General features: G+C 38.8%; 63 protein-coding genes and 3 pseudogenes (1 of these 66 running past the window's edge). 27 read left to right on the top strand and 39 right to left on the bottom strand.

What is annotated here, in order from left to right:
* The 4 genes and pseudogenes from WIW72_RS00930 to thiC all read left to right on the top strand — a co-directional run.
* A protein-coding gene (locus WIW72_RS00930) for a CHAD domain-containing protein (protein ID WP_337702959.1) crosses the window boundary here: on the top strand, positions 1-35 show its 3' portion. Its footprint begins 589 nt before the window's first position; the window shows 35 of its 624 coding nt (coding positions 590-624); its start codon lies off the left edge, out of view; its stop codon occupies positions 33-35.
* Positions 36-78: 43 nt separating this feature from the next.
* Positions 79-2373, top strand: a complete 2295-nt coding sequence (locus WIW72_RS00925) for an ABC transporter ATP-binding protein (RefSeq protein ID WP_337702961.1) — start codon at positions 79-81, stop codon at positions 2371-2373.
* Positions 2374-2630: 257 nt separating this feature from the next.
* Complete coding sequence (locus WIW72_RS00920; RefSeq protein WP_337702964.1) at positions 2631-3392, top strand: hypothetical protein; 762 nt, start codon at positions 2631-2633, stop codon at positions 3390-3392.
* Positions 3393-3510: 118 nt separating this feature from the next.
* Positions 3511-4799, top strand: a pseudogene (thiC, locus tag WIW72_RS00915) (phosphomethylpyrimidine synthase ThiC).
* Positions 4800-4826: 27 nt separating this feature from the next.
* On the opposite strand, the gene WIW72_RS00910 reads toward thiC, so the two are convergent.
* From WIW72_RS00910 to WIW72_RS00900, 3 genes are all read right to left on the bottom strand, one after another.
* Positions 4827-6284 carry an MFS transporter gene (locus tag WIW72_RS00910; RefSeq protein ID WP_337702966.1) on the bottom strand — a complete coding sequence of 486 codons (1458 nt, stop codon included), beginning with the start codon at positions 6282-6284 and terminating at the stop codon, positions 4827-4829.
* Between the two features lie 68 nt (positions 6285-6352).
* Positions 6353-6577, bottom strand: a complete 225-nt coding sequence (locus WIW72_RS00905) for a hypothetical protein (RefSeq protein WP_337702968.1) — start codon at positions 6575-6577, stop codon at positions 6353-6355.
* 4 nt (positions 6578-6581) lie between these two features.
* Positions 6582-7304 (bottom strand): lipoate--protein ligase family protein, encoded by a 723-nt coding sequence (locus WIW72_RS00900; RefSeq protein ID WP_337702970.1) that lies wholly within the window; start codon positions 7302-7304, stop codon positions 6582-6584.
* Positions 7305-7340: 36 nt separating this feature from the next.
* On the opposite strand from WIW72_RS00900, the gene WIW72_RS00895 reads away from it, so the two are divergent.
* Genes WIW72_RS00895 through WIW72_RS00880 form a run of 4 tightly spaced genes read left to right on the top strand, consistent with a single transcriptional unit; the run spans position 7341 to position 11002 of the window.
* Positions 7341-8573: a dihydrolipoyl dehydrogenase family protein gene (locus WIW72_RS00895; RefSeq protein ID WP_337702972.1), complete on the top strand. Its 1233-nt coding sequence runs from the start codon at positions 7341-7343 to the stop codon at positions 8571-8573.
* A complete protein-coding gene (locus tag WIW72_RS00890; RefSeq protein ID WP_337702973.1) occupies positions 8557-9366 on the top strand; it encodes an aldo/keto reductase in 810 nt (269 codons plus the stop codon). The genes WIW72_RS00895 and WIW72_RS00890 overlap by 17 nt, the downstream gene beginning before the upstream one ends.
* Positions 9363-10184, top strand: a complete 822-nt coding sequence (locus WIW72_RS00885; protein WP_337702975.1) for a radical SAM protein — start codon at positions 9363-9365, stop codon at positions 10182-10184. Before WIW72_RS00890 ends, WIW72_RS00885 begins: the two co-directional genes overlap by 4 nt.
* Positions 10160-11002, top strand: coding sequence for a radical SAM protein (locus tag WIW72_RS00880; RefSeq protein ID WP_337702977.1), 843 nt, complete (start codon positions 10160-10162; stop codon positions 11000-11002). The genes WIW72_RS00885 and WIW72_RS00880 overlap by 25 nt, the downstream gene beginning before the upstream one ends.
* A 4-nt stretch (positions 11003-11006) precedes the next feature.
* On the opposite strand, the gene WIW72_RS00875 is transcribed toward WIW72_RS00880, so the two are convergent.
* A complete protein-coding gene (locus WIW72_RS00875) occupies positions 11007-11165 on the bottom strand; it encodes a hypothetical protein (RefSeq protein ID WP_337702979.1) in 159 nt (52 codons plus the stop codon).
* 9 nt (positions 11166-11174) lie between these two features.
* Here WIW72_RS00875 and WIW72_RS00870 point away from each other — a divergent pair.
* Positions 11175-12274: pseudogene (locus WIW72_RS00870) on the top strand (transposase).
* Here the strand turns inward: WIW72_RS00870 and WIW72_RS00865 are convergent.
* From WIW72_RS00865 to WIW72_RS00850, 4 genes are all read right to left on the bottom strand, one after another.
* Positions 12261-12518, bottom strand: coding sequence for a hypothetical protein (locus tag WIW72_RS00865; RefSeq protein ID WP_337702272.1), 258 nt, complete (start codon positions 12516-12518; stop codon positions 12261-12263). The pseudogene WIW72_RS00870 and the gene WIW72_RS00865 overlap by 14 nt on opposite strands.
* 44 nt (positions 12519-12562) lie before the next feature.
* The gene (locus tag WIW72_RS00860; RefSeq protein ID WP_337702274.1) at positions 12563-13504 is read right to left on the bottom strand and encodes an NAD-dependent epimerase/dehydratase family protein; all 942 of its coding nucleotides are present in this window, start codon (positions 13502-13504) and stop codon (positions 12563-12565) included.
* A gap of 38 nt (positions 13505-13542) precedes the next feature.
* Positions 13543-13917 carry an HTH-type transcriptional regulator Lrs14 gene (lrs14, locus tag WIW72_RS00855; RefSeq protein ID WP_337702276.1) on the bottom strand — a complete coding sequence of 125 codons (375 nt, stop codon included), beginning with the start codon at positions 13915-13917 and terminating at the stop codon, positions 13543-13545.
* Positions 13918-13993: 76 nt separating this feature from the next.
* Positions 13994-15526: a hypothetical protein gene (locus tag WIW72_RS00850; RefSeq protein WP_337721212.1), complete on the bottom strand. Its 1533-nt coding sequence runs from the start codon at positions 15524-15526 to the stop codon at positions 13994-13996.
* A 24-nt stretch (positions 15527-15550) separates the two neighbouring features.
* On the opposite strand from WIW72_RS00850, the gene WIW72_RS00845 reads away from it, so the two are divergent.
* Positions 15551-16000: a hypothetical protein gene (locus WIW72_RS00845; protein WP_337702280.1), complete on the top strand. Its 450-nt coding sequence runs from the start codon at positions 15551-15553 to the stop codon at positions 15998-16000.
* 35 nt (positions 16001-16035) lie between these two features.
* Here WIW72_RS00845 and WIW72_RS00840 read toward each other — a convergent pair whose 3' ends face one another.
* From WIW72_RS00840 to WIW72_RS00805, 8 genes are all read right to left on the bottom strand, one after another.
* Positions 16036-16953, bottom strand: a complete 918-nt coding sequence (locus WIW72_RS00840; protein ID WP_337702470.1) for a CoB--CoM heterodisulfide reductase iron-sulfur subunit B family protein — start codon at positions 16951-16953, stop codon at positions 16036-16038.
* A 2-nt stretch (positions 16954-16955) separates the two neighbouring features.
* Positions 16956-17648, bottom strand: a complete 693-nt coding sequence (locus WIW72_RS00835; RefSeq protein ID WP_337702282.1) for a 4Fe-4S dicluster domain-containing protein — start codon at positions 17646-17648, stop codon at positions 16956-16958.
* Positions 17635-18318 carry a hypothetical protein gene (locus WIW72_RS00830; RefSeq protein ID WP_337702283.1) on the bottom strand — a complete coding sequence of 228 codons (684 nt, stop codon included), beginning with the start codon at positions 18316-18318 and terminating at the stop codon, positions 17635-17637. The genes WIW72_RS00835 and WIW72_RS00830 overlap by 14 nt, the downstream gene beginning before the upstream one ends.
* A 46-nt stretch (positions 18319-18364) precedes the next feature.
* Entirely contained in the window at positions 18365-19453 is a 1089-nt protein-coding gene (locus WIW72_RS00825) for a CoB--CoM heterodisulfide reductase iron-sulfur subunit A family protein (RefSeq protein WP_337702285.1), read from the bottom strand.
* 56 nt (positions 19454-19509) lie between these two features.
* Positions 19510-20829: a CoB--CoM heterodisulfide reductase iron-sulfur subunit B family protein gene (locus WIW72_RS00820; RefSeq protein WP_337702287.1), complete on the bottom strand. Its 1320-nt coding sequence runs from the start codon at positions 20827-20829 to the stop codon at positions 19510-19512.
* A gap of 123 nt (positions 20830-20952) precedes the next feature.
* Positions 20953-21786 (bottom strand): 4Fe-4S dicluster domain-containing protein, encoded by an 834-nt coding sequence (locus tag WIW72_RS00815; RefSeq protein WP_443294719.1) that lies wholly within the window; start codon positions 21784-21786, stop codon positions 20953-20955.
* A 69-nt stretch (positions 21787-21855) separates the two neighbouring features.
* Complete coding sequence (locus tag WIW72_RS00810; protein ID WP_156007737.1) at positions 21856-22095, bottom strand: sulfurtransferase TusA family protein; 240 nt, start codon at positions 22093-22095, stop codon at positions 21856-21858.
* 10 nt (positions 22096-22105) lie between these two features.
* Positions 22106-22528 (bottom strand): DsrE/DsrF/DrsH-like family protein, encoded by a 423-nt coding sequence (locus WIW72_RS00805; RefSeq protein WP_443294718.1) that lies wholly within the window; start codon positions 22526-22528, stop codon positions 22106-22108.
* Between the two features lie 184 nt (positions 22529-22712).
* Here WIW72_RS00805 and WIW72_RS00800 point away from each other — a divergent pair, with 184 nt between their 5' ends.
* The 4 genes from WIW72_RS00800 to WIW72_RS00785 all read left to right on the top strand — a co-directional run bounded on the left by WIW72_RS00800 (position 22713) and on the right by WIW72_RS00785 (position 25592).
* Entirely contained in the window at positions 22713-23090 is a 378-nt protein-coding gene (locus WIW72_RS00800; protein ID WP_337702292.1) for a DsrE family protein, read from the top strand.
* A gap of 6 nt (positions 23091-23096) precedes the next feature.
* Positions 23097-24416 (top strand): dihydrolipoyl dehydrogenase family protein, encoded by a 1320-nt coding sequence (locus WIW72_RS00795; RefSeq protein ID WP_337702294.1) that lies wholly within the window; start codon positions 23097-23099, stop codon positions 24414-24416.
* Positions 24417-24684: 268 nt separating this feature from the next.
* Complete coding sequence (locus WIW72_RS00790; RefSeq protein WP_337702295.1) at positions 24685-25032, top strand: hypothetical protein; 348 nt, start codon at positions 24685-24687, stop codon at positions 25030-25032.
* Entirely contained in the window at positions 25029-25592 is a 564-nt protein-coding gene (locus WIW72_RS00785) for a thioredoxin family protein (protein ID WP_337702297.1), read from the top strand. The genes WIW72_RS00790 and WIW72_RS00785 overlap by 4 nt, the downstream gene beginning before the upstream one ends.
* Here WIW72_RS00785 and WIW72_RS00780 read toward each other — a convergent pair.
* Complete coding sequence (locus tag WIW72_RS00780) at positions 25555-25878, bottom strand: hypothetical protein (RefSeq protein WP_337702298.1); 324 nt, start codon at positions 25876-25878, stop codon at positions 25555-25557. The two genes, WIW72_RS00785 and WIW72_RS00780, sit on opposite strands and share 38 nt — an antisense overlap.
* Before the next feature lie 49 nt (positions 25879-25927).
* Here WIW72_RS00780 and WIW72_RS00775 point away from each other — a divergent pair, with 49 nt between their 5' ends.
* Positions 25928-27190, top strand: a complete 1263-nt coding sequence (locus WIW72_RS00775; RefSeq protein WP_337702300.1) for a DUF1641 domain-containing protein — start codon at positions 25928-25930, stop codon at positions 27188-27190.
* Here WIW72_RS00775 and WIW72_RS00770 read toward each other — a convergent pair.
* The 8 genes from WIW72_RS00770 to WIW72_RS00735 all read right to left on the bottom strand — a co-directional run bounded on the left by WIW72_RS00770 (position 27164) and on the right by WIW72_RS00735 (position 33298).
* The gene (locus WIW72_RS00770) at positions 27164-28192 is read right to left on the bottom strand and encodes a histone deacetylase family protein (protein ID WP_443294736.1); all 1029 of its coding nucleotides are present in this window, start codon (positions 28190-28192) and stop codon (positions 27164-27166) included. The two genes, WIW72_RS00775 and WIW72_RS00770, sit on opposite strands and share 27 nt — an antisense overlap.
* A complete protein-coding gene (locus tag WIW72_RS00765) occupies positions 28149-28973 on the bottom strand; it encodes a hypothetical protein (RefSeq protein WP_337702302.1) in 825 nt (274 codons plus the stop codon). Before WIW72_RS00765 ends, WIW72_RS00770 begins: the two co-directional genes overlap by 44 nt.
* Position 28974: 1 nt before the next feature.
* Positions 28975-30030 (bottom strand): radical SAM protein, encoded by a 1056-nt coding sequence (locus WIW72_RS00760; protein WP_337702304.1) that lies wholly within the window; start codon positions 30028-30030, stop codon positions 28975-28977.
* A 1-nt stretch (position 30031) separates the two neighbouring features.
* The gene (locus tag WIW72_RS00755) at positions 30032-30922 is read right to left on the bottom strand and encodes a radical SAM protein (RefSeq protein ID WP_337702305.1); all 891 of its coding nucleotides are present in this window, start codon (positions 30920-30922) and stop codon (positions 30032-30034) included.
* The gene (locus WIW72_RS00750; protein WP_337702307.1) at positions 30919-31953 is read right to left on the bottom strand and encodes a lipoate--protein ligase family protein; all 1035 of its coding nucleotides are present in this window, start codon (positions 31951-31953) and stop codon (positions 30919-30921) included. Before WIW72_RS00750 ends, WIW72_RS00755 begins: the two co-directional genes overlap by 4 nt.
* Positions 31954-32049: 96 nt before the next feature.
* Entirely contained in the window at positions 32050-32307 is a 258-nt protein-coding gene (locus WIW72_RS00745; RefSeq protein ID WP_337702310.1) for a sulfurtransferase TusA family protein, read from the bottom strand.
* 196 nt (positions 32308-32503) lie between these two features.
* On the bottom strand, positions 32504-32890 hold the full coding sequence (lrs14, locus tag WIW72_RS00740; protein ID WP_337702313.1) for an HTH-type transcriptional regulator Lrs14: 387 nt from the start codon (positions 32888-32890) through the stop codon (positions 32504-32506).
* 51 nt (positions 32891-32941) lie between these two features.
* On the bottom strand, positions 32942-33298 hold the full coding sequence (locus WIW72_RS00735; protein WP_337702316.1) for a hypothetical protein: 357 nt from the start codon (positions 33296-33298) through the stop codon (positions 32942-32944).
* A 33-nt stretch (positions 33299-33331) separates the two neighbouring features.
* Here WIW72_RS00735 and WIW72_RS00730 point away from each other — a divergent pair, with 33 nt between their 5' ends.
* On the top strand, positions 33332-33937 hold the full coding sequence (locus WIW72_RS00730; protein WP_337702318.1) for a 7-cyano-7-deazaguanine synthase: 606 nt from the start codon (positions 33332-33334) through the stop codon (positions 33935-33937).
* Here the strand turns inward: WIW72_RS00730 and WIW72_RS00725 are convergent.
* Positions 33932-34438: an HAD family hydrolase gene (locus tag WIW72_RS00725; protein WP_337702320.1), complete on the bottom strand. Its 507-nt coding sequence runs from the start codon at positions 34436-34438 to the stop codon at positions 33932-33934. The two genes, WIW72_RS00730 and WIW72_RS00725, sit on opposite strands and share 6 nt — an antisense overlap.
* Positions 34439-34489: 51 nt before the next feature.
* Here WIW72_RS00725 and WIW72_RS00720 point away from each other — a divergent pair, with 51 nt between their 5' ends.
* The 3 genes from WIW72_RS00720 to WIW72_RS00710 all read left to right on the top strand — a co-directional run bounded on the left by WIW72_RS00720 (position 34490) and on the right by WIW72_RS00710 (position 36540).
* A complete protein-coding gene (locus WIW72_RS00720; protein ID WP_337702322.1) occupies positions 34490-34900 on the top strand; it encodes a glycine cleavage system protein H in 411 nt (136 codons plus the stop codon).
* 97 nt (positions 34901-34997) lie between these two features.
* On the top strand, positions 34998-35444 hold the full coding sequence (locus WIW72_RS00715; protein WP_337702323.1) for a glycine cleavage system protein H: 447 nt from the start codon (positions 34998-35000) through the stop codon (positions 35442-35444).
* Between the two features lies 1 nt (position 35445).
* A complete protein-coding gene (locus WIW72_RS00710) occupies positions 35446-36540 on the top strand; it encodes a lipoate--protein ligase (protein ID WP_337702325.1) in 1095 nt (364 codons plus the stop codon).
* Positions 36541-36557: 17 nt separating this feature from the next.
* On the opposite strand, the gene WIW72_RS00705 is transcribed toward WIW72_RS00710, so the two are convergent.
* Together WIW72_RS00705 and WIW72_RS00700 are read right to left on the bottom strand one after the other, a co-directional pair.
* Positions 36558-37277 carry a CBS domain-containing protein gene (locus WIW72_RS00705; protein ID WP_337702327.1) on the bottom strand — a complete coding sequence of 240 codons (720 nt, stop codon included), beginning with the start codon at positions 37275-37277 and terminating at the stop codon, positions 36558-36560.
* Positions 37277-37417, bottom strand: coding sequence for a hypothetical protein (locus WIW72_RS00700; RefSeq protein WP_337702329.1), 141 nt, complete (start codon positions 37415-37417; stop codon positions 37277-37279). Before WIW72_RS00700 ends, WIW72_RS00705 begins: the two co-directional genes overlap by 1 nt.
* 41 nt (positions 37418-37458) lie before the next feature.
* Between WIW72_RS00700 and WIW72_RS00695 the strand changes: the two genes are divergently transcribed.
* From WIW72_RS00695 to WIW72_RS00680, 4 genes are all read left to right on the top strand, one after another.
* The gene (locus WIW72_RS00695; RefSeq protein WP_337702331.1) at positions 37459-37905 is read left to right on the top strand and encodes a hypothetical protein; all 447 of its coding nucleotides are present in this window, start codon (positions 37459-37461) and stop codon (positions 37903-37905) included.
* Positions 37902-38312 carry an OsmC family protein gene (locus WIW72_RS00690; protein WP_337702332.1) on the top strand — a complete coding sequence of 137 codons (411 nt, stop codon included), beginning with the start codon at positions 37902-37904 and terminating at the stop codon, positions 38310-38312. Before WIW72_RS00695 ends, WIW72_RS00690 begins: the two co-directional genes overlap by 4 nt.
* Before the next feature lie 33 nt (positions 38313-38345).
* Entirely contained in the window at positions 38346-38672 is a 327-nt protein-coding gene (locus WIW72_RS00685; RefSeq protein WP_337702334.1) for a hypothetical protein, read from the top strand.
* A 137-nt stretch (positions 38673-38809) separates the two neighbouring features.
* Positions 38810-40015, top strand: a complete 1206-nt coding sequence (locus WIW72_RS00680) for an NRAMP family divalent metal transporter (RefSeq protein WP_337702336.1) — start codon at positions 38810-38812, stop codon at positions 40013-40015.
* Between the two features lie 4 nt (positions 40016-40019).
* Here WIW72_RS00680 and WIW72_RS00675 read toward each other — a convergent pair whose 3' ends face one another.
* From WIW72_RS00675 to WIW72_RS00665, 3 genes are all read right to left on the bottom strand, one after another.
* Positions 40020-40310, bottom strand: a complete 291-nt coding sequence (locus tag WIW72_RS00675; protein WP_337702337.1) for a hypothetical protein — start codon at positions 40308-40310, stop codon at positions 40020-40022.
* 84 nt (positions 40311-40394) lie between these two features.
* Positions 40395-41540 carry a serine/threonine-protein kinase gene (locus WIW72_RS00670; protein WP_337702339.1) on the bottom strand — a complete coding sequence of 382 codons (1146 nt, stop codon included), beginning with the start codon at positions 41538-41540 and terminating at the stop codon, positions 40395-40397.
* A 153-nt stretch (positions 41541-41693) separates the two neighbouring features.
* Positions 41694-42182, bottom strand: a complete 489-nt coding sequence (locus tag WIW72_RS00665; protein ID WP_337702341.1) for a hypothetical protein — start codon at positions 42180-42182, stop codon at positions 41694-41696.
* A gap of 84 nt (positions 42183-42266) precedes the next feature.
* Here WIW72_RS00665 and WIW72_RS00660 point away from each other — a divergent pair, with 84 nt between their 5' ends.
* A complete protein-coding gene (locus WIW72_RS00660; protein WP_337702343.1) occupies positions 42267-42989 on the top strand; it encodes an exodeoxyribonuclease III in 723 nt (240 codons plus the stop codon).
* Here WIW72_RS00660 and WIW72_RS00655 read toward each other — a convergent pair.
* The 5 genes from WIW72_RS00655 to WIW72_RS00635 form a co-directional block, all read right to left on the bottom strand.
* Positions 42967-43935, bottom strand: a complete 969-nt coding sequence (locus tag WIW72_RS00655; RefSeq protein ID WP_337702344.1) for a stage II sporulation protein M — start codon at positions 43933-43935, stop codon at positions 42967-42969. The genes WIW72_RS00660 and WIW72_RS00655 overlap by 23 nt on opposite strands.
* 48 nt (positions 43936-43983) lie before the next feature.
* Positions 43984-46167, bottom strand: a complete 2184-nt coding sequence (locus WIW72_RS00650) for a tRNA(Met) cytidine acetyltransferase TmcA (protein WP_337702346.1) — start codon at positions 46165-46167, stop codon at positions 43984-43986.
* Positions 46148-48115 (bottom strand): COG1361 S-layer family protein, encoded by a 1968-nt coding sequence (locus WIW72_RS00645; protein ID WP_337702349.1) that lies wholly within the window; start codon positions 48113-48115, stop codon positions 46148-46150. Before WIW72_RS00645 ends, WIW72_RS00650 begins: the two co-directional genes overlap by 20 nt.
* A 173-nt stretch (positions 48116-48288) precedes the next feature.
* Positions 48289-50769 (bottom strand): MMPL family transporter, encoded by a 2481-nt coding sequence (locus tag WIW72_RS00640; RefSeq protein ID WP_337702350.1) that lies wholly within the window; start codon positions 50767-50769, stop codon positions 48289-48291.
* 72 nt (positions 50770-50841) lie between these two features.
* The gene (locus WIW72_RS00635; RefSeq protein ID WP_337702353.1) at positions 50842-52644 is read right to left on the bottom strand and encodes a glycoside hydrolase family 15 protein; all 1803 of its coding nucleotides are present in this window, start codon (positions 52642-52644) and stop codon (positions 50842-50844) included.
* A 248-nt stretch (positions 52645-52892) separates the two neighbouring features.
* Between WIW72_RS00635 and WIW72_RS00630 the strand changes: the two genes are divergently transcribed.
* Complete coding sequence (locus WIW72_RS00630; RefSeq protein ID WP_337702355.1) at positions 52893-54161, top strand: glycosyltransferase family 2 protein; 1269 nt, start codon at positions 52893-52895, stop codon at positions 54159-54161.
* Here the strand turns inward: WIW72_RS00630 and WIW72_RS00625 are convergent.
* Together WIW72_RS00625 and WIW72_RS00620 are read right to left on the bottom strand one after the other, a co-directional pair.
* A complete protein-coding gene (locus WIW72_RS00625) occupies positions 54144-54350 on the bottom strand; it encodes a hypothetical protein (protein ID WP_337702357.1) in 207 nt (68 codons plus the stop codon). The two genes, WIW72_RS00630 and WIW72_RS00625, sit on opposite strands and share 18 nt — an antisense overlap.
* Positions 54351-54362: 12 nt before the next feature.
* Positions 54363-54962: an MBL fold metallo-hydrolase gene (locus tag WIW72_RS00620; RefSeq protein ID WP_337702359.1), complete on the bottom strand. Its 600-nt coding sequence runs from the start codon at positions 54960-54962 to the stop codon at positions 54363-54365.
* A 115-nt stretch (positions 54963-55077) separates the two neighbouring features.
* On the opposite strand from WIW72_RS00620, the gene WIW72_RS00615 reads away from it, so the two are divergent.
* Complete coding sequence (locus tag WIW72_RS00615; RefSeq protein ID WP_337702361.1) at positions 55078-56394, top strand: class II fumarate hydratase; 1317 nt, start codon at positions 55078-55080, stop codon at positions 56392-56394.
* Complete coding sequence (locus tag WIW72_RS00610; protein WP_337702363.1) at positions 56391-56699, top strand: NUDIX domain-containing protein; 309 nt, start codon at positions 56391-56393, stop codon at positions 56697-56699. Before WIW72_RS00615 ends, WIW72_RS00610 begins: the two co-directional genes overlap by 4 nt.
* On the opposite strand, the pseudogene WIW72_RS00605 reads toward WIW72_RS00610, so the two are convergent.
* Positions 56686-57209, bottom strand: a pseudogene (locus WIW72_RS00605) (IS701 family transposase); the annotation flags it as partial. The gene WIW72_RS00610 and the pseudogene WIW72_RS00605 overlap by 14 nt on opposite strands.

The raw sequence follows: 57209 nt of genomic DNA, 5'->3' as shown, positions 1-57209 counted from the left end.
GGAATGAATTTCAACACTTGAAGAAATTCGAATGAGTAGGAAAAATAGTATAAGCTAAAAATATTATGTCTATTAGGCTTGATAGAATTTACTGCTGATCTAAAGGATGGAAAGTTCTCTAGTGTAAAAATACTAATAGATGAGGAAAATGTGACCGTAGACGGCATAACTTATAACCTCGATAAGATAAGGGATGTAAAATTAGTTGAGGGTTTCGGTTATAATTATATAGAGATTGACTACGCAGGAGAGAGGATAACACTCTGCGAGTTTACCAATAGAAAGAAGGAAGAAATGCTAAAGTTGTATGAAATACTGAAAAGTAAGGAGGTAAAACTACATCCAGAGAAGGGAAAAGACGTTAAAGTAAGGGACTTTCTAAGATCCTTGTTGTCACCTTATAAATGGCGTATATTAGGAGGTGTAACTGTTTCTTCATTTCTAGTTGTAATAACTTTGATCCCACCCTATCTATTAAAACTTCTTATAAACAACGTATTTGAGGAGAATAACCCGAAGCTTTTCCCTCTACTTATTTTATTCCTTACATTAGTAAACTTAGCTAATATTCTCTTTTCTGCATTACAAAGCCTTTTGTTAAATATGAACGGGCAGAGGATAATAAACGACTTGAGGTTAAGACTCTATAAACACGTTCTAGGAATGTCCTCAAACTTTATAGACAAGTACAACTCAGGGAGGATATTGTCAAGGCTGACAACGGATATAAATAACACTCTGTGGTTCGTAACTTGGGGAATTCCTTCTATAGTAACGAACGTAGGCACTATTATCGGAGTGGGAGTTGCGCTCTTTCTTGTATTACCGTCCTTGGGAATTTATGCCTTAATACCTTTGCCGGTAATAATATTCGGGACTATCGGTTATAGAAAAGCATCTAAAATTGCGTATCATAAACTTTGGAGGAGAACAGCCGATATATCGTCTCAATTAACAGATACAATACCTAACATAGACACAATAAAGTCTTACACATCAGAGGACTTCGAGATATCGAGACTCTCAGGACTCAGCAGAGAAGTAATAGACGCTCAGTTAAGAGTTATAAAGACAAATTTGAGGTGGTTCCCTATAATTTCAATTACGATATCCCTTGTAACGGTAATGATATGGTACTTAGGAGGTCTGTCAGTCCTAAACCATACTTTAGAGTTAGGTACGTTAGTAGCCTTTGTCACTTACACTTCAATGTTCTATCAACCTGTACAAAACCTTATAACGGCTGTGATACCGTTTACACAACAATCACTAACTTCCATGGAGAGAATAGTGGAAGTTCTCAACACTAAGAGCGAAATTAAGGAGCCTGAAAACCCCGTAAACATATATATAAAAGGAAGTTTTGAATTCAGGAACGTTAGCTTCTCCTATGAGGGTACTAAAAAAGTAATAGAAAATTTATCCTTCTCAATAAATAAAGGAGAAAAAGTGGCTATAGTAGGGAGAAGTGGTTCTGGGAAATCAACAATTATTAAACTCCTCCTTAGGCTCTATGATCCCACAGAGGGTGAGATCCTAATAGACGGAGTTCCATTAGAGCACTTAGAGTTAAAAAACTACAGACGTCAAATAGGACTTATAAGAGCTGAACCTACAATATTTTACGGTACTGTAGCGTATAACATAAAGTACGGTAAAACTGATGCAAAACCTTGGGAAATTATAGCTGCAGCTATGGCTAGCGGAGCTCATGATTTCGTTATGGAGTTACCTTTCGCCTACGACACCCACTTAGGAGAAAGGGGGAACAAGATATCTAGTGGACAAAAACAAATGATCGAAATGGCGAGACTTTTTCTTAAACATCCTAAAGTAGTGATTCTAGACGAAGCAACTGCCTCAGTTGACAGCTTAACAGAAGCAATGATAATGGAGAAGATAATGAGTGAATTTAAGGACAACACAGTTATAATTATAGCCCATAGAGCTTCCACGCTACTATATGCTGATAGAATTATAGTTTTGAAGAACGGCAAGATAGTAGAAGAAGGCGACCTAAACACGCTCATAAAAAAGAGAGCTGAATTGTACTCTATATTCGAAAATCAACTGAAGTATTTCCATGGAGTTCAAAAGGTAAAAAGTTCTTCCCCATCATTTTCAGATTACATAAACGCGTTAGAGCCTGTAAAGGATATAGAGTTCCTAGAGGAGAGAAGAGTAAAGGTAAACGGTGTCTTATACGAAGTCGAAATGTATAAGCCTTTCCCGCTTTCAAATCCTGATTTTCTCTTGATTAAGACGAAAGAAGGGAAACTATTTACTACAGTAGGAGGCAAAGGGTATGAGAAGGTGAGAACTTGTCTAGAAAAGAAATACTTTATACCTAAGATTATGAGAATCAAAAAATAACCACTACTGGAGATGAATTCGTTTGGACCATGAGTACAGACCGGGGAGACACTGAAATTAGGACAAGAGGAAGGGGGAGCCTGATAAGAGTCGACGGAAAGATTTTCATTATAGATACTAGCGATGATGCGTTCTAGATTGATCTGAGTGTATTAGATAAGAAGAGTTTACAAATAATATCTTCAATGTTATAAAGAGTCAAATAACCTATTTGCCTTAATGTTTTATATAAGTGTTAACAAAAATAACTAGTATTCATGGAAATCCCGTGGAATATAATCTCAGATAAGGACATATCGTTAAGTAAACGTGAATTCACTGAATCGATAAAGAACTTAAAACCAATATATGAAGACGCTAAAGAAATAGTAGAAAAATATAAGAAACTGAGAGGAAAAATTTTCTATCTATTAACGTTCTTAATTGTGTCATTTGTTACCATTTTAGTAGTAACCGAGAAGCTGTTTGAGTACTCAATTCTATTATTGATCCCTATGAACTACTTCCTCGGTGTCTTGTTAACGTATCTATTGAACGAGAGAAAGTACATAATCCTCACAATTGTTTACTTATTGCTCTCTTTACTGATGGAGCATAGTATCATAAAATACACTTTGTTAGCATCTATGATACCGCTTTCTTGGGGGTATTTTGCGAATCTAAATGAGAAGATTTATCTTAGTTGGTCATCCTACGCCTCTAACTTATTGGCCAGTTGGGACGATATCGAATATCACAACAGTGATTCGACCATTATAAGACTCAGAAAGGGAACAGCCAGAATATCTCCTTATAGGGCAGACTTAGAATCCTTACTCCTAATAGGAAAGTTGAAAGTAAGGGCATTTATTTCAGTATTTGTCTTGAGGAAGGGGAGAATCGGTTATATTGTCGTTCTAAAGGTAAAGAGGTATACTCTATTCTCCGATAAATTGATAATCCTTATGCCTCTAGTATTTGGTAAAATTAAGGAATTTCTAACCGAGAATTTTAACAAGAAAGAGTGGGAATTAGGTTAGGAAAAACTTGATTACTAATAAAATTTTAAGCTTTCTAATAGATTTTTTATTTAATCTATATATTTATTTGTTTTAGAATATAATAATATTTATAAGTTAATTATTCCAATTCATACTTATGTCGATAATCGAAGAAGCAAAGAGAGGTAATATCACAGACGAGATGAAAGCCATATCAAAGTTAGAACTAATCTCTCCAGAAAAGGTAAGAAGAAGAATTGCCGATGGAAAGATAATATTGATAAGAAACGTGAAAAAACCAAGCAAGAGGTTAATAGCTGTAGGTAAGGGTATTACAACAAAGATCAATGTAAACATAGGTACTTCCAGTGAAGTAGTAAGTGTGGAAATGGAGTTAGAGAAGGTAAAAATAGCTAACAAATTGGGGGACACACTTATGGATTTATCGACTGGCGGAGATATGGACGAGATCAGGAGGACAATTATCCAGCACAGCGAAATCCCCGTAGGAACCGTTCCGATTTACCAAGTATTCATAGAGTCGTTCAAGAAGAGGTCTGGAGGAGCTTATTTCACGGAAGACGACCTATTGAATACTGTCGAAAAGCAACTGAGAGATGGAGTAGCATTCATGACCATACACGCTGGCATTACGAAAGACCTCGCTATTAGAGCCCTAAAGAGTAGAAGAATGATACCGATAGTCTCGAGAGGGGGTGATATGATAGCCGGATGGATGATACATAATGATTCTGAAAATCCTTATAGAATAAATTGGAATTATATACTTGAGATGTTTAAGGAATATGACGCTACGATTTCGTTAGGAGATGCGCTAAGGCCTGGGGCTACAGCAGATGCACATGACGAGTTTCAAGTAAGTGAGCTAATAGAAACAAGTAGACTGGTAAAAGACGCAATAAGTAAAGGTGTCCAAGTCATGGTTGAAGGACCTGGACATATACCGCTTAACGAAGTCGTATGGGATGTAAAGCTAATGAAGAAGCTGACAGGTGGAGTACCGTATTATGTATTGGGACCCTTACCTACAGACGTAGCAGCTCCTTATGATCATATTGCATCAGCTATAGGTGCTGGTCTTGCTGCCTCTGCTGGCGCTGATCTATTATGTTACTTAACTCCTGCAGAACATTTAAGCCTACCTACGGTCAAACAAGTCGAAGAGGGTGCAATAGCTTATAGAATAGCAGCTCATGTGGGTGATATCGTAAAACTCGGTAAAAAAGCTAGAAAGTGGGACGACAAGGTAAGTACGTACAGAGGTAGGTTAGAATGGGACAAAATGATATCTCAGCCATAGATCCAGATAACGCTTATAGAGTATATACACAGTTCGGAAAACCTAAGGTAAAAGCTTGTACTATGTGCGGTGGATATTGTCCGATGATGTGGGCGATGGAACAAGTTAAAAAGGTTAAAGGCTGAGATAATATTCAAAAACCATTTTGGCTTTTACTCTTTTATTGCTTCTTTTGTAGCTCTTTGTCCTAATTGTATATTCCTAGACGTTAAAGATAGGGCACTCATCATTATAGCTATGCCCATTGCTATTAAATAATTTAGAGAGAAGCTGAAATCAGACGGAATCATTACCGGCATGTAACTTATTTGACCATTTATCACGATTGGATAAACTATACTTGTTTCATAAGTCCCCATTATAGCTCCAGCTACAGCAGGTCCCACAGCCCCGCCCAAAAGCCTGAACACCGTGTTTAAAGAGGTCGCTATACCCAAGTATTGTCTCTCCACTGAGAAGACAAGAATGTTAATCAGGGACACGTTCAGGAGGGCAGCAGCCAAGTTGGAGATTGAAGCAAATAGTATTATAGTCTCCAATCCACTCTTCCCTATAATTAACGAAAGGATTAAGTAAGAAGGAATGAGCAAGAAAGAACCAAATATCAAGACTGGCCTCGGGCCTTTCTTAGATATAAACCGACCAGCAGATACACTACCTACCATCTGAATTAAGGCTAAAGGAAGTAGCCATAATCCAGTAGACAGAATATCTAAGTCAAAACCCTCAGGCTTGGGTTCTTCTAGTAAATACGTGAGTGTTTGATAAGCCATAAATAAGGCAAAACCAGCTACTATAGCAGCTATATTGGCGACTAAAACGTTTCTCCTCTTCATTAGACTTAATGGCATTAGCGGAGATAATGAAACCTTTTCTTCATAAAAGAATGCCGTGAATAGAACTAGAGATGTAATGACTGAACCTAGTGTTTCTAATGAAGTCCATCCGTAATTCGGAGCTTCGGTTAGTCCAAATATCAACGTTCCCAAAGCTGATCCTAACAGAATTACTCCTAAATAGTCTATCCTAGCTTCTAGCCTCACTTTAGATTCCCTGATGAAGAAATGAATTAAGAGAGCTAATGTTATTACTACTGGGATAACCGTATGATATGTATACTGCCAACCAAAGTTCTGCGCTATGTAACCTCCTAACGGTAAGGCTATGGCACTTCCTATGCCGAACATAGCGCTTACCAAGCCTTGTGCTTTAGGAACGAGATTAGGAGGGAATTCCTCTCTAATAAGGCTGAATGCCAAGGGGAACATGGCTAAACCTAAACCTTGAATTGCTCTGAAAATCAAGAGAGCCGTAAAATTAGGCGAAAAACCCGTTAGCGTCACTCCAAGTGCGTAAATCCATATTACTATCTCCAATACCCTCTTCTTACCAAATATGTCACCCAGTTTACCCGCTATAGGATTCATCACCGTACCAGTTAACAGATATATAGACAATACCCAACTAACGGTAGCAGAGGAAACCCCAAACTCACTTGCAATTGAAGGCAATGCTGGAATTAACATCCCCTCAGTATACAAAACAGCTACAGCTAGCGGTGCCAGAGTTACTAAAGCCCTATAAGCATATTTAAGATCGTAGGTTGACATACTTAGATATATCTAAATCTACGAGTTATAAAGTTATGTAGGAATTATTCTAACACTGTGCCTACTAATTAAGATGAAGTTCTCCTACACTCCTCTATGGCACTATATAACTCACTTATTTCAACGCCTAAGATAACCGCCTTACAGTTTTTCTCTCCTCTCGATAAACATTTCTCCAGTTTTTCTAACTCCTCCTCTGAAGTGAAGAAATCCCCAGTTATCTCCACCTTATCACCGTAAACTCTCACAATTACAGTTTTACCTTGCCTAGACCTAAAGGAGACCTCACACATCTTCTCACCTAACATAAGTCCAGTTGGGATTAGTATACTTCCACGTCAGCTGATTTGATATTTCATATTCGATCTCAGTTAGTTCCCCTTCCTCTAGTTTAAACACCTCGGAGAATCCTTTAATCAAGGCATTCAGAGCTTTTTCCCTACTTATCTTTTCGCCTAAAATAGCAGATATAGTAGTTACTCTTGTTTTAGGCTTTCCCCTATCAACTTCTTTCACTTTAGGGACTTTTATCACATCCATTAACTCGAGGTTAGTATCAAACATGAAAGTCCCGTGAACAACTACAGCACTCTTCTTCAGGGCACCAGCCATACCTACAACCTTTTTTCCCTCTATCACCACGTCGTTTATCGGCGTAAACTCTCCTTTCAAACCGAACTCTTTAATAGCTGAGATGAGACCGTCAGCAACTATTTTATAAGCTTTCATCATATCGTTCATTTTGAGTACGACCGTCCACGTTATCTCCCCCTTTTCGTCATGTAGTGCAGGACCTCCTCCGGTGAACCGCCTCACCAAAGGTATCGAATATCTTCTGAGGAGGTCTTCGTTAACCCAATCTCTAACCGCTAAAAACCTCCCTATGGATAATGTTGTGGGAGAAAAATTCCAAAGCCTAAGGGTCTCAGGAATAATATTCCTATCTAGAAGTATTAACATCGTCTCGTCCAAAGCCATTTGTCTGTCTCCAGAATTTCCACCCTCTATGACCAATCTCATACAAGTTATTTTAGGTGTAAGCAGTATAATTAATCTATGATAACGATAGTAGGTTCAGGACCAGCTGGATTCTACGCAGCTCTAACAGCTGCTTCTTTAGGGGAGAAAGTAACAGTGGTTGAAGAGAGGGACAAGTTGGGTGGGACTTGTGTATTGTTCGGCTGTATTCCGTCTAAAGCGATGCTCCACCCTATGGCTCTAGCTTATTCTCTAGGTAGAATAGGAAAAACTTTGAACTTCAGCTACTTAGAACTCACTAAACTTGCTAAGGACGCAATAAACCGAATCTCAAAAGGCATGGAATACGCATTAGAAAGCCACGATATTGACGTTATACATGGAAAGGCGTCGTTAAAAGGGGGGAAAATCGAGGTTAACGGACAAACTCTTAACTCAGAAAAGGTAATGATAGCTACCGGGACTAAAAAGCCCTCTGGAGCGTTAGCTTCAGACGACCTTCCATATCTAGATAAAGATTTCAACAGAGTTGTAATAGTCGGGGGAGGAGTAGGAGGAGTAGAATACGGATGGCTCCTTAGAATGATAGGAAAGGAAGTCCACATAGTAGAAAGAGAGGATTTACTTCTCCCTAAACATGACCCAGACTTAAGGAAAAGTATAACTAGTTACTTCTCGAAACTGGGGTTTAAACTCCACATGGGAGTAGAGGCTAAAATTGAGGGAAACGAGGTGATCACATCTAAGGGGGAAAAGATAGAAGGAGACTTCGTTCTTCTGAGTTTCGGCAGAAAACCCAATTTAGAGGGATTTGAAGAATTGAGGAGCGATAAATGGCTTTTGGTAAACGAATATATGGAGACCTCTCTCAAAAACGTTTATGCTGCGGGAGACGTCACCGGATCATTTACCGCACATGAAGCGATTCACAAGGGGGTAACCGCTGCACTGAACTCAGTAGGCAAAAGGAAAGCATATGACGGATCAGTTGTACCTAAAGTAATATACACAATGCCTCAAATAGCATATATCGGCAAAACAACTGGAAATTGTAAGAAAATTGACATGGTCACATTACCTAGGGCTATAGCTGAGAAAGAAACAGAGGGGTTCTTGAAGATTTGTGAGGAAGGAGGAAAGATAGTCGGTGCCGTAGTGTTTTCTGAGAGAGCCGAAGAAATCATAACAATTATAGGGATTGCGATGAAATTCGGAATAAGTATAAGTTCTCTCCTAGACTTTCAGTTTCCTCATCCCTCATATCTAGAGTCAATATGGGAATTGGTGAGAACTTTTGACGGAATTATGTGATAAGAAGGTCAGTGAAATTGGTCTAGGTACATGGAAGATGGGAGGAGGCTTCTGGACGGCCGATTACTCAAACGACGATAAATACATCGAAGCTATCTCCTACGCTATATCAAAGGGAATTAATGTCATCGATACTGCAGAGATGTACGGAGGGGGACATACCGAGGAACTAGTAGGGAAGGCAGTTTTACGCTTTCAAAGGGACGACGTTTTCATAATAACTAAAGTCTGGAACAACCACTTGAAGTACGACGACGTAATCAAGTCCGCTACCAATAGCCTTAAACGTCTGAACACTAAATACATCGATCTATACCTCATCCATTGGCCTAACCCTTCAATTAAGCTCTCAGAAACACTCGCCGCAATGGAAGAGTTAGTTGATAAGGGAATAGTTAGGTGTATAGGAGTAAGTAATTTCGACCTAAACTTACTAAAGGAGGCTATAACGTTAACTAGGAAATACGAGATAGTTGCCGACGAAATAGAATATAGCATATACGACCTCTCCCCAGAAAGAGACATAATACCATTCGCTAAAAAGAACGGGATCATGATAATAGCTTATTCTCCACTGGGTCAAGGGCGAATAGCAACTGAGACCATATTGTCTGACATAGCACAGAAATACGGAAAAACCGTGGCTCAAATAGCGTTAGCATATTTGAAGAAAAACGCCATCCCGATACCTAAATCGGCAAACAAAAAACATATTGACGAAATAGCCGAAGTCCTAAGATTCGACCTAAGTGATGAAGATGCAAAAGAGATCAGGAGGAGGATGTTTGCATGAAAGTACTGGTCTCAGCTGGGACTTATTACTTCATAAAGAAAGGCATTAAACTAAGCAACACTGCATACTTACTTCAGAGCGGTGGGTGTAATGCCTCATGTAAATTCTGCACTCAGTCAATGTTAAGCAATGCTGACAAGACTTACCTTTCTAGGGTAAAGTGGTATCCAATGGAACTGGAAGAGATTAAAGACTTGCTAAATAGCTTTGCTAGAGTTTGTTTACAAACGGTGATTAAGGAGAAGTTCGAAGACGAGGTTATCGAGATTATGTCAAAAATAGACTCTAAACGCAAGTCTGTTACAATAACCCCCGTAGACAAACAGTACTTAATTAAATTAAAAGAAATAGGGATTGATTATCTGGGCGTCGGCTTAGACACAGTTAAATCGATGTGGAGAGAAGTTAGGAAACCTTATTCTTACGAGCGGTACATGGATTTTATAAAGGATGCTGTCGACGTATTCGGTCGCAGACATGTTTACGTCCATCTCATAGTAGGTCTGGGAGAGAGTGAGGAAGAGATGGTTAACACTATGAAAGAGCTTTACGCTCTTGGGGCTGAAGTAGCCCTTTTCGCCTTTACCCCAGTAAAGGGGACGCCATATGAAAAAAAGGAGAGACCTTCGCTGGAGTACTACCGAAGGATACAAGCCTTGAGGTATAAACTATCCACCGGTAAAGATGGTGAGGAAGCATTCCTTACTTCCGGTTGTCCTTCTTGTGATAGACCTTATTATAATGAAAGTCCCTTGGATAAAGAATTATATAATATACCGTTGAGGGATTACAAGTGGTTCTCGGCTTCATCACGTTGAAGAAGTTCAACGTCCTTAGCATAACTGGGGGGAGTTGCTCTCTCAATTGTTTTTACTGCACTTCTAAGTACATAAGCTCCATGGAAGGGGCCATGACTCCAGAAACCATGTACAAATACGTTAAGAAGAGATACGAGATAGGGGTTAAAGGCTTTCTAATAAGTGGGGGTTTTAATAAAAAAGGAGAGCTACAAATAAGACCTTATTTACCAGTTCTGAAAAGGTTAAAGAAGGAGAACCCAGATATAATATTTAACATCCACCCTGGACTCCTTGACAAGAGCACTATAGAAGAGTTAAGAGATGCCGTTGATATAGTTGACTACGAGTTCGCCTATTCTCCCAAAGCCTTCCAATCCAAAGGACTCTCTGGGAGAAGCAGAGAAGATTATCTAAAAGTCTTAGAGATGCTGATAGATTACGGACCTAGGTACATCGTACCTCACATAATGCTTGGACTACCTAACGATGACGTAGCTGAAAGTATAAAGATAGCTTCCTCCTTTAAGCCTTATCTACTTAACTTCCTAGTGTTTATACCCACGAAGGGTACACCTTCTCAGGTATTTAGAGTCCCTGAGGTAGAAGAGACGGTAAAGATGATAGAGTTGGGAAATAGATTAATGCAAGGCAGAGTGAGTTTGGGTTGTATGAGACCTCATGCTATAAAAGATAAATTGGACAAGGTTTCGGTAGAAAAAGGTTTAGTTCAAAGGATAGCCAACCCATCACCGAGGGTTGTGAAAGAATTTAATCTTCCTATGTATGACGCATGTTGTAGCCTTCCAGAAGAGTACTTAGAATATTTTAAGGTTTAGGAATTCAACGCCTTTTGGCTCCTTTAGGATTAGTACCTTTAGACCCTGCCCTAGGTAAATTAGCGATTCCTTCTTTCTTTTCTTCAGCATTTATGGGAATCTTAGGGAGGTAATACCAAGAAGTCGGTATTAGCGAGAAGTTTTTAATTTTAGACGTCTTCATACTGAAAAGATGTCAAACGGAAAAGGACAAATCGAGTTAGCTAAGGAGAGGTTGGTCAAGGCGGTCAACCAAGTTCTGGGCGTGATCAGGAGGAACGAGAGGAGCAGGAGGGTAGGACTAGCACTAGCCCTCATGACCCTGCTAGGCGGTAGGGCCAGCGTGAAGAATGCTGCTGAGACGTTCGGGTTGGACTACGCAAACCTGCTGGAGGCGTTGGGAGAACTCGAAGACGCGTGGAGGGACTACTTGAAGGTCCTGTCGGGGCTGGTGAAGGGTGAGGTTGTCGTCATCATAGACGACACCGTGGACCACAAGGAGTACTCCAGAGGAAAGGACGTGAGCCCCCACGGGAACTACCGGATCTACTGCCACGCCCACCGGAGGTTCGAGAAGGGCGTCCAGCTCCTCACGGTCGCCATAGTGGACCTCTCCACGGGCAGGGCGTTCATGGTGGGAGCCTTCCCCTACGCCGTGAGGAAGATGTTGGACTTGGGGATGGTCAACGAGTTCAAGACCAAGATCGGGATGGCCAGGGAGATATTGGACGTGCTCAAGGGGTACTTCCGCGTGTCCAGGGTAGTCTTCGACTCGTGGTACTGGTCAGAGAAGCTCGTGAAGGACAACGTGGTGTCTGAGCTCAAGTCCAACCAAGCTCAGGGTCGAGTCGGCCCGGGGGACCCTCGAGGAGGTGGAGGGACACCTCCGAGTGAGATACCCCCGGAGTCTACTACGCCGGCTTGACCCTGGGAGACCAAGTGATTACGGTAAAATTGCTAGTCCAAGAATATAAAGGTGACTCCGGGACACACGTCAGATACCTCTACACGACCGATCTCTCACTCAGCGAGGAGGAGATCGAGGAGGCTTGGAGGATGAGGTGGGAGATCGAGAAGCTTCACAGGGACGTGAAGGCCTTGGGACTGGAGGACTCTTCGTTCTGGAGGAGAGAGAGGCTTCAGGGTTACCTCACGATCTTCACCATCATGGTCAACGTTGTCAGGGAGCTGATAGAGGCTCTTAACCTGAGGAGCGTGGAGGCGTTCCTCAGGTTCGTTGAACGTTATTTAGGTGGATCGTCGGGGCTGATGAAAATCTTTAAGTTACGTTAAAGTCCCATAACTGCTGTTTTCTTCTTTCCTTAGCTCTCGCTAAGAACTGATGATGTTCAAAATTAAATCCTTGTTCTAACATTATACTCGAACTAGCGTACGACAAATAGGGTGCTATTTTTCCTTTCACTGGAATGTGTAAGAACATTCCTCCCAGATTGAGAGCCAACGTAGGATTACCACCCTTAGGTTGAAATGTTAAACTCATGTCTTTATCTATTTGATGTCTGTATATGTGAGGCATTTCAATGATAATAATCTCGAAACAAGATATAAACTTTACTTAATTCACGTTGGAATTAACTTCCTCTCTCTATCAAGTTCAGACAAGAACTTAGCGTTCTCTACAAGCTCAGGTTTATCAAACTGTAAATTTGGTACAATTTCTCTAAATATAGAACAGTCAAAGATAGTCCCGGAGTACTTTAGTAACTGTCTTACATCCGAGGGAAGAGCAGCCTTAGCGATAAACGTGGGGATTTTAATCTTCAAAACCTTCCTATTTAATGCTTCAGCATAAATTTCGAATAACCTCGTGATCTTTATTGGTTCGCATTCAGTTACATAAAAGTAATTCTTGGAAGGACTTTTACCTTCAATTATAGCTCCAATTCCTTGAGCTATATATCTAGCACTTATCGGCATAAAAGATATGTTAATATCAGGAAGAAGCCCTCTTTTAACTAACTTATATATAGTCACAAATTGAACGTGGACCGCAAACCGACCGTAAACCAGCGTGGGTCTAAATATAAACACCTTATCGCTTAGGACCTTATATACGGAAAGTTCTCCCTCCAACTTCGTTTTCTCGAAGGCGGACTGAGGTTTCAGACCATCTCCTAACTTTTCTTCAACTTTCACAAACCCCGTAATACCGTAAGTAGATGCACTAGTGTGGATCATTAACTTTCCAAATTGCCTAACTACTTCTGCTATTCTCGTAGGGACTTCATAATTAGATCGCCTCAAATCCTCAGGTTTACCGCTGATTTCTCCTATGAAGTTAACTACGAGATCGTGCTCTTTAACAGCGTTATTCAACTTGTCCATGTCTTTCAATACGTCTAACTGAATTACTTCAACGCTTTTTTCCCTTAACGTCTTAACATATACTTCTTTCACGGGATTCAAATTCCTATAAGTTACTGTCACCTTGTAGTTCTGAGAAAGGTAATAAGCTACGTTAGTAGCCAAAAAACCTAAACCCGTTATCAGAATACTCTTCATAGAAGTAAAAATGGATGTGAGAATAAATTAATTTGTTCTTAACGTTCTAACTCCTTAGGTAAAATACTACTGAAAAGTTCAGCACATCTCTTAAAATCATTTGTGATCTTTTCCATTAATCTCTCTGTGGGAACTGCTTTGTAAATGTATCTAGGTCTACCTCCTTTAGAGGAAGAGTCTTTCATCCTCTCGACAAAACCTAAAGATACTAACTTGTTTACGCTCCTATTTATGGAAGCCTTAGATAGTTTCAGCTGTTCAGCTAACATATCTTCGTTTTTCCCGTCGCTATTTAGTAGTGCTTTAAGGACTTGAAAATCAGTATCCGAGAGGTCATAACAGAAACTCAAGGCTTCTACTAGACCGACTTCTTTTCCCGAAGGTAATCTGACCCTACTTATTTCCAATTCCATAGTTAATCACATTATATAATTAAAATACACATATTTAAATCTTTGTATTTTAAGTTAATAGCTGTTAGAGTGATAATTACCTTTTGATTATATTTCTCAAAATTAATATGATAATTACGGTTATTCCTGCTAAAGCTAATACAAATGCGGAAGCGTCTGAGCTTCTGTGGGGTCTCCCCCATGGAGTATGGTACGTAGTCTCAGTCAAAAGCAAGGTGGTACTTCCATTTATCAGTTTTACCACTACCTTACTATTTCCGTAAGTTACTGTATAATATCCTGCCGGGAGTACAATCGTAGTATATGATGATGTAATATTAGTGTGTATTGTTAGTCGATAATTACCTAATGGAGTATAAAATAATGTGATTGTAAGGTTTAAGGGGACTACCGAGGGCTCTAGGTTAAGGCGCTGATATACGGGACTAAATAATACAGTATAGTTACCATAAGATTCTACATAGTAAGGTAGTACTGAATAAAACAACATCTTAGAAAGGTTAAAAACTTCCACCGAGGACTTATCAGTATAATATAATATACCGCTGTCATTGATTAACCAAATGGATTCAGGGGGTAAACCCACTTCTCTAACCCTAACAAATGTCATATTATTCGGCACTAACATACAGAGATTATTGCCCATTACGATCCCGTCATAATAGTAAATAGGAGTAAAATTATACTGAGGACTTAACTTTTCTAAGTTAAGGCTGTAGACCGTATTGTTGATGACCACGTATTGATTATCAAGAAAATTATAATATTTACCTATATAGATTAGATGCTTATTATCCAATAAGTATCCATTGGAGAGGAAAACATATAGGGAACCGTTATAGGAGTAAATTTTAGTTATACTGGACGAGAAGTTAAGTCTGTAAATTACGGTACCATCTTCATACAAAGTACAGTTCCACTCGTAGAAATAGTTGCCCTGATAGAAATAAACAGAGGTCACGTTAGAGTAACCCAAGTTATATATAGAGGGATATATCACGTGACCTTGTCGATCCAAGATTACATTATTAACCACTGTGGCGTTCTTGAACACCTTCAGATCGTTAATGGAAAAGTTCAACGAATTTATCACTGCGTTCGATAAACTCGATATTATGACCTCCGAGTTATTATATTGAACTAAATAATTATTTATTATTTCAGCGGTCATATTAGGAAAATAAGGCGAGACATATATTACCTTCTTTACGGTCAGAGGAAAAGACATTGGAGGAGTATAAGTAATATTAGTCGAGTTAAGGACGAATACTGCTGAATAAAAAGAGGGTAATATTAGACCGTAATACCCAGACTGGTTAAGAAATATTAATACGGTGTGCTGGAAGCTCTCAGGATATTGTTTTACCCCCCAAGGATACACTATCTGCTGAGAAAGCCCAATTATTCTCGTAAAGTTTATTTGTGTGATAAATAAGATTTCTCTGGAAGGATTTTCTAGCATAACGCTTCCATTTGAATATACTACTAGTATATTACTCCCGCATTGTTGAACAAAACTTATCATTCTTCCTTGAGAACCTAATGAAACGCTAGCCAAAGTCAATAGAGATACCAAAATGACCATAATACCAATAATCGAAATCTTCATATTTCAACAAATAGATTAGAAGTTGTGGAGTTTAAAGGTATCCTCATTGAAGAGGAAGACTTGTTAAGAACAGGGAAGTTTAGTGATGAAATAAGAAAAAAACTTGAAAGGGAAGGATTTAAGATAGTAAAGAAAAAGGGAAACGAAAACATCATCACTACCTTTGAGGAAGATAAAATCAGCTTAGTGTGCGACAGAGAAGAAATAATCTTCAGACTCCTGCTCCTCTCCTCCACTATAGCTAGAATCATAATAACGGAAAAGATAACGACAGTAGTTATGTTCACTGGAAGAAAAAGCATAACACATTCATTTAGGATAAACAGAGCGACCGCGTTAGAGGGCTTGAGGAAGACCTATATAACTTCTAAATCCTCTCAGGAATTTCTGCAGAAATATTTTAAGTATCTTCATGAAAATAACGACGACGCGGTTTTAGGATGGTTAAGAGAATTCATGAAAAATAAGAGCTAAGTGAAGAAGAGGAAAAGGAAAAAGAAGTTAACTCTTTAAATAAATCTCTTCAAAACTTGCATCGGATTTGTCACATTAGCCGTCAGTAACGCTTCGTCAGGTGAATGACCAAATGCGAACGCTAATAACTGGCTGAAGTACGCTATAGGCATTCTCAGATCTTCACCGTATCTTGCGGCAATCTTGTTCATATTATTCTCTAGAGCAACAGCGCCTAATGGACAGTCCACCACTAGGAGTTCAGCGCCGTTCCTTCTTGCTTCCTTCAATATTCTCGCTTCTAAGTTCAGAGCTACATCTGGATCAGCATATACATGTGGACCTCCACAGCACATTGTCTTTGCTTCAAACGGCACTACCTCAGCTCCAGTAGCCTTTAATAACTCGTCCATGAAGAACGGTCTTTCAGGATCATCCTTGATCTTCATATATCCAGTTAAGATGAACTGCTTCGGTCTTGCGTATAGACAGCCATAATATGGGGCTACCTTTAGACCGTTTAGTGGTCTCTTTACAAGACTCTTTACACCTTCAGGACCGACAGTATTGTAAATAAACTCTACGGCATGTATCATTAACAATTGTAGATCATAAGGCTTCTCACCCATTTTCTCTAAGTACATGTTCACTTTTTCTCTTAACTTTGGATACTTAGTCATGTAATAATGGGTTCTCGATAGTGAATAATGACAGCCTGGACATGCAGACATTACAGCATCTGCTCCCATCTGTCTTGCTAAAGACAAGTTCCTAGCTGGAAGCAGTAATCCTGCCATAGTATTTACGTTCTTGACCTCTAGTGCACCACAGCAGTTGTAATCCTCTATTTTCTCGTACTGAAGCCCAAGATCCTTAGCTACCAACGCTAAAGATACTTCGTAGGACTTACCCATTCCGTCTAATGAACAGCCTGGGTAGAACGCTACTTTACCGTAAGGATTATTTAATCTCATGGTCATTCTGCTCTCACCTCCTCCTTCATTGCTTCCTCTAATACTTTCTTTATCCTATCCCAGTTCTTAACTTTACTTGGTTTCATTAACTCCTTAAACAGACCAGACCTCAACATAGCTCCACTCATCATTATAAGATCTTTTATTCCTAATGATACGAATCCGGCCTTAGCTGATGCTGCTCCGAGAGATAATTCCGATATTCTTCCTCCGTTATTCATAACTGTCTCAAGGAATAACTCGTCGAATATTGCACCAGGGTCCTTCTTAACTAGCCCGTGCTTTAGCAAATAATTATGGATTGCATGAACTACTTCCTCAACTAGCACACCCTTAGGACATCTGTGGGTACACTTCTGGCAGGACACACATCTCCATATACTGTTCTGTAGTTCTATCAATGTTTGTTTATCACCTTTTCTAGCGAGGTCTATGAACTTTCGCGGACCGTAGTTAGGATCGTATTCTCTCATAGTACATCCTGAAGTACAAGTACCGCATTGCCAACAAGCGCTGATTGTATATCCTTCTAGAGTGTTAGCGATCTCGTCCCATACACTGGGGTCGTACCCCGTTTGTGTTCTCTCAACTAAAAATGCGTTCCATGTACCGTCTATTTCTACTCCGTCTACTATTACTTTATCTTTTTGAATTACACCTTTTATTATAGATTTTTCCAACTCAGGAATGGGCATATTTCACCACCTTTAAGAAGGGTTTTAACCCTAAAACTAAGGCGGTTGTGGAAAGATGAGTGGGGAGTAACCCCGCCGCCTTTTTGTCTATTGCAAGGTGCGTAGTATAGTCTAAATACCTTACGTACGAATAAACCAAAAAAAGTGTAGTGGGATAATAATTCGAGGTATCTAAGCCAAAAATTGATAAAATACTTTTTAGTTCATTCACAGCAGATATAAAATCATTCTTGTTATTTAAGGTCACGTTATCCTTAAGGACATAAGTTATCGAACCCGAATTCTTCTCTTCATTCCAAATCCATCTATTCCATAAGGGAAAATCTGTAGGCTGAAGATAATGTAAAAGTTCTCTGGCCATATCTCTCGAATCTTTTAGTTCCATCCCCTTTACGGAGTTTATGAACATGTTAACTCTATCATCATAAGGTAGAGAAGTATCCTTCATCTTGGAGTACAAGGTGGAAAATTCAGACAAGGGAGTACTTTCAGCCACTTGGGAATAAAACTTCTTGTGGTGGAAAAACACTTCGAATAGTTTTTTACGATCTTCCTCAGTCCTAATTTCTAAGTTCATGAGGAAATCAGATTTCCTCTTCATAGAATCCAAAATTACGGAGAAAGATTTCTTAGGATCACTATAAGTATTATTTACATCCTTATCTAACATTGCATTAAAAATATCTCTTACATAATCAGGATTTAAAAAAATAGTGTTAATGATGAGCCACCTCTACCTGTACGGGCTCATCCCATATACCTTTAGTTATATATTCATAAGCTTTCATTGCAGCTGCATAACCTTCTGTTATTGAATCAGATATCGTCTTAGGACCAGTTATCGCACCAGCTAAGAATATACCCTTCTTAGTAGACTGAATTGGTAAGGTGTGCTCGTCAAGCGGCTTTACGAACCCATGCTGTTCTAGCTCTAAGCCTAAAACTTTAGCTACTTGTTTTGAACCTAAACCTAACTCCATACCATTAGCTAATATCACCATATCATATGGAACTACTAGCGCTCTGTTTAAGTTCATTGTATCTTCTCCCTTAATTATTACAGTATCGTTAGGTCCTCTCATAAACTCTGATATCCTACCTCTTATAAACCCTACTCTATAATCTAATTGAGCCTTCCAATATAATCTATCTTCCATTAGACCATATGTTCTTATATCCATATAGTAGATATGCACAGTTGCATCAGGTATTCTCTGCTTTATCTCCATTGCTTGTTTGATTGATACTGCACAACATACCCTAGAACAATATGTATTACCTACCGTAGCATCTCTTGAACCTACACACAATAATATAGCAACCCTCTTTGGCGGTGTCCCTTTCGTAGTTACTAGCTTATTGTCAGATAACATTTTCTCTATGTCTGATATCTGATAAATATTGGGGACTATACCGTAACCATACTCGTATTTCCTCCTTGAATCGAAGTGTTCAAAACCAGATGCAGCTATAATTGCATTAACTTTCTCGTTAATCACTTTACCAGTTTTATCTTTTATACCTACAACAAAACCGCTTCCTTCTTGCTTCACATTATCCACAATACTCTCCCTATAGATCTTTACATTCTTACTCTCTTCTACTGCTTTAATCAGAGGATCAATAACTTGTTCAGAAGGAACTAGGTTAGGGAACAATAGACTATACTTAAGCTTTTTAGGAGTACCACCTAAGTATGATTCTCTTTCCACCAATACTACATTAACTCCTAAATTAGCCAACTCCTTCGCTGCTGAAAGACCAGCTGGTCCTGCACCAATAACTAGAACTTTTTCTCCGCCCATTTAATCACCTAATCCTAACATTTATTAAATAAAATTAATTTAAAAAATTTTGCTTTTCACTTTTGTACAGCTTTTTCTCCCTTATACCACTTCACTCTATCAGGTAATGTTAGGTAGAAATCAATCTTTCTGTGAGGAGTATACAAGTATTCGGGCTGGGCTTTGCCTTCTCTTAAGTCAGCTAGATACTGTAGGAACTTCTCCTTGTAGTCATCAACTGGTACACCTATTTTCCTTAAGAAACCTTCAACATCAGTTGCGTGCCAATGTATTTGAGCAATCTTGTATGGATCTGCACCCATTGCAATTGCTGCAAACTGTGCGTCTGCTAGAACTGGTAAGTTATAGTTAAAACCGTGAGCTTTTCCAGCCCACTGGCTCTTGTCTAGTGTCGTTACACATCCAGTGTCAGATGTTACAAATACGTCGGCATGTCCTTCCTCTACTGCAGGAATTACCTTCTTAAATAACGCGAAGCTCCTGCTGAATTCTCTTTCTGTTAATATGTGCCTGAAACCAAATCCACAGCAGTCCCACCAAGTAGAATAATCTACGATTTTAGCACCGAAGTTCATTACAGTACCAGTAGGTGCTGCAGGTCTCCTACCTTCGAAGACTTTCGGATCGTATACGGTATCATCGGGAACTAGCTTATAAACGTGGCACGGTGTGTGAACTGCAGCTTTGACATTACTTAGATCGTATTTCTTCTGCTGTGCTAGCTGCTTGCTCATTACGAATAGCCACTCTGAGTAGTGTACTACTTCTTCAGGGATCACGATGTCCATTCCTAGCTTTCTCATTATCGGCCTTAACTTGTCTCTTATCTCCTTATGTAAGACTAACATGTTTCTAATTTCTTTATAATGGCCGAAAGACGTACCACAATGTATTAACGGGAAGTAGTCAGTTTCATAAGCTCTCCACATGTTTCTTACATAAACTCCAGCTAAGGTTACAGGGTTAGAAGCACCAGAAGCGTGATAGTTCCAGCCAGTGCATGAAGTCTGGTGTGGTTCATCTAAATAGTCTATCTCAGCCTTGTTCATCATCCAGAAAACTGAAGTGGGATAACCTGGAATATGTCCGCATTGTCCACAACTCTTGTGGTTCCATAGTTTGTTTGTGGGTATTTTCTTAGGTAATCCATTAATAGTCTGAACTTCCACCGGATTATTGTAGGGCTTTATATGATGAACTATTACTTCTCCCTCGTCTTCTAACTTATGTAATTCCTCTTTAACGTGTTGAATACCGTGAGGAGTACTATATCTATATATAATCCTCTGATATACTTCATTCCAATCTACGCTATCTGCATAAGGAAAAGCTTCTTTTATTGCCTCCTGCATCTTCTTCTCTTCTTGACTTGTCATAATTTACACCTTTACATCAATTTATGTAGTTTATAATATATAAACTTTCATTTAAACCATTTATTCATAGATACTAAATAAGTAAAAAATACATAAATTTACACAAATATTGAATCTTTCCCTTTATAAGTCCATCCAGTTGTCAGGCAATTCATCTTCGTTTAATTCTCCTTTTTCCCATTTTTCTCTTATTTCCTCTAGTTGTTGTTTCCTCTCTTCATATATGTCCATGATCATTTCGTATAGATCTTCATCTACCTTCTTTATCGAGTCCATCGCACCTGATTCAATGAAAATTGTCATTAATTCAACCGCGGTTTGTAGAGAAGATTGCCAACCTATATCAGTCCTTTGCAATAGATCGACCGGAACTGCCTTTCTATATACATCCATATTCTTTGACTCTTCGACCGCTTGTGGACCCCAATCTGGGAACGCATCAGGCTGAATCATATTTGGAGTTACTTGGTTACCTGTCGTGATCACAGTGTACAAGACTCTTCTATATGGGGCTAATATTTCTTTTGCGGATGGAAGTCCAAATTGGACTGCATATTCCCTCAGAAGCATTATTAATCCAGCTATTTCGTTATTAAATGGACACCTCATAGAACAAGTATAGCATTGAACGCACGCCCATACTTTCTTGTTGGTAAATTCCCATATCTTATCAGCTGCATCTCTCATCATATACTGTATCATTTCTCTAGGTCCATAATCATAGAATTTTGCAGCTGGACACCCAGAAGTACATACGCCGCAGTTTAAGCATCCCCTCAAATACTCATTAAATCTAAAATCTGATTTTACGGCTTCCCAGAATTTCTTTGCGAGTTCAGCCTCTTCTGCCGATAATGAGCTATGGAAATTTCTCATCTCTTCTGGTTCAATTGCTTGATCTATGTAAGCCATGTCCATTACTCTTGGATCATCTGGTAGCGGTATAACTTTAGACATACCTATCAAATAGATTAATCGAAAAGTTACTTATAAATTTTGTTAAAAAAATAAATTATTATATTACCTTTACTTTACTCTCTTAATTAGAATTCTAGTTACTCCACCTTGCTGTTGTACGTCTAATATTTGTTGCCCAGTCCTCCTAGCCCACGCTTCAATGTCCGGTTTGGCTGCGGGGTCTGTAGCTAAGACCTCAAGAACTTCTCCTACCTGGATTTGCTTTATAGCTTTAGCCGTTTCCATTACTGGACCAGGGCAATACATTCCCCTTGCGTCTAAGGTTTTGGCTATTTTAACTTCTGTCATTTTATTCACCTCAAATGAATAATACAGTTCCTCCTTCTGCTCTGTCTAGGAAAGTTGCAACTCCTACAACATCGTCAACAAAGCTAGCTAGGTCTTCCCTCTTTATTCCGAAGAACTCCATGGTGGTGCTACAAGCAAATACTTTGACTTCTCCTACCTCTTTTGCTTGTTCAATTAGTTGATACCACATTGGGTACTTCATTTCTTGCATTTTTTGCATCATCATCGGACCGAACTTTTCATAGTTCTTGTCAATAGGGGCTGGTTGATTCTGTAAACCTTGTTTAGTTATATTTGTTAATCCCCAAAAAGTGAAGAATAGATTCACTTCATATCCCGCTGCCGCTGCTCCAGATGCTAAAATACCAACGGGCATTAACTTATCTACTGTGCCTGAGAAGACGATTATTGAGAGTTTTTTCTGCTCTCCCATTTGTATTCCCAATTATTATTTTTAATTAAAATTATATAAGCTTTCCTGATATTGAAATTAATGAAAAATATTTCTTTTTTATTTAATTGATATCAAATATACGAAATAAATATAGTGTCTTCTGTTAATTTGTTTGATAAAAAATTTAAGTAAGCTTTTTTAATTATTAGTTGAGGGGTACTTGATGAGCGAAGAACAAAAGAAAAAAGTGTTAATCGTGGTAACACATGGTCCAGATGACCTAGATAGGACGTACGCACCACTTTTTATGGCATCAATAGCAGCATCAATGGAATATGAAGCACAAGTCTTCTTTATGATAAAAGGACCACTATTATTAAGCAAGAAATGGCAAGAAGAAGAAAGGAGGAAAGGAGGAAACCCGTTCATACACTTCTTCGATATGGCTAAAGACAACGGTGTGAAGATGTACGTATGTGTCCAAAGCCTAAAGGACATGTGCCACATGAACGAAAGTGATGTAGTGGACGGAGTAGAAATAGTGGGCGGTTCGACACTAATAGACTTATTATTTGATGCCGACAGATCATTATTCTTCTGAGTAAGTATGGATTTTGATGTCGCGATAATAGGTGGTGGAACTGCAGGGTATGCTGCCGGAGTACTGCTCGGGAGAAGGGGAAAAAGGGTAGCTGTAATAGAGAAGGAGAACATAGGAGGTACATGCGTAAATTACGGCTGTGTACCTAGTATTTTTTTATCTGAGTTATCTTTTTTATATTCTAGACTCAAGGAGATCGGAGATTATAAGGGAATTACTATTTCAGTTTCATTAGACGGATCCACTTTTTTCCGTAAGAGGGATGAAATCATAGAATACTTACGGAGCGCAGGAGAAGGATTAATTAAGTCTTCTAGTGGAGAGATTATAAGAGGAGAGGCGGAGATACTGGGTAAGAACGAGCTGAGTGTAAATAGTGAAAAAATATCGGCTCGTAATATAATTATCGCATCCGGTTCGAAACCTAATACTCCCTCGATTGAGGGGATTGAGAACGCAATAAGCGAGGATGAAGCCGTAAGATTGAGTAGAGTCCCCTCTTCTATGGTTGTTATAGGAGGGGGCGTAGCAGGAACTGAGATAGCCCAGATATTCGCAAAACTTGGCTCTTCAGTAACACTTTTATCTAGAAGCAAAGTCCTCAAGGAAATTGAAGAGGAAACAAGACGCGTTTTAATGAACGGATTGGATTTTGACGGCGTCAACGTTCTGGAGGGTGTTACACCGAAGAAAATTAAGGACGGTAAGGTGATCACAGACAAAGGTGAATATGAAGGAGAGATCATAATATACGCTACTGGAAGGATGCCCTCAATACCTAAGGGTACACAAAAAATAGGAATTGAGACTACGAGAAACGGGATTATTGTGAACAGAAGACTAGAGACCTCACTTAAAGGTATCTACGCTATCGGTGACGTAATTGATAAGGAGATTAGGGTTGCCCACTTAGCATATATGGAAGCCATAGTAGCTTCCCTAAATATTCTGGGGTCTTGTGAAGAAATGGATTACGAGGGGACGCCACAAGTGATTTACACTGATCCTCAAATAGGGGTTGTGGGTGATAAAAGAAAGGTTGAAAAGTTCGTGAAATTTCCTTATGCTGCAAATACGAGAGCCATAATTAGAGGTTTTAGGGAGGGGTTCTCCGCTATAGGAATAGACAAGAACGGAACAGTAGTTTACTCAGAAGTTATAGGAGATTCTGCCGAGGAGTTAGTTAACTTGTTAGCATTAGCAGTTAGGAAGAGATTAACAATTAGGGACCTAGCTTTCTCGATATTTGCCCACCCATCCCTAAGTGAGGTCGTACTAAACGCAGCTAGGAACGAGTTCGATTTGGACGTAGACAACTATAAGTGATCTAGATTTGTGACTTATTTGTCTTACTAGATGGTAAAATAACAACGTTATTATATCAGGCTTTGTAATATCTAGTAAATTTGAAATTTTACAAATAAATTGATAAATAGTTATTGTTATTTAAACATTTTAAAATGATTTCTTTGGTTGAATATATACTATTTAATTTTTAATTAAATAGAACTAACGAATTAAACTAAAATTTCTAAAATTGTGGAATTAACCGTCTTAGCCAAATTTTATAATTCATAGAGTAAAGATAATTTGTATGTCATTAGCCGATTACGTTAAGAAAAGGGGATTTGAGCTAGAGGAGGCTGAAAATAAGCTCGTAATAAAGATGGAAGGATACTCGTTTTATATAGATAAAGCATTAAACGAAATAGTATTACCAATCCCTTTACCTACCGGTAAAGAAAGTCTTGATGATTTAGTAGAAATGGGCATAAGATACGCTAGGGCTGCAAGAATAACACAAAGCTTAGGAGAGCCAGTTACTTACGAGCTTAACAATAACATGGTATTGATAAAAAGAAGGTTCTCAGACATGCAAGAATTAGAACAGAAATTAATTAAGGCTTTAGAGGGTATAGAGAGCTTGAGGTATTTCTTATGAGTTATGACCCAATTATCTCCCAATACTCCAAGTTCATAAAAGGGCTTACCATTGAGCAATGTAAAGCGGACGAAGTGGTAGACAAGCTCACTGAAGGCAATAATATAATAGAAAAGGATAGTTGTGACAAGCCTTACATAAAAGTTTTAAAAAATAACAGACTCTTCTTCACTTACTACGGTATTCCCACAGCTAACGAGTTGTGGCCCTTTCTTAACTCACTAATCAGAGTTGCAAACCATGCAGTGCAGCTTGATGAAAAGGAAAAGGCAGAAGCGGTAAAAGTAAGGGGTAACATAAAGCTTTTCGTAACACCTGATTGTACAAAATGTCCTATAGCTGCTGAACTATTGTATCAGATATCTATAGTAAATGAAAGTGTCAGCTTAGAGATAATAGACGTTACGGAGTATGAAGAACTAGGTAAAAAATACAGAGTGTTAAACGTTCCGAAGATCGTTCTTAACGAGAACGTAGAGATACCAGGTGGGTTCCCTCCTCATATAATTCTTAAGATGCTAGTTAAGGGTAGCGAAAAACAACAATCCCCATCTTCCTAGCTATTTTTTCCACATTCTCGTTATCTGTAAACAATTCAGCAGATAGCTCTTGTGCTACCAAGACCGATTCCGAATCTGCTTCATCTAGACCTGAAATTTTGATGGGTTTATGGGAGTAAGCCCTTATCCACACATCGTTATCAAGAAGATTAGATGGGTTTACCCCCATTTTAAGTGCTTTAGAGAACGTGAGAGTTGTGATAACGATCTTCTTACCTGCTAAGGCTTGCCTCAGTTCAGGGATTCTGGTTACCAAGTTTGTCGTTATAACCGCGTACTTTGTCATATTAAAGTATATAAAATACAAACTATAATAAAGTTAAGAGGAGATAAAAGTGGCTCAGACATTCGAAGACCCTCTCGAAAAACTCACTAACCCTGAGAATATACAAAAGCTCTCTAAGTTAATAGACGCTTTACCTGCACTTGAAAAAGTGACTACTAAATTAACTGAAATGGATAAACAGGGTCAGTTGGACTTAATGATGGGATTACTTGACCAAGCTGTTTCTATAGTTGATGGTGTACAGAAGGCTGACTTAATTAACACACTCATCTCATTCGGAATGGACCAAATAACAAAAATACAAGCACTATGGCCAATGGTAGAAAAACTAACAAGTGATAAAGCTCTATCCCTCCTACAATCACTCGATGTAGACGCACTACTTGACGCTACAGAAAAACTCCTACCACTAATGCAAAAGATGACAAGTGACAAGGCGCTAAAAATACTACAATCACTCGATGTAGACGCACTACTTGACGCTACAGAAAAACTCCTACCACTAATGCAAAAGATGACAAGTGAAAAAGCACTAAAAGCACTACAAAGTATGGACATAGACGCCTTACTCCAGACTACTGAAAGCCTGATGCCAGTACTCATGAAAACGACAACGATCCTCAATGACATGCAGAAGAAAGGCCAGTTAGATATGCTATTAAACTTGCTTCAGCAGTCAATAGACTTGCTTGATGCTGTACAGAAGGCTGACTTAATTAACACACTCATCTCATTCGGAATGGACCAAATAACAAAAATACAAGCACTATGGCCAATGGTAGAAAAACTAACAAGTGATAAAGCTCTATCCCTCCTACAATCACTTGATGTAGACGCACTACTCACAGTAGCCGAGAGGTCGATCCCAATATTACAAAAACTAACGGGTGAGAAGACCCTCAAACTATTAGAGACGATTGATATTGATGCGACACTTAATGCTCTAATAGCCCTATCCCCAGTTATGAAACAATTAACGAGCGAAAAAACTGTAAAACTACTCACTCAAGTCGATTTCACCTCAATGTTATCGCTGCTTGAAAGGATGGCTGAGTTACAGAAGGCAGGAGTTATCGATAAGATGATGAAGTTATTTGAGGTGTTCGGTGATCCGCAATTCGTAGACGCTATATTAGCTTTAATGCAGAAGATGGGCATAGCAATGAAGATGTGGGTACAAGAATTACCAAATGTGAAGCCTGTAGGAACGTTCGGATTGGTAGGTGCCTTAGGTAACAAGGACACAAGTTACGCTTTAGGTGCAATGTTGAAACTGGCTGAAGATTTAGGTAAAGTGCTGAGGGAAAGATAAGAGGATAGATAAAGTCTCTTTAGCTTTTTTTATATTCTCTAAATTCGAGATTGTAGGAGTTTCTAGCTCTTCTTTCTTACCACTGAGACCGACTAGGAAACTCACCATACATTCGGAGGACATCTTCCCATATCCCCCTCCACCATATCCAATAACTTTAGCACTTTTAGCCAACCTTCTCACCTTCAAGCCCAAAAGGTTATACGAATTACACGTCAACTCCAGTGACTTAAGCCCGTCATCCTTATGACCGTCTACCCCAGAGATCACAACAATATAAGACGGGTCATATTCCTCAACTATGTCGAGAATTCTCAACGCTATTTCGAATACATCGTCTCCCGATCTAAGAGGTAACGGAAAATTATAATTAAGCCCCTTTCCCTCTCCCTCTCCCCTCTCCTCAACCCTTCCAGTACCAGGGAAAAACTTGCCGTCGTAAGCAAAGATGTTTAGTTTCAACACGGGCTTATCATACAAATACTCCTGAAGCCCATTACCGTGGTGGGCGTCAACGTCTATTATTGCCACTTTTTCCTTTCTTTTAAGTAGTTGAAAAACAAGATAAGCTACGTCGTTTATAGGACAGAAACCCATTGGTCTGGAGTACGTAGCGTGATGGAAACCGCCGAGTGGGACGTAAATAAAATCTATATATGAGGAAAACTTTAACGCAGTCTTCGAGGCGCCAAGCACAAGTAATACGTCCTCAAATATACCAGGGTAATGAATAGTGTCCCCTCCATCCAAATATCCAGAATATGGCAAAGCACTGACTTCTTTAAGCCTATTGATGTAATCCTTCGAGTGTATCTCGAGGAGATCGTCTAAGGTAGCTAACTCAGGTTTAATTTCTACGAACTGGAGTTTTCTTCTCGCTATTTCTATGAACCTCCTAATTCTCTCTTTAGAAATATCCCTTATCATGTGGTGAGAAAACGATATGTCCCTGAACCTATCATCCCATATAATACCTAATAATTTCTCCGAGGTCAATTCTATCCCCTAAATTTCCGTTATATTTTCTAAAAAACCTTATCCTCGGTTTTCCATCGTAGGATAGCACAGCTTCAAAAAACGCTTTACCACAGACAGGTTGATTAGCTAGGATCTTAAACGATGCCTTTTGTTCCCATGTTTTGATTAACCCCCTCTTTCCTTCAAAGAGAACTACATTCTTTTTCTTAAAGTTAACGGGTCTGCCTAAATTTATACTGAAAAAGGAGAGTTGACCATTAAAACCGCCTATAATCCCCCCGTAACAAGCATACGGGTAGCTGGTGTTAAGTAGTCCTCCACAACAACCCACACCGTGGAGATTACCCGCTGACGCGTAATCTTCTACCTCCACATCGAAATAATTCTCAGTGACTAAAACGACTTTTCCACGTCTCGACTCTTTGTAATCGGACACCTTGCGGAACTTAAATGTTACTCCCTCGATATGGGCGTGTAAAAAGTCTCCTCCAGTGTAAGGGGAGTTAACAAAATACCCTATTACTTGTCCTTCCTTAACTTCCTCTCCCTCATTTATTATTGGCTCTACGTGTAATACCTTAATCTTCTTATCCTTAATCAAGAAAGTGAGCATATAATCGTAGTTGGACTTAACGTATTTGTTAGGTCTCCCTATAAAGAATTTTTCGGCTCTGAGGAGCTTTCCATTGAACGGTGAGAAAAAAGTTCTTTGATCCGGTGAACTTAAGTCTATAGCTTTACCCCTAACGTGAGAAGGGAAACCGCTTGAGAAAAAACTGATTAAAGAACCCCTTTTTATGTACATTCTACTTTCGTTCTAGCGCTTTTATTACGTTGTCTAGCTTAGACTGCCTTAAAGCTTTAATTGCCATTTCTCTTGACGGATACCAAGGAATGTTTCTGAACTCCATCGTGGGTCTCTCATTAGAATAAGGTCTATTACAGCCTGGACAACCTGAAGTCATAAAAGCTGGTGCTATATCGTCAATACTCAAGTCGGAAGGTATATTGATATCTATCAACCTCTCGTTTTCGTCGAATACAAAGTCGGAATTCGTTACGAGATCGTTTTCGATAAGCCATCTTGCAAGCTGTATCCTTCTATATACGTTCACTGGTACGGGTTTTCTCTTCTCCATTAACGTATTTTGTTCTGGGTAAAAGGCGAATAATGTAATCTTTGCCCCTCTTTGATGAGCATACCACATTATATCAACAGCTTCCTTTTCAGTCTCACCTAATCCTATTATCAAATGTATCCCTGCATTTCCTTTACCGAATACTTCTACAGCCTCATCAATACCCTTAAGATACCTATCCCAACTATGCATACTTCTGACTTCCTTCCCTCTGGTCATGTCAAAAACTCTCTTGCTTGCAGCGTCGATTGCTACATCTATCATATCCCCTCCTGCCTTCCTCATCTCCTCCATGTGGTGTTTGAACGTGTATGTAGGGGTTACTAATTCTGATATTGACAGCTCTATTCCGGCCTCTCTAATTCTCCTCGTGATCTCTATTGAGTCTTGTGCTGCCTTAGGGTGGGCTAACTGCCCCACACATATCCTCTGTAATCCGAACCTAGGATCGCCTTGTCTCTCCTTTATCTTCTTTATAACGTCATCTAGTTTCCTTAAAGGCCATTCGACTCTTATCAGTGTTTTGCATTCAGGACCTTGAGATACTTCTCTAGCTTGTCCACAGTAGGCACAGTTAGCCTTACAGCCATCTGGATAATACTGCAAGAGGTTTATTGTTGTGTTTAGAGCGTTATGTAAAAAAACACCTGGACTAAAACCTAATACCATATCTGCTCCGAAACTTAGCCTTACCCAATCTGGACTACTTACCATTCTTAACATATCATACCACCCCCAAAATATCGAAAACTACATTCGCACAACATGTATTATTAAAAATAACTTGTCTTTTACTTAACGCATAATTTATAGTCTCCTCCTCTGGGAAGGCTATTCCGTCCAGCTCGTAATCTACCGCAAATTTTTCCACCTCCAAATACCTCCTACCTCTGGGTCTTGCACACCCGAGCATGACCGGAATGGAGAAGTTATCTCTTGCCTTCTTCATAACTCGAATCATTTCGTCGGGCTCGGGCTGTCGTAAAGAGAAAGATGAGGAAAGAGGCATGAGCCCGACGACTATAACAGCGTCTGGGTTTACGGACTTTAACATATCCAGAGCGTTTAGCTCGTTTTCGACCCCCTTTTTACTTAAGCCTACGATGATATGAGGGACTACCATTAGTCCTGCTTTTTTCAGATACCTAAACGAATTCAAGTAATCGTCAACCGTAAAAGGTTGACCAAGTGTATCCTTTATAGTATCATCATCAGCGACCATATCAAGTAAAGCTATTTTAACTCCTGCCTCCTTAAACTTTAGAGCTATTTCTTCGCTTTTTACGACTCCGGTATGGGCAATAAAAGTCATTTTATCTTTGTACTTCTGAAGCACGGAAGAGAACTTCCAGATGGGGACTTCTCCCCTACTAGTAGAACCTCCTGAGAGTATAAGCCCCTTGTGCCCTTCACTTAACGATTTTTTGATTTGTATTTCGAGCTTGAGAGGCGAAGATGCGTCCTCCATGCTCTCGAGGATTCTTTTATTACAGTGTTTGCAGTTAAACGCACAAGCGTTTCCAGTTACAGAGACTATCCTCCACCCTTGATCAGAGGACATATACTCGGTTTCATATTTCTTCAGCGCAGGTGCATATAAGAATAGGGGTCTCACTTTTTCAACACCTCGTTAAATAAGGAGATGAGGTCGTTTTCGCTTATTCCGATAATCTTTACACCTTTATACCACTCCCTGATGTTCTCCTCAAGTTCATCCACTCTACTCCACTTAAGTCTGGACTCTAGATCGTAGATTGCCCTTCTGGGTTCTACGAAGAAGTCTCCGGTTAGTAAAACACTTTCAATTATCGACTCACCTGCAAGCTTGGCTTGTAACCTGACTAGCCCACCTGGGAACTTTCTCTCTATAAACTTCACATCCCCACTTAGGGGTTTTCTGAGGTTATATATCCAATCCGGAGAAGAATACTTCAACCTGAATTGTGAAATTAATTTCTTCTCTTCCTCAGTATACTGACCTTCCACCAACTTTACTCCTAACGCTTCGGAGAAGCTATCCTTTGCTATACTTATTAACTCGCTCATTTCGATACTACGTCCCAGTTCCTTTGATACCCATGTTAGTCTCTCTTTGAAATCCTTAGCTAGCTTGTCTTTCAGTTTCTCGGAAGTGAGCCTTAACGTAGATACGAGAGCTTCAGCGTCGAAGTCTAAGAGTATCGTCCCTGTCACTGCAATATATTTACCTATCGAGAATGCACCTATCCCAGATATCTTTTTCCCCTTGACTTCTACGTCATTCTTAGGCCTGAAATTTGCGTCAATCGCTAACTTCTGAAGGGTTTTTATTACTCCTTCAGCGCCTTTCTTTATCGCGTTTTCTGGGGAACCTCCTAATAGCGAACCGTCAGCATAAATCTCCCAGCCCAGTTGGTCTTTTCCCATTATTATAGCTCCTCCACCGGTAGGTCTTCTTCCTATGTCCCAACCTCTTTTTTTCACCTCATTAATATTCACTTCTTGCTCTACCGCCTGATGATAGCCTATAAGCACGGCTGTGGGGTCGAATATAACGAAGCGCAGTATTGGGGAGGCACCATTACTTACTGACTCTAATAACGCCTCTTCGCCAGCGAGTATTAGGTCTTGCGGTCCTCTCTCCACGATGAACCTAAAAGAATCCATACTTAGGAAAATAACTTTTTTAATTTATTTAAATATTTCTTCAAATAGAAAAAACGGCTATTTATATTGTTCTAAAGTGAAAAGAATTGTAAACCTTTAGCAACCTCCGACTTTAACGTCCTTTAATTCTTTACTGCTACTAGTCTTCTCAATGACCATCGTATATACTCCATCCTTATTGGTGTTCTCCACAATCTTACAATCCATTAACTTAACGGCTTCGGTTATCATGTCCACACATTTTGGATCTTTAAACATTACTTTTACTGCACCTTCTTTCATCCCCATTAGCTTAGCCACGGTTTTCATGAAAGGTTCGGGGCATTCAGCTGAAGTAGCGTCTATTATCTCCATAGTTTGTAAGATTGAGTTAAAAACTTAAAAATATTGTCGAACTAACTAAACCCCATGAAAGTCATTTGTCCGGTTTGTAACAGACTGTTTGAGGCCGAATGCTCTCCTTACAAAGAGACCTATAATGAGATAGCATACTATTTCGACACGGAAATGTGTTTGCTAGCGTTTAGAAGTAGCCCTGAAAAATTTGTATTCAAGTGCCAAGAGAAGAAAGTAGAACCTTAGGCAAAATATTTATAAACATCTGGGAACATTTTTTGAAATCTTCCCTGATATGCTCTACTAGCTGCTGTGTCTCAACAGCCTTATAGACGTATTTTGGTCTACCGCCTTTAGAGGACTGCATTTTTTCCCTAATAATAAATCCAAGTGATACAAGCTTGTTTAGGCTTCTATTAATAGATGCTTTAGACAACTTCAATGACTCTACTAATTCATCCTCTGTAGCTGTCTTCTTTTCGATTACAGCTTGGAGTACTTTGTACTCCGTGTCAGATATGTCGTAACAGAACGATAAAGCGTCAAGTAACTTTACTTCTTTGCCCGACGGTAATACTACTTTCTCACTTTCTACTTCCATAATTTAATATCTATTAATAGATATATTTAAATTTTATCAAAAAAACCAAAGTTAACCCCAAATCCCTCTATTAATATCCTCAATCTTAGTGTATAGAGAGATCTGGAAATATCTGAAGACTTCTACAACAAAATTTCTAGCTTGCTCGTCTTGCATTCCTGAGATTTTAGTCAAAAGATCATTTATGAACCTCTGTAAATCGTTATAAGTGGCTTTGTCCATCATACTTTCGTATTGACGAAGATCCAGCACCGACCTTATCTCGTCAACAGTTTTTGCACTCTTTAATTTCTCATAAATAATCATTACGACACCCCTTCCCTGCTTTCCAAAGAGAGCGTCTTCAGGCTTTCTCAACCACCTTGCGTAAGTTGCAGCTAATTTTTTCGCTTCATTCTCAAGCGACATATGTTTAATTCCTCATGGGCTTATTTAAAACATATGGGAAAATCATTACTGTTAATGAGCGGAGGCTTAGACTCTTCCTCCGTAGCCTTTTACCTTTCTAAAAAAGGTATAGATTTTGATTGTATAATATTTAACTACGGGCAGAAATCGGCGAGAATGCAATTAAAAGCCAGTAAAGAGATTTGTAGGAGACTGGACAAGAAGTTAATAAAAATAAACATAAAACACGTAAGGAGACCTTTCGTAGAGGGACTCTGGTTTAAACCCCATGAGCCCATAGTTCACAGAAACGTTGTCATAATTCCAATAGCATTGGCACTGGCAAAAGAAAGGGGATATGAGGAGGTAATACTCGGTACAGTAAAAGAAGACTGTGAATTCGAAAGAGAAAGATTTTACGTGATTAAAAAGCTTAAAGAATTAGCTGAAATTCTCGGCGTAAAGCTCTCTACCCCTTTCGCCGGTTTCCCCAAGTGGTTACTATTGAAAGTAGGGATTCAGTCGGGCTTAGATCCACAACTAACTTACTCCTGCCTCTTAGGACACAAATACCACTGCGGACAATGTAGTCAATGCAAGAAGAGGATAGAGGCTTTTAAGATACTCAGGATAAAAGACCCTACGGTTTATCTATCATAGCTTTCTTAACCTCATTAGAATCTCATATAACTTTTCTAAACTATCAGCCATTATATAAGGGCTATATCTTGAACAGTCTTGGAATCTTTTAACACAAGCCACTTTTATCCTTGAGTCGAAGAACCTAGCCGATAAAAGGTCTAGGGGTGATGAACCTATCGTCATTGTCTCCATCGGATCCCATCTTGTCATATTAAACAATGCCTTATAGGGGATCTTGCTCGGTTTAGTTATTCCGTCGTCGTTACTTACATAGCTAAAGTTAGCAATGGCTAGACTTTCCATAACCTTCTTAGTCGTCTCTTTGTCGTAAGGGGAAAAAAATACTATTTTATCATTACTAACTTTTTGCCTCAACTTCTCTAAAAAGGGATACCAGTCGGGGAAAACTTCCGTAGTAACCTCTAACCCTTCTATTTTTTCTCCCTTATACTTGCGATACAAGACATCTGTCAAGTCGACTTTGAGAACTACCCCATCAAGCCATATGACGAAGTTCATAACTTGTATTAATGAAAGTTAATAAGTTAATATTTTTGTTTTTATTTTGGTATGAATATAAACGGTTTTGAGTTCCCCGAAGACCCACTTTATTACCCAGAGGAACATGTGTGGATTAAAGTGGAAGGTAACGTGATTACGGTAGGTATAACGTCTCTAGGACAATATATGGCGGGTAAGATATTCGAAGTGTCTACAAGGAGTAAAGGAGAAAAGGTTAATCCAAGAACAGTAGTGTTCACGTTAGAGTCAGCAAAATGGGTAGGTAAATTCAGGCTTCCGGTTGAGGGAGAGATAGTTGAAGTTAACGAATCTGTTGTAAAAAACCCTGCTCTATTAAACGAGAAGCCATATGATGCTTGGATAATCAAGATCAAGGGAAAGTACGACGAAAAGAAATTTAAGAAATTACAAGAAGTGTCTAAATTATTTGAAGCTGAGACCAGTAGAGTCGTGAGATAAAGATAATTTTTATCAATTTTTGACTTAAATTACTTTTCCTTTATCTAAAGCAAAACATTTTTATTATTTCCACGAAAGATAATAAAGAGGGTCTTAAATGGCAAATGTTTCGAACTGTGAGATACCTGAGAACCTACTTTATTATATTGAAGGGAAAAACACCGTATGGGCTAAACAAGAAGGAACAGACACAATTGTTGTAGGTATAACCGACATTGCCCAGACCATGGCAGGAAAAGTAGTGAAAGTCAGGCTAAAGAAGAAGGGCACCAAAATTGAAAAAGGTAAACCAGTTGCTACTATGGAGAGCGGAAAGTGGGCCGGTCCAGTACCAGCTCCAGTATCCGGAGAGATCATAGACGTAAACCAAGAAGTTGAGAAGAGTCCAGTGATCGTTAATCAAGATCCTTACGGCAAAGGTTGGCTAGTTAAGATGAAGATAAATAATCCTGAGGAGTTAAAACAGTTAGTTACCGGCTCTGCTGCTGTAAGCAAACTAACTGAGTTGATAAACTCCGAAAAATTGCAGTGCAAGAGGCTGTGAAATGAGTTGGAGGTTCATAGTATTACCTCCCCAAGACGGCTACCACATGGTTACGTCCTTTGTCTCGGTAGCTGATTACGTCTCTAATGGAGGAAAAGATACACTCCTTGTTTTTTATGCCGATAAACCCTTCGTAAATGTTGGAGTTCATCAGGAAGTATGGTTAGAAGTTAACCTTGAGTTCACTAAGAAGATGGAAATACCAGTAATAAGGAGAGACCTTGGAGGAGGCACAGTAGTAATAACACCCGGTGAACACGACTACTTTATAGTAGTGAGAGCTGAAGAAGCACCGAGTACGCCAAAAGCTCTCTACGAAAAATATCTAACACCCGTAGTGAACGTATTAAGGTCTTATGGTATAAAGGCTGAGTTAAAAGATCAGGATATTGTTGTAAATGGAAAAAAGATAAGCGGGAACGGTGCTATGACTTACGATAAGGCGGTAGTAGTCACTGGTAATATATTGCTACACCTCGATGTAGACCTGATCAGCAAGTGCGTAAAAGTACCTTCAGAGAAATTCAGGGATAAGATGGCAAAGGAAATGAGCGAATGGCTGACTAGTGTAGAGAAGGAAATCGGTTATATTCCTCCAAGGGATGAGATAAATAAGAGGTTAAAAGAGGAGTTCGAAAAATGGCTTAACATAAAATTCGAAGACGCTTCTTTGACACCTGAGGAAATACAGTTATGGGAAAAACTTGCAAGAGAAAAGATGAACGAGGAGTGGATATACTACAAGGACAATAGACATCCAGAGCTTAAGACCGAAAGGTGTGTTAAGATAAACAACACTGTAGCTCTCTGTCACGTAGACTATAAGGCAAGGAAACTGATCAGGTTAACAGTAAAAATAGTGAACAAGAAGATAGATGAAATATCGATATCTGGAGATTTCTTCGTCATGTCACCTAAAGGGTTCATTGAGGAGTTAGAGGATAAGCTCAAGGGTGTGGAAGTGACTAAATATCAAGAGGTAATAAGGAAAATGTTTGAGGAGAAAAAACCAGCAATTTTCGGGTTTACAAGCGACGACCTGATAAACGCAATGGAGGAACTAATTAGAAAACCTGAAGTCCAAGAAGTAATATGATTAAAAAAGATTAAAAATTAAATTGACATAACAGCTAATAATTCTCTTTCACTTAGACTTCCCAAGAGAGAAACGGGATCTACAACTGGTAAGAAGCCTATGTTTTTTTCAGCCATTAAGAGCCTTGCTGTTTCCGCACTAGAGTCGGGAGTAACTTTGTAAACGGTTATTGACATAAAATCGTAAGCTTTCACTCCCTTCAATGTTTTCTTAGCTAGTAATGCCCTAGCTATATCCTTAGCGGAGATCACTCCTACGGGTTTTTTACCGTCCACTACCACAGCGTGTCTCTTCCAGTAGGATTTCATGACCTCTACTATCTCCGATAACTCACTATCTGGTGTAGCGATTACTGGGTCGACATTCATTATGTCCCCCACTTTTGCGTTAGACTCAACTTTACAATGCCTGATTAGATCCCTCTCAGTGACTATTCCCACTATTCTAGCACCATCTCCAACTACTAACGAGCCTACACCTTCGGACGTAACTATCCTGCAAGCCTCTTTTATTGGAGAAGTAGGTGTAATAAAAAGGAGGTCTCTTGACATTATTTTTTCGACGGGGGTCTTTAGATCTTTCCAGCTATATATTAAATCCCTAATTGTTATTATTCCGTCCTCGTCAACCAGTAACCTCCTTATGTTATTTTCAAGCATTATTTGAAGAGCTTTTTCAGTAGTCGTATCCTTCGAAACCTTGAATACCGAAGTAGTCATTATGTCTTTTACTAACATCATTTAGCCCTCTGTGGGTTCACACCATGAGCCCTAAAACACTCCTCTACTGTAATGTACTTCCACATAGCCTCCGGTTTATAACACTCCATTGCAGGATTTTCTTCTTCAACCTTTTCTTGCGTAACCATCATAGCCATCAATCATAAATTATATTAAAAAAGAAAAAAATTTTACTCCTATGAAAGTAAAAGTTGGAAATCTTGAACTAGAGATCGTTGGAGAGATAGACATAGGAGGAAAGACTTACAAGGTAATAGAGGTACCTGATTCTTCCGAATACAAGGGGTTTCCCCCTTCTTGGGAAACAGTGAAAAAATCTATGCTAACGTGGAGACCTTACTTCCGTGGAAAGATGATTGAGGAAGAAGGGAGGCTAATCCCTGTAATTGATGATTACGTGTTATATATGTCAAAAAGAATGTATGAACTCTTGGTAAATATTTACTATACATTTAAGGTCAATAAACCGCCCCTTGAGGTAAATATAAGCACCGTAATAACACAAGAAATTGAGAAGCAGGAAGAAGCACTCGGCAGAACCTTAACCCCTGAGGAAAAAACTCAAATGTACTTAGACTACTCGATCGACCTTGCTATACTTAAGGACTTGGGGATCCTATCATGATGACCTTTACAGCTGAAGGGGAGCTAGAAGGAGACCACGTGAAAATCACCAGCGATAACACAGAGCTGAAAATAGGGCTTTTAGGCTCAGATTATCCAACGCCTGAGGAGATATTGCTATCATCAGCATTATCTTGTTTAATGTTAACAGTATACTATATAGCAAGGGAGAAAAACCTAGAGCTCAATAGTTTAAAGGGGTATATAGAAGGAACTTTAGATCCTAAAGGCTTTCAAGGAGATCCTAATATTCCTCCGGGCTTCTTGGAGATCAATTACGAAATAGAAGTTAGTGCCAAAAATAAGGAATTATTACAGAAAGTCTTAGATGAATCAGAGAGGAGGTGTCCTCTAAAAGATACTCTCACCAGAAGCATTAAAGTCAATGTTAAATGGAAAATAATTTAAATCTTTTTTAATAAAATCAATTTGTGATACGAAATGTCAGAGGAACTCATGAAGCCGGGGGAGAGGCAATTTAACGACATGAAACCTTACATTATGGATTTAATAGACAATCTTAATACTCTTCTGGCCGAGAACGAAGCATTACTAAGCCAGAAGGGAATAGCCAGGAAACTTAGTGTAGTATTGTCGATAATGACGTTACACAGATACTATCCTCAAGTCTTCATGAAAGAGGTTTGGGATCAACTACTACAGTTGGTAGATCAAATGAAATCAATGCCTGAACTATCAGACAAATTAAAAGATATATTAGCAGACATAGAGAAGTTAAATCAGTTAAAGAAGGAAGCTGGGATTTGAATTTATATTGAATCTAGATAAATATACCTTTTTCACTTCTATATTCTTGGTTCATCTTCTAACCCTTGTAACTCTTTTTAGACTAGTTGTTTAACATATCGACAAAACTTTTTATTCCTAGAATTAATTTACTTACGATGGATCGTAAATCAATTACGACAAGTCGTAATTTTATAAACTTCCTGAAGTTCTTCGGACCAGCTTGGTTGGTGATGATGGCTGACATGGACGCGAGTAGTACTATTGGCGCTGTAGAGACTGGAATGTCCTACGGTTATAAATTTGTATGGTTCCTCCTTTTGCTTTCCGTACCTCTTTTCATAATTCAGGAGGTCTCTGGAAGAATAGGCATAGCTACTGGGAAAGGCTTAGGTGAACTGGTAAGAGAAAACTACAATAAAAAGATTTCAATATTCATAGCATTACCCATGTTTTTAACGGACATTATCACGTATATTGTAGAATATATAGGGATAGGTATAGGCATGTCTATGCTAGGAGTACCACTAATTATAGGTATTCCTATAGCATTTATCCTTCACTTGTTGATTATCATAAAGAGAAAATATGTAGTGACGGAAAAAATCCTAATAGCCATATCCACTACATTAATATTAGGTTTTGCTTTAACACTAGCCGTCAGAGGAGTAGAACCATCATGCTCTATCTTTTATTTCGAACCTACTCCAAACTATTTCTTTTTTCTGGCTGCCAACGCAGGGGCAGTAATAATGCCGTTCATGTTGTTCTTTCAAGCTTCAGCCACTGCAGAAAAGTTGGCTTCATTGGAAGGTTTTGAGAGGAAACTTGCGCTAAAGTTTATGAGAATAGAGACAATTATCGGTAGCGTAATTACGGAGTTCTTAATGGTAATGGTTGAAATGGCTTCAACTGGGATACCCGATTCTACGAACATTTATTCACCTAGCGACTTAGCTAGGGTGTTTTCCTCGATAGCAGGGTCTTATTCCCCTTATTTCTTCGGGTTAGGCTTACTGGGAGCCGGTTTTCTAGCTTTAGTCGTAATATCTCTAGGGAGTGCATGGGGTACTGCAGAAGCCCTTGGAATTCCTAGAAATAAGTCATATAAGTTATACTTGATAGAAAGTGTTCCGGCACTATTAGTAACTTTACTAGTCCCAAAAGATATGTTAGGAAATGTAGTATTAAACTTGCTCTCACTTTTCGTAATAATCCTTCTAGGTCCCGCCTTAGTTATGGGAATTCTTGCAAATAATCCAAGAATTATGGGAGAATATAAAAACAACTCATTTCAAAACGTGGTCTATTGGAGTAGTATTACCTTTATATTTATACTAGGTCTTCTGTCCCAACTCAGCTAGAAGATCACTTAGCCTTTACCTGCTTATTCTCTCCCATTACTATCTCCTTTCCGCGCCTCATCTTACTTAACGGCAATATTTCGAACATTCTAACTACCTCCTCGGGAGACATTTCCTTAGTCTCAGGAACGAACATTATTACGAATACTAATGCAATAATATCTAAAGCTGAGAATATCCTCCTATAGCTACCAATATCGTTATAATCCAATAAAATCTGTTGACTTTCTTGGTGTCTATTACTCTTAAAATATCCGCAATTGAATTGTAATTTCCTTTTAACATAGTATAACATTAGTTTAAAACTTTATAAAATCTACTTAATATATAATTTTAATTATGAAAGTATAATCTACTGTGATGATAATTTAAACTCGATTTAAACTATATACCTAATCAACACGGAGACAAACTCGTCTAATGAAGGTCTATTTAGAGGGTCTGGCGATAATACCCTCCTTAAAATCGCCTGAACATCGGGTTCTGCGTTTATATTTATCCAGTTATATGACAACAATCTTTTTGCGTTATGAACATATGTTAATGCCTCCCTTATTTTTCCTTGATTATATAGGTCTACTGCATCGCTCAGGACTTTTATATCAGGTCTATTATTATATCCAGTTAATGCCACATACATGGTCATTCCTAAAGAGAACACATCCATTCGGGGATCTGCGCCAATTCCCCTAATCGAGAACTCAAGCTGTTCTGGTGGAGCATATTCCACGGTGATCTGTTTGATCTTTCCACCTACTCTCACCGCACTACCTAGGTCTCCTAGTTTAATCACTCCTTTTGAACTCTTAAGTAGATTATAAACTTGTTCACCTCCTCCGCTTAATTTTCTAGAAAAGAAAATGTTTTGCGGCTTAATATCCAGATGGACGTAACCTTGAGAGTGAATATAGTTCAAGGCTAAAATTGCCTCTTTTATTATAACGTAAACAATATATTTCCAGTACCTGCTGTTAAATAAGTTGGGGTTTTTCATTAAGTCCATCAAAGTACCTCCCTCTAAGTACTCCATAACGATCATGGGGGGAGAGTTAAGGTAAGCTTCCACGTCACCTTTTTCAATATTTTCAACAACGTTTGAATCTACGTTAATTGCATAAAGTTTTACCAACCTATCGTCTTTGCTCAAATTTATCAAGTTAGACGCTTCAGCCGCAAAGTCTAAAAAGGAGGAAAGTGGGGAATACGAAGTAAAAGTCTGATCAGACATTTTAGGTATCTTTATAGCGTAATATTTTCCATTCAATTCTGCTTTTAATACATAAGAGTTTCCACCGGTCCCCACTACATCGAGTACCTTGTAGTTGTAAAGGTTTTTGTTTACCCAATAGTTGGGATCCCAGTTCTTTAGGTCTATGGGGATCATATTGATTTTTACCACGTCTGAGGGATTTGCAATACCTTCCCTTATCTCGGGAATTAGGAGAACACCGTTAGGAAGTTTAACGTTTTCTACATACCACTTTACTGGGGAGTCCGAATTAATCTTAATGCTACCTTTAACCAAGTGGGGTTTATCGTTAATGTTGACAATGACTTGGGCATCTGGAGGGTTTATTACAAAAGTTATAGTCTTTAGTATCCTTGGCTTCGTACTTCCCTTCTTACTTCCACTCTTCTTCTTATTTCCGATTTTTGGGTGGACTGTGTAGCTTTTCTCTCAAAGAGAATGTAGACTAGCTAAAATGAACAGCCCACTCCAAGTTAGAGGAAAGACTGTATAGTTAATTATCGAAAGTCCAAAAATGCTCCCTAAAAATGCGAGGAATTCTGCAAGAGAGAAAAGTACTGTTATTGCGCTTAGAACTATGGCTCCTTTTAACACACTTTGTGTGGAACTTATGATAACGCCGAGAGCCGGAAATACTAATAGAACGAGCAGGTACGGATTACTATCTAGATCAAGTATAGAATATAAGACCGTAGACACAACAGCACCTAACAAAATTATCATAGCTGCTCTTCTTAATTCAGTCCTCATCATAAAGAGTGCTGATATAATATCGTCTACAAAAAGCCCTAGGGCAATGAACCTACCGACTAGGAAGGGAGAAATGAATAACATGAAAAGCGAGCCTACAAAACCGGTTATTACCGAAATTATTAAGAAGATAATTGATAGGTCACCGCTATAGTAATATCTTCTCACATTAAATCTTATCGAACTAAACGATAAAATACCTTATTCCAGTGAAGTAGAACTTTTATACATTATAAGTTTAGTTTTAACAAGTTGAAGATCGTATCGTGGAACGTTAATGGCCTGAAGGCAATAACTAGAAAGGGAGCCCTCGAAAAAATTGTAAAAGACTATGACGTGATTCTCCTTCAAGAAATACGCTCTAACGACGTACCTCTAGACCTTCTTATATCTGGATTAAACATTTTAGCCTTTCCTTCAAAGAAGAAGGGATATAGCGGAGTTATGAGCATAAGCAAGCCAAAACCACTTTCCGTGATAAAAGGTTTAGGAATAGAGGAATTTGATTCGGAGGGGAGGGTTCTCACGCTAGAGTTCCAAAAATTTTACATAATAAACACTTATTTTCCGAGAGCAGGAGACGGGCTTGTTAGACTAGATTTTAAGATTAAGTTCAATAACGCTATCGAGAACTACGCACTGAGGCTTAGGGAAAACAAGTCAGTGATCATTTGTGGAGATTTCAATGCAGTTAGAAGTAAGAAGGACTCTAGCTTTTGGGACGAAACTGAGCCTGGCTTAACACCTCAGGAAAGAGAATGGTTGAACAACTTTATTAAAAAGGGGTTCGTGGACTGTGCGGAAAAGACATCAAGGATGGAATATACTTGGAGAAGTTACAAGTTTAAATGGAAGGCTATGAGAATAGACTACTGCCTTGTATCTGAAGAACTAGCTCCAAAGATTGTAGATTTTCAAGTCTTAAAAATCGAGGGCTCAGACCACTTACCCATCATGGTCGAATTGTCGGATTAAAATACGAATTTTCTAGAAGTGTAGCCAGATATTTCAAATCGCCTATCAGTAGCGGATCTCTAATTACTTGAAAATCTGTTTGCACCTTGTTAAACAACATCATAACATTAGGATAGTAATTTGAGATTATTTGCACAATTCTGTATAAATCCTCCTTAGTAGTATATGGTAAGTTCAGTTTTATTGCCATAGCGTCAAGTAAGTAAAGTATCGCTGACCAGTAATTATCTATTGCAGCTTGTAGTTGCCCTTGGGTTTCATACATGTTTCCCTTGTTCCACGCATCTTTATACAAAGAGAAAAATTGATTGGTATAATAGTGCTGGGTATTTCCAAATCCTAAATAACCTACTTGAGTAGCAATGCTAACTTTATCAGCGTACTTTTGGATCTTCTCGTATAAGAAATAGATGCCTATTAATACGGGAACTGCAGCCACCCACATTATAAGTGGATTAGGAACATAAAACAAAGAAGATTCTATTAGAGCAGCAAAGAAGAGTTCAACTGGGATGACTATGTATGTAAGCAAAGATCTTTTCCAGTCCCTCCAATTGATTACTGTATAAGTTCCAGCACCGATTGCTATGGCATATGAAGGGAGTTCAACCGCTGAGTGAGGTAGAAGTAACAAAGAAATTGCTGTCACTATACCCGGTATTCCGTAGTGAGTAGACACTACACTAATTACATATGCAGTATCCGCTATTGTAATACCGAAAACTAATATTCCTATGATAGGTATGAAATCGGCAGTAGCTATAGCTAGGTTATGAGGAAAAATCATTAACACCTTACCGAAGTAATTCGTGTTTTGAACTGAGTTCTCTAAACCATTATATTCCTGAAGAACAGACGGGTTGTGCGACGGTATCGAGCTTATAACTAAGAATATTGCTAACTCGATTATCAAGTATATTAGTATGAGCTTAGATATAAGCCTCATAAGATTACAATAATACAAACCATAAATAAAAGCTTTCATAACATAAACTCATATCCTTTCGAGGATCTTTTGTATAGCGCCTCTCATGATTTCTTCTGCTATTCTGGGCTTTATATCTAGATATAATGACGTGTGATACCAACTCTTACCTTGAATAGTCCGTGCTATTAAAACAGCTTCTTCAGTTTTATTAAGAAATGCATCTTCAGCAGTAGAAAAATACTTTGAAACTACGTAGTGTGCTGCATCTGCAACAGCGTTATAAGGAAGGTAACCGCTTAAATAAGCTTCTAATTTAGATTTATATTCCACAGGAATTTCGACTTTTTCAGACCTTTTAGGTAAGACCCGTAATATATTAGCTAAAATTAAGGGATTAACATTAAAGTATACTTGATGAGCCGTCCTCAAGACCTTCTCTCTCAAGAGTTCAGACGCATGTAACGAAAGCCTTTTTGCGGTATCTGTCAAAGGCTTAATTACAATGATTGAGTACCCGTTTAATCCCTCGTTTTTTCGAGTGGAGAGATATATTGGTATAAAACCGTTCTTAATCCAAAAGCTTAGTACTTTGACATCAGAGGTAAACGAAGAACCTACCCAGTCAAGTCCTTCTTCTCTCGCTATCCTTACAATTTCGCTAAGTAAGGCTGAACCGTACCCTTTTCCTTGGTAATCGGGGTGAATGGCAATTCTTATAACCCTCCAACCTTTTGTAAATCCGAACTCGTATACTCTCTCGTACTTGATTAGCCTCTGGGGAATTAAGTTACCTGAGCTCTGTCCGCCGTTAAGTATCGTATTGATTTCACTTTTAGATAGTCTACCTTCTTCTACTACTTGGGCTATTCCTATTTCTCCCATAGCAAATATTCTTTCATAATGAAGATCTCCTAGTATCATCAGGTCGTCAGGGGAGTTTCTGTAATGTGCAGACACTAGGATTCCATAATAGTGCCTCAATAACCCTTCATTCTTAAATAGAGACTGTTTATCTAACTCCGTGACTTTCACCTCATTAACTTTTCTAGGTTTCGGCTCTGCGTCTAAGAGCATAACGTCGTATAAAAACCTCTCGACTGGGTCACCTTGTGCATAGCGTATAGGAGAGGTAAGGGTAATATGCTTAAACTTCACTTTCTCTCGCAAGAAATTGAGGTATTTGAGGAAGGCTTTACCACTTCCCTCGTATCCATGAATTGTAGATACTAGAACCACCTTTTTCCACCGGCTAGTTATATAATTTACCGTATCAAGTCCTAGTGCTGCGGCTTCATCTACAATTATCAAGTCTCCCTCATAGTCCTTCGCGAGATCGGGAGCGAGCCATTTTACTATAACCTCCTTTGAAGCCACGCTGAGGATTTTCCCATCTTTTGATCTCGTTAACTTATATCTTAATCCTAGAGTGTCTAACCCTTTAGTTAGAAAGGAAAAAATCTCCTGGGCAGAGAGATAGGTAGGAGAAGTAACAATTATGTTATCGAACTTGCGCTCACTAACTAGGAAAGATAAGAAAAGACCAGTTACAGAACTCTTACCCCTCCCTCTCGGAGCCGTTATGGCTAGTATCCTTTTGTCCTCTCCCTCCATAATAAATCTCATTTCCTCTAGGGCTTTATTTTGGTCTTTACTCTGACACAGTTCATGAAGCCTCCTATCTACGTGAGGGACTTCGGGAATGCTCCTAACCGGTCTCTGAACCTTTTGGGTTAAAGGCTTAAAACTCTCCCCTTTCTCGTCGATAACCAATACCCCTTCATGATTTTTAGCTAACCGCAGGAATCTCTCTTCAAAGAAGTTATCCGCTTTGCCGTCCTTAATTAACGAGTTCTTAAATACCTTATTATTTTCTATATTGTCGCTGTATAAAACTATTACTCCTCCTCCTCTGACCGAGTCTGATAGAGCAGAGATGTAATTAGGTCTAAAGTCATCCACTGCGTCTAATATCATTATATCAAAAGTCGCCCCAAGATACTTGGTATATCTAGAATAATCTATATCTATTACTGAATTGATGTTAAGAGACGATTTCAGATCTTGAATTCTGTCCTTGGCACCTTCTACCCATGGGTGAAAAGCATAACCTATACTGAGCGAACCTTTGTCCCTTCTTTTTACAAACTCCGACAGGAAATTAAGTAAAAAATACCTCCACCTTGGTGAGTTAATCAATACAAATAACCTGTAATAATCTCTCTTTCCTCTTTCAAGTTCCTCCTCCAGCATTAGGTTTTCTCCTCATAGATAGCCTTATTGCTATTACTATCACTAAAATAATCACTATAATTCCTATAATAATATATAGCCAACCCACACTATATTTTGAAGTCCCAACTTGAAAGGTCACGCCCTCATTTACTAAATTATCAAAAGCTGTAGGACTAACTTGAATAGTAAATCTATCGTTTTGAATGAAAGGAAACAGCGAACCAGATTGGTTCCACAATAATGTTAAAGTAACTTCATAGTTTCCTACTTGAGCACCACTACTAACATCCACGACATATGTAACATTAACCTCCTGACCTGGTTTTAAATCTCCCAGGTAAGCCTCAGAAGCAGTCAACCCCATCAGAGGATTTGATGAGCTTACGTGAGGATATATTACATCACTACTTCCTAATATTGCCTTCACATTTTGAGCTGTTACATTTCCTACGTTCTTAATCGTTAAAGTAATTGGAACATTGGTAGACCCTGGGTTTATAGTAGGATAGTAAACATTAACTATCTCGAGGTCAGCTTTAGGATACACTTGAAGTTTGTAAGGCTTGGTTATTTTACCGCCATCATACTTTACTGTGAAGTTGAGGTAGTAATAGCCGGGGGATGTTGAGTTAGGAACGTTAATTAAGAACGTAGTGTTTATTATCTTACCCGAAGGTATAGCTCCTAGATCTACTTCATCGGGAGATACTACCGGAAGACCGCTACTGAGGAAAACACTTACGTTCTCTGCAATTCCTTCTCCGTAATTCAGGACTAGAAGTACAACTCTTACGTCATAATAGCCTGGGAAGACTTGAGGTGGAATCGTTACAGTATTTACTGTTATATTTGTCGGGTATATTTCAACGGGAACTAGCTCCTTAACACTCGCGTTCGAGAAGAATTTGATGGTAACCGGAATATAATAAACTCCAGATGAGACATTAGGGTATACACTAACTGTTATTGTTCCGTAGTTTTCCTCGCCTGCTGGAACTACTCCTATGTAAACCGAATTCTGAGATGATATTAAGGGATATCCACTCCTTATCGTCAAGGATACGTTTAACGCATTGACATCACCTAAATTTTTCACTAGGAAAGTTAAAGGTACTTGGGACTCGCCAGCCGATACTATAATGGGAGACTGAGGAGATCCCCATATAGTTGTAACGGAGAAATTGAGATAACCGTTTACAACTACTGTTAAGTTGTCTATAGTTGTCACACCGTTAAAATATTTTACTTCGACGGGAATACTGTATGTCCCTTCACTCGCGTTAGGGTAAATGCTTGAATATACCGTCACTGTGACGGGTTGCCCTATTGGCAAATACCCTACCTTTACTACGTTTTGTGAGAACTTAATAGGAAATTGATTCTCCAGAATTAAACTAACATTACTAGCTATTACGTTACCTGAATTTATCAAGATTATACTCAACGGTACATTATTCTCTCCCGGAGCTACTAGTAGGGGAGATGATATTGTACCCCAAACAGAACTTGCTGAAATTGAGACGTACCCTAAAATCGGAATATCTACAGAAAGCTCCTTAGTAAAATTAGTCCCATTAGGTAATGTTCCAGAAACTTCGTAGTATAACTTATATACCCCGTCAGTCACGTTGGGATATACGTTATATATAAAGGTAACGTTGATCGTATCACCCTGCTGAAATATTGGTATACTTATATTCTGGGTACCTTCATAGTAAGAGAATGTCTCAAAGGGGTATTTAGTTAAGGGGGTTATGTTGAGATTATAAACTGTAGAACCTAGGTTAGTTATAGATAATGTTATAGGGACTTCTGTCATCCCAGGGGCTATCAATTGTGTTAAGTGAGGAACCGTAATGAAGGACAGTCTAGGTATTGTTGCTTGACTAGGAATTATTGAAAAGGTAGTCGCTAAGATTGAAATGACAAAAATAACTGACAAAAGTTTAGTGACCATACCATTCATGAATGAAATAGATATATCTAAAATATTTAAAGTTAACACAAGTAGATTCGACACTCGAGGAGCTCAGCAGGATCTTTTCATCACTTCTCAGCCCTTGTAAGGTTCATCCTCTTTACATAAATTGGAAAAAGAGAAAATTAATTTTCTTAAACCAAGATAAGGCTGATCTCCTGCTAGTTCTGTTTTTCGTCTATGACATACTTCTCGACCGTTCTCAGCCCGGGCCACCAATTATATTTCTTTAGTATTGCCATAACGGCCGGTACCATTATCGGTCTCACGATGAATGTATCGAAAAGTATAGTTAACCCAACTGATATTCCGATCTCTTGCAGGAATCTCATATCAGCTGATCCTAAAGACATAAACGCACCTGCCAAAATTAGTCCTGCTGCAGTAACGACCAGACCAGTGTTCTTCACAGCCTTAACGATCCTTTCTTCTTCCTCTCCTTTCTCTTCTAGTATTCTAATTATAATGAACATGTCGTAATCAATGCCTAAGCTATACATTATAGCGAAGACTATCAGAGGTGATAACCAGTAAACTTGGTTAAATATGATGAACATTAACGCTATTCCGACTAAGGAGCTTAAGAGAAGAGTTAAAGACAGTCTTAAAGGAACAATAACAGAACCTAATACTATACCTAAATACACTGTTATTAGAATTATTGTCAGAGGTAAAACGAAAGTATAGTAGACTTGGACGGTATTATCAACGATGTAAATCCTCTCCGCATTACTGCCTCCAACCAAATAACCCATATCCATTATCTGTTTCGTGATGTGAATTGCACCGTCACTGAAAACAGGATATGGTATGTACGCCTCAATCAACGTATAGTTGTGAGAAAAGTAAAGGTTAGTTAGGTAGGTCTGGTTCTTTATTAATGTTGACCCTATAGAAGCAGGACCGTACACTAATCCGTTATTATCTATTATAAATTTAGATAGGTTATAGATCTGAGTGTAAGAAGAGTTGGGATTTCCCTTTATCACTATATAGTCCACACTATAGTTGAGAAAGTGGAGTAACTCTTGCTCACCTGCTACAACTTCACTATTAGGCGGTACTATCTCGTTTATGGCGACGTTAGTAGTATGGGTTATGAACGCACTATAACCTAAAAAGCCAAGTATTACCATCACTCCCAATATAACATACCTCCATTTGATCGCCGCTCTGCTCATAGTTTCAAGGTATTTCTGCCTTATGTCGTATGGATTTGGTACCTCTTTTCTTGGGAACTTAATGTACTTTTGTGGAATTGTCAATAGCACACTCCGGATAAAGAACAACGCGGGTATAAGCGAGGACACAGAAGCCACTACTAACGCTATGCCGATATTCTTCAGGAGAGGAGACGATGATATAATGAAGGACGAAAACCCTAGAGTTATGCTAAGACCGCTAAATAATAGAGCTCTTCCAGCTGTCCTGAAAGATTTTGAGACTGGATTCTCCGTACCTTTTCTCACTTCCTCAAAATACCTATATAGAAACAGTATCGAGTAATCTACTGTAATTCCAAATACTATAGGAGGAATTACCAGCCCTGATATATAATATATTTGGTAACCGAAGAAAGTAGCTAGGAATAGTAAAGCGTAAGCTATTTCGAGACCTATTACGGCACTTAGAATCAGTATCAGAATAGGTACTAGAGCCCTGATTAACAACACTAAGAGTATTGAAAGGAGTATCACCGTAACTATGTCGATTATTTTTAGATCCTTTTCAGTGGCTATTGCAGATTCCGCATAGATCGGAAGGTGACCGGTAACCGTCGCGTTAATGTTACTCATAAACTCCTCAATTTGTGTTAAACTCTCATTATTCGGGACTTGTATAATGAATAACCACTTCCCGTCTCGATGAAAATCAGACAAAGATATAGGCATGGGCTTAATCTCACTCTCGACCTGGTTGGTAGCGTAACTAAAAGGATCAACCAAAGCGTTCTCTGGCATACTCTCCCTTGTCAGAATCTTTACGAGATATGAATAGTTAGAGAAGTTCAATAAGGTAGAACGGACTAGTGACGGATTGGAGTAGTTCGAGAACGAGAACAGAAGAACGAACGGATCTTTGAATACGGCCAAGCTTGCGTTCCTAGCCTTTTGTAACTCACTACCATTTAGCTGTGAGTATATGTAATAGAACTTTTCCGCTTCAGCTCCAACTGGATAAAACTTGTGAATGGGAATACCATAAGTTACGTTAAGCTCATATTCAAAAATGGAAAAGTTTTGCAAAATGTACGCTCTCTCTTTGGTAAGGTTTACGTACAAAGAATGAAGTGGTAAAAGTTTTTCGTACGTGGAGTTAATTATAGGCGAAATGAGTTTAAAGTAGGTTTGGTTGGATTGATTTAAGTAGTCATACGGTGTTATTAGTTTTGCATCTGACAAGTACTTAAGGGAATTATTTACTTCCTTGAACGCCTGGTTATAGTTTCCTGAGACAAGGACGTATATGTCGTCTTCTTCAGAGTAGTTAAAGTATTTAACCAATATTTGCTTTACGACTACACTACCGTACTGAGGCGTCAAGAAAGGTGCATCGGAGTAAATAAAATAATTTTGTATGCCGAGAACAATTGGTGATAATAGTATTAGAAGAATGAACCAAGGTAATATTTGTAATCTCATATGAATTTGTTTTTCTTCAATTGATTAAAAATAAGTGTTCTAAAATTCATTGTTAAGAAGATAAATTTCGATTCATAGATGTTTTAGCATGTAGATTGTCCGAATTAACTCCGCATGGCTCCAAACCAACGGTGCTACAGATGTATATGAACTATTTGGTGCTATCTGTTCCGGCAGTACACCCGTAGAGGGAATGTGACCGAGAACCCAGTTGAGATATTTGGTCGCTTTTTCCTTATCGCCTTCTAGAGCGTATTGCTGGGCTAACCACAAGGTCGCCATATACCAGATGTTGGGTTTATCGGTTACCTTGAGATAACTATCGTTTTCATATCTTATTATACCTCCGTTAACAGATAGTCTATCCTCTATAATTTTCCTATTACTTATTACACGAGGGTCTTTTGCGTCAAAAACGCCTAATATTGAAGCGAAAAGGGTACTTACATCAACCGTCTTATCAACACTACCGTCCTCGTAAATCGTCCTTGCAAAGTGATCACTAACGTAGAAACGGTTTAATCCTCTTTTAATTTCGTTGGCTGCAAAGAGATATTTTTCTTTTAAGTTCTCTTCGCCAAAGAACTCAGCAAACTTACTAGCAGCAATTAACCCAGTGTAGACTGCAAGAGACGTAAAGAAATGAGTACCGAGTCTCTCCTCCCATAGATCGTAAGAGGGTAAAGGAAGGCCAGACTCTTCATCTCTATAAGCCACTAGGAAGTCGGCTGCCTTTTTTATAAGTGGTGCGTATAAAGGTTTTATAAAATCTATATCGTTAAACTTTGAAAAATGAATCCATACAACATATATTAACAATCCTGTCTCATCTTCTTGGATTGGGATACTTCTCATAGTCCAAGGATGCCATGTGGATCCCCAATGACCATCACATGTGTACTTCTGAAACAAAAAACCGTTATAAAGAAGAGGTTTCGTAAATAGAAGTAAATTCCTAACTTGATCTTGATATCCTAAGAGTGTAAGAGCTATAGCCGCGAAGGCAGCATCTCTATGCCACACGTAATTATAAGTGTCTTTATTAAACCTCAATATATCAGTGTCCAAGGCAGCAGGGATTGCTCCGTTATTTTGCCAATGAGCGGCAATTATTAATGCACTTCTTTTCACTATATTATCGTAGTCTATTAATTTACTGAGCCACGCTTTCCAATAGTTCTGGGTTCTCCTTATTAGCTCTCTTGGACCTTTCCTAACTACGTAATCGTTTTTCCTCACTACATCCTCATAACTTGAACCACAAACTAACCAACAATAAAAGATCTTAGACGAAGAAAGTCTGATGCTGACAACAGAGTCAACGGAACCTTGTGCTATAGGGTTTCCAGATAATTCACCGTCTTCGGCGTCTTTCCAAGTACCCAAATATATACTCGTCTCCTTGTATCCAGTAGCATACTGATAAAACGGTATATCACACTTAAAGAGAAACCACTTGTCTCTTTTATAATGAATAATTGAGGATGTAAACGGATCATAGAGTGCCGTATCCCCTATGTCATTCCCATTAATGTGAAAATCATGGTGAAAGAAAATTCTCAAATCACTAGACTTTGATAAGGTAACACTAACCTCTCTTACAAAAATCTCATAAGCCATATCTATAGCGTCCACCAACTTTATTTTACTCCCGTTGAATTCAGCCTCGGCAAATGAAGATAGGGAGTTTTCTACATAATCAATCTTAGGATTAAGTTGATCTAACCAACTGAAGTCTCCGTCACTCCATACACCTAATTTAGCTTGATGCAGGTGATTATCGATGGGTAAAGGATAGTAGAGTTCTCTTAATATATAGCCCTGATCATATAATACTGTTAATTTCCCATTTCCTAGTATGATTAACCTTGTCATACAATAAATACAAACTTAGAATAAATTAAATTTTCCTTACATCATATAAAGATATTGTATAAAAGATGGTCTTTTCGGTTAAGGTTGATACTAATCTTAACATAAACTACTAGCTTAATTATTAACTAGACAGATATTGAATTTCTCCTATATCTATTAAAAAACTAATTAACAAGTTAAACTAGGACTTACAAAAGTTTTTCTCTCTGATTAAAATTTTTATATGCGATATCTTATTTGATATCTGAATGTTAAACTTCACCGCTCACGTTATGTTCGTAATATCATCTTCAGTATTAACCATTACTTACTTTATACTTATCACATACTACGGACTTAAATACAAGCCAAAGAAATATAATACTAATTTTACAAAATCCGACATTACGGTGTTAATTCCAGTATATAAAGAAGATGTAAGACTGTTTGAACAAGTAATAAAGTCAATAGCCCGAATAGGCCTTAAGTTAATAGTAGTAGGGGATGGTGTTGATGAACCCTACAGCATCATAGTAAAGAAATATGAGGGATTTTTTATAAGCCTTAAAAAGAGGTCAGGAAAAAGAGTTGCGTTATCTGAAGGGATAAAATATGTGACAACTAAACTAGTTCTATTACTGGATAGTGATACTATAATATCGAAGGATAGTGTAGAAAAACTATTGGCTTATATGACCGAAGATGTTGGGGGAGTAGGTGCAAACATCAGAATGATGAAGAGTAAAAAATGGTCCTATTACTACGCGGAGTTTTTCGAAAGTATGAGTGAATTAGTAAACAGAGCAGTTAATTACTTTGGGAGTGCTATAATATTAAGTGGTCAGTGTGTCCTATATAGAACCGATTTAATAAAGCCTTATGTATTATCAGAGGAATTTAGAAACCCTAGAATATTCGGCAGAAAAATGATCCTATCAGACGATAGAGATCTTACAGAATACGTGATTATGAAAGGTTATAAGGCCGTAAAAGCTATAGACGCTATAGTTTATACAAAACCCCCTAATGATGTTATGACTTTCGCCAAACAAGTAACCCGTTGGACTAGAGCTAACTACCTAATCTTTATAAAGGAAATAAAAGAAGGAGTTATAAATAAAAGAGGATTAATATATTCCTTTAACGTGACCTACCTAAATATGCTACCTTTGTTGTCAATTCTATCCTTATTTCTTGATATACACTTGATATTAAACTTGCATTTGTTTGAGAGAATACTAGAGAAAGGTATCTTGAACGTACTACTAACTGGGGGAACTCACTCATCACTAATCTTAGCCAAAATTTTTGAACATTTTTTACGACCTAGACCATCATTAATAGCGATGTTCATAATAACCCGCATACTACCTACAATCTCCATAATACCATTTTCCTATGCCTTGGCAAAACTAATCATGAGGGAAAAACTCAAGACTTTCCTAATAGGAACAATAGCATTAGTAATACAATACTTCGCGTCATTTTATGCATTACTCACGTTTTGGAAACAGAACTGGTCATCTAGAGACTCTTAAGTATGCTAACTGCAGTTTTACAGCATGCTGACAAATTGGTTGACCACACTGGCAATTGCTTTCTATAATTTTAAAACCGCGTATTTTAATTCTTACATCGTAGTACCCTACAGCACATTTTGCAGGTACTAAGCCTTCGACTTCTATAACGTCGTTTAACTTCTCCACTTTAAGTATCTTTACGTTCATGCTAAGTCATATTTACCAATCTATTTCCCCGTTTAAAAACGGATTGTGAAACTTTTCGTAACCTAACGTCGTAAGAAAACCATGCCCTGGGTACACTGTTAGTAAATCGTCAAGCTCCATTAACCTTTTTAGGCTCTTCTTAAGGAGAGCCTTATCTCCACCTAAGTCGTATCTACCGATGCTCTCGTTAAAGAGAGTATCACCGGTAAATAAGTTATTCTCTATTAAGTACGTAACACTACCTAAAGTGTGCCCCGGAGTCTCGATCACCTTAACTCTAATACCGTCAAATTCCATTTCTCCTCCTTTAACATAACCGTCTACGGAAATGTGAGAAGTTCGGGGATCGTTTTTAACCAACGGTTCATCGTTCTCGTGTAAGTAGAATATGACTTCGCCTAAGTGTTTCTTTAACTCAGGCACACCCAAAACGTGGTCGAAGTGACCATGAGTAGCAAGGATTGCCTTTAATTCTATTCCTCTATCTTTAATGTAGTATATAATTTCTGTTGGGTTCTCTCCTGCATCGATTAATATCCCTGAATTATTTTTAGTTACTAAATAGCAGTTAGTGTTAAGGTGACTCACTTCGAATTTCCTTATTACTACCATCACTCTAAACTTAAGGATTGATCTAATAATATTATCGTCATGCTATTAGTAATCCCTTTTTTACTCTTATTAATCGAAATTATTAAGTAACACTCTTTCTTTAAATAGAATCAATATGAAATACACCGAAACAGCTCCGAAACTCTTTATGAACACTGGGACAAAGTTCCCTAGGCAAATAATTTGGGCTATGGGAGCTATTAAGTATTCGTGTGCTAAAGTTAACGGTGAATTAGGACTATTAGATCAGCAAATAGCACAAGCTATTGTGAAAGCATCTGAAGAAGTAATGGAAGGGAAATTTGACTCTAAAGTGATTGTAGACGTGTTTCAGACAGGTTCTGGAACCGGGTTAAACATGAACATAAACGAGATTATTGCAGAAAGGGCTACGGAAATTTCAGGGAAGAAAGTTCATCCTAACGATCACGTAAACCTCGGGCAGTCGTCTAATGACACCGTACCTACTGCAATACGCATTGCGTCAGTGAAAACCGCATACGAACTTCTAATTCCCGCATACGAAAAGATCATCACGTCTCTGGATAAAAAGGGTCAGGAATTTAACGATATAATTAAATCAGGCAGGACTCATTTAAGAGATGCTTTACCGGTAACTTTAGGTCAAGAATTATTGTCATACGCTGATGCATTTCAACACGACTTAGAAAAGTTGAAGGAAATACTGGAATACGTAAAAGAACTTCCCATAGGAGGTACAGCTGTAGGTACTGGGCTAAATGCACATCCTGAGTTTCAGGAGAGAGTAGTCAATGAGATAAACAAAATTGCTTCTATGGGCTTCAAACCCGCAAATAAATTCAGGGGTTTGAAACTTCTCACCGATATGTTAATGCTAAGTGGAGTCCTGAGGACTTCTGCAGTGAACTTATATAGACTAGGGCAAGACTTAAGATTAATGTTTTCGGGACCTATGACGGGGTTTAATGAGATTGAACTTCCCAGCCAAGAGGAAATAGCTGGAAGCAGTATAATGCCTGGTAAAACTAACCCGGTAACTGTAGAGGCTTCTCTTCTAGTAAGTGCTCAAGTCATAGGTTTAGATCACGCTATACAGTTCGCTTCAATGCTAGGTGAATTTGAGTTGGCTATGGGTGTTCCACTAGTAGGTTACGATCTCGTAATGGAGGAGACCTTATTAGCTGAGGCATTTAGTAAAATGTCAGATTTAGTTATCAACGGTATGGTTCCAAACGTAGAAAAGATGAGAAGGTACGCCGAAAGTAGCCCCTCATTAGTTACTATCATATCACCCATAATCGGATATGATAAGGCATCTCAAATAGGTAAACAACTAGCTAAGGGGATGTCAATAAGGGAAGCACTGAGAGAATTAGGATATAAGGATGAAGAAATCAATACCATACTTGACTTGAAAAGACTAGTCAAACCTGGGTTTCCGGCTAAATGAAGGAGACATGCCTAGGAATAATAAGAGACGGTAATTTTTTACTCTTTATAAGAAAACTCAGAGGCTTAGGAGCTGGGTATCTAACATTCCCTGGGGGTAAAGTTGAGGAGGGTGAAACGCCCGAGCAATGTATCACTCGTGAAGTCAATGAAGAAATTAAAGTAAATATTGAGTCCTTTAGGAAGGTAGCCGAGATCTTGTTTATACATGGAGAAGAAGCAGAAAAGATGCACGTGTTCCTTATTACAAAGTTCACCGGAATTCCTACTAAAACTCAGCAGTTATGGGACTTTAACGTAACTTAAAGATTTTCATCAGCCCCGGCGGTCCACCTAAATAACGTTCAACGAACCTGAGGAACGCCTCCACGCTCCTCAGGTTCGGCTCCCCTATCAGCTCCCTGACGACGTTGACCATGATGGTGAAGATCGTGAGGTAACCCTGGAGCCTCTCTCTCCTCCAGAACGAAGAGTCCTCCAGTCCCAAGGCCTTCACGTCCCTGTGAAGCTTCTCGATCTCCCACCTCATCTTCCATGCCTCCTCGATCTCCTCCTCGCTGAGCGAGAGATCGGTCGTGTAGAGGTACCTGACGTGTGTCCCGGAGTCACCTTTATATTCTTGGACTAGCAATTTTACCGTAATCACTTGGGCTCCCAAGGTTAGGTCGGCGTAGTAGACTCCGGGGGGTAGGTCCCCCACTCGGAGGTGTCCCTCCACCTCCTCGAGGGTCCCCCGGGCCGACTCGACCCTGAGGAGCCTCCGGTTGGACTTGAGCTCAGACACCACGTTGTCCTTCACGAGCTTCTCTGACCAGT

Source organism: Stygiolobus sp. CP859M, assembly GCF_037389975.1.
Taxonomy (GTDB): domain Archaea; phylum Thermoproteota; class Thermoprotei_A; order Sulfolobales; family Sulfolobaceae; genus Stygiolobus.
Note: the sequence above shows the minus strand (reverse complement) of the source record. Positions and strands in the feature narration are given on the sequence as shown.

Coding starts and splice junctions, on each gene's coding strand:
- WIW72_RS00620 (WP_337702359.1), bottom strand. CDS start 54,962: ATGGTAGTAATAAGGAAATTCGAAGTGAGTCACCTTAACACTAACTGC.
- WIW72_RS00785 (WP_337702297.1), top strand. CDS start 25,029: ATGAGTTATGACCCAATTATCTCCCAATACTCCAAGTTCATAAAAGGG.
- WIW72_RS00780 (WP_337702298.1), bottom strand. CDS start 25,878: ATGACAAAGTACGCGGTTATAACGACAAACTTGGTAACCAGAATCCCT.
- WIW72_RS00790 (WP_337702295.1), top strand. CDS start 24,685: ATGTCATTAGCCGATTACGTTAAGAAAAGGGGATTTGAGCTAGAGGAG.
- WIW72_RS00835 (WP_337702282.1), bottom strand. CDS start 17,648: ATGCCCATTCCTGAGTTGGAAAAATCTATAATAAAAGGTGTAATTCAA.
- WIW72_RS00610 (WP_337702363.1), top strand. CDS start 56,391: ATGAAGGAGACATGCCTAGGAATAATAAGAGACGGTAATTTTTTACTC.
- WIW72_RS00840 (WP_337702470.1), bottom strand. CDS start 16,953: ATGAGATTAAATAATCCTTACGGTAAAGTAGCGTTCTACCCAGGCTGT.
- WIW72_RS00750 (WP_337702307.1), bottom strand. CDS start 31,953: ATGGATTCTTTTAGGTTCATCGTGGAGAGAGGACCGCAAGACCTAATA.
- WIW72_RS00675 (WP_337702337.1), bottom strand. CDS start 40,310: ATGTTATACTATGTTAAAAGGAAATTACAATTCAATTGCGGATATTTT.
- WIW72_RS00860 (WP_337702274.1), bottom strand. CDS start 13,504: ATGAAGAGTATTCTGATAACGGGTTTAGGTTTTTTGGCTACTAACGTA.
- WIW72_RS00815 (WP_443294719.1), bottom strand. CDS start 21,786: ATGTCTAAAGTTATACCGCTACCAGATGATCCAAGAGTAATGGACATG.
- WIW72_RS00910 (WP_337702966.1), bottom strand. CDS start 6,284: ATGTCAACCTACGATCTTAAATATGCTTATAGGGCTTTAGTAACTCTG.
- WIW72_RS00635 (WP_337702353.1), bottom strand. CDS start 52,644: ATGACAAGGTTAATCATACTAGGAAATGGGAAATTAACAGTATTATAT.
- WIW72_RS00655 (WP_337702344.1), bottom strand. CDS start 43,935: ATGAGGCTTATATCTAAGCTCATACTAATATACTTGATAATCGAGTTA.
- WIW72_RS00850 (WP_337721212.1), bottom strand. CDS start 15,526: ATGAAGATTTCGATTATTGGTATTATGGTCATTTTGGTATCTCTATTG.
- WIW72_RS00905 (WP_337702968.1), bottom strand. CDS start 6,577: ATGTGTGAGGTCTCCTTTAGGTCTAGGCAAGGTAAAACTGTAATTGTG.
- WIW72_RS00695 (WP_337702331.1), top strand. CDS start 37,459: ATGAAAGTAAAAGTTGGAAATCTTGAACTAGAGATCGTTGGAGAGATA.
- lrs14 (WP_337702276.1), bottom strand. CDS start 13,917: ATGGAATTGGAAATAAGTAGGGTCAGATTACCTTCGGGAAAAGAAGTC.
- WIW72_RS00825 (WP_337702285.1), bottom strand. CDS start 19,453: ATGGGCGGAGAAAAAGTTCTAGTTATTGGTGCAGGACCAGCTGGTCTT.
- WIW72_RS00615 (WP_337702361.1), top strand. CDS start 55,078: ATGAAATACACCGAAACAGCTCCGAAACTCTTTATGAACACTGGGACA.
- WIW72_RS00630 (WP_337702355.1), top strand. CDS start 52,893: ATGTTAAACTTCACCGCTCACGTTATGTTCGTAATATCATCTTCAGTA.
- WIW72_RS00650 (WP_337702346.1), bottom strand. CDS start 46,167: ATGCTGGAGGAGGAACTTGAAAGAGGAAAGAGAGATTATTACAGGTTA.
- WIW72_RS00800 (WP_337702292.1), top strand. CDS start 22,713: ATGAGCGAAGAACAAAAGAAAAAAGTGTTAATCGTGGTAACACATGGT.
- WIW72_RS00920 (WP_337702964.1), top strand. CDS start 2,631: ATGGAAATCCCGTGGAATATAATCTCAGATAAGGACATATCGTTAAGT.
- WIW72_RS00820 (WP_337702287.1), bottom strand. CDS start 20,829: ATGACAAGTCAAGAAGAGAAGAAGATGCAGGAGGCAATAAAAGAAGCT.
- WIW72_RS00720 (WP_337702322.1), top strand. CDS start 34,490: ATGAATATAAACGGTTTTGAGTTCCCCGAAGACCCACTTTATTACCCA.
- WIW72_RS00760 (WP_337702304.1), bottom strand. CDS start 30,030: ATGTTAAGAATGGTAAGTAGTCCAGATTGGGTAAGGCTAAGTTTCGGA.
- WIW72_RS00700 (WP_337702329.1), bottom strand. CDS start 37,417: ATGGCTATGATGGTTACGCAAGAAAAGGTTGAAGAAGAAAATCCTGCA.
- WIW72_RS00810 (WP_156007737.1), bottom strand. CDS start 22,095: ATGACAGAAGTTAAAATAGCCAAAACCTTAGACGCAAGGGGAATGTAT.
- WIW72_RS00765 (WP_337702302.1), bottom strand. CDS start 28,973: ATGTACATAAAAAGGGGTTCTTTAATCAGTTTTTTCTCAAGCGGTTTC.
- WIW72_RS00730 (WP_337702318.1), top strand. CDS start 33,332: ATGGGAAAATCATTACTGTTAATGAGCGGAGGCTTAGACTCTTCCTCC.
- WIW72_RS00885 (WP_337702975.1), top strand. CDS start 9,363: ATGAAAGTACTGGTCTCAGCTGGGACTTATTACTTCATAAAGAAAGGC.
- WIW72_RS00895 (WP_337702972.1), top strand. CDS start 7,341: ATGATAACGATAGTAGGTTCAGGACCAGCTGGATTCTACGCAGCTCTA.
- WIW72_RS00715 (WP_337702323.1), top strand. CDS start 34,998: ATGGCAAATGTTTCGAACTGTGAGATACCTGAGAACCTACTTTATTAT.
- WIW72_RS00705 (WP_337702327.1), bottom strand. CDS start 37,277: ATGTTAGTAAAAGACATAATGACTACTTCGGTATTCAAGGTTTCGAAG.
- WIW72_RS00685 (WP_337702334.1), top strand. CDS start 38,346: ATGTCAGAGGAACTCATGAAGCCGGGGGAGAGGCAATTTAACGACATG.
- WIW72_RS00795 (WP_337702294.1), top strand. CDS start 23,097: ATGGATTTTGATGTCGCGATAATAGGTGGTGGAACTGCAGGGTATGCT.
- WIW72_RS00640 (WP_337702350.1), bottom strand. CDS start 50,769: ATGAGATTACAAATATTACCTTGGTTCATTCTTCTAATACTATTATCA.
- WIW72_RS00680 (WP_337702336.1), top strand. CDS start 38,810: ATGGATCGTAAATCAATTACGACAAGTCGTAATTTTATAAACTTCCTG.
- lrs14 (WP_337702313.1), bottom strand. CDS start 32,890: ATGGAAGTAGAAAGTGAGAAAGTAGTATTACCGTCGGGCAAAGAAGTA.
- WIW72_RS00710 (WP_337702325.1), top strand. CDS start 35,446: ATGAGTTGGAGGTTCATAGTATTACCTCCCCAAGACGGCTACCACATG.
- WIW72_RS00690 (WP_337702332.1), top strand. CDS start 37,902: ATGATGACCTTTACAGCTGAAGGGGAGCTAGAAGGAGACCACGTGAAA.
- WIW72_RS00900 (WP_337702970.1), bottom strand. CDS start 7,304: ATGAGATTGGTCATAGAGGGTGGAAATTCTGGAGACAGACAAATGGCT.
- WIW72_RS00830 (WP_337702283.1), bottom strand. CDS start 18,318: ATGTTAGATAAGGATGTAAATAATACTTATAGTGATCCTAAGAAATCT.
- WIW72_RS00745 (WP_337702310.1), bottom strand. CDS start 32,307: ATGGAGATAATAGACGCTACTTCAGCTGAATGCCCCGAACCTTTCATG.
- WIW72_RS00725 (WP_337702320.1), bottom strand. CDS start 34,438: ATGAACTTCGTCATATGGCTTGATGGGGTAGTTCTCAAAGTCGACTTG.
- WIW72_RS00865 (WP_337702272.1), bottom strand. CDS start 12,518: ATGCCTCACATATACAGACATCAAATAGATAAAGACATGAGTTTAACA.
- WIW72_RS00805 (WP_443294718.1), bottom strand. CDS start 22,528: ATGGGAGAGCAGAAAAAACTCTCAATAATCGTCTTCTCAGGCACAGTA.
- WIW72_RS00645 (WP_337702349.1), bottom strand. CDS start 48,115: ATGAATGGTATGGTCACTAAACTTTTGTCAGTTATTTTTGTCATTTCA.
- WIW72_RS00625 (WP_337702357.1), bottom strand. CDS start 54,350: ATGAACGTAAAGATACTTAAAGTGGAGAAGTTAAACGACGTTATAGAA.
- WIW72_RS00875 (WP_337702979.1), bottom strand. CDS start 11,165: ATGAAGACGTCTAAAATTAAAAACTTCTCGCTAATACCGACTTCTTGG.
- WIW72_RS00735 (WP_337702316.1), bottom strand. CDS start 33,298: ATGTCGCTTGAGAATGAAGCGAAAAAATTAGCTGCAACTTACGCAAGG.